This is a genomic window from Rhodococcus sp. KBS0724 (assembly GCF_005938745.2).
GTDB lineage: Bacteria > Actinomycetota > Actinomycetes > Mycobacteriales > Mycobacteriaceae > Rhodococcus_F.
On sequence record NZ_VCBX02000001.1, the window covers coordinates 1 to 57,671 of the forward strand.

At 61.5% G+C, this 57,671-nt stretch carries 50 protein-coding genes and 3 tRNA genes (1 of these 53 running past the window's edge); 30 read left to right on the forward strand and 23 right to left on the reverse strand.

The genetic code is table 11. The annotated features are described in order from the left end of the window. From dnaA to FFI94_RS00070, 14 genes are all read left to right on the forward strand, one after another. The coding region (gene dnaA, locus FFI94_RS00005; protein ID WP_260683745.1) for a chromosomal replication initiator protein DnaA at positions 1 to 1,554 on the forward strand (1,554 nt) is incomplete at its 5' end. A gap of 581 nt (positions 1,555 to 2,135) precedes the next feature. Continuing rightward, positions 2,136 to 3,320: a DNA polymerase III subunit beta gene (gene dnaN, locus FFI94_RS00010; RefSeq protein ID WP_138871191.1), complete on the forward strand. Its 1,185-nt coding sequence runs from the start codon at positions 2,136 to 2,138 to the stop codon at positions 3,318 to 3,320. Positions 3,321 to 3,342: 22 nt separating this feature from the next. Further along, complete coding sequence (recF, locus tag FFI94_RS00015; RefSeq protein ID WP_138871192.1) at positions 3,343 to 4,581, forward strand: DNA replication/repair protein RecF; 1,239 nt, start codon at positions 3,343 to 3,345, stop codon at positions 4,579 to 4,581. Continuing rightward, a complete protein-coding gene (locus tag FFI94_RS00020) occupies positions 4,574 to 5,107 on the forward strand; it encodes a DUF721 family protein (RefSeq protein ID WP_033235309.1) in 534 nt (177 codons plus the stop codon). Before recF ends, FFI94_RS00020 begins: the two co-directional genes overlap by 8 nt. Positions 5,108 to 5,193: 86 nt before the next feature. Beyond that, positions 5,194 to 6,087 carry a metal-dependent hydrolase gene (locus FFI94_RS00025; protein WP_138871193.1) on the forward strand — a complete coding sequence of 298 codons (894 nt, stop codon included), beginning with the start codon at positions 5,194 to 5,196 and terminating at the stop codon, positions 6,085 to 6,087. A 104-nt stretch (positions 6,088 to 6,191) separates the two neighbouring features. After that, entirely contained in the window at positions 6,192 to 7,211 is a 1,020-nt protein-coding gene (locus tag FFI94_RS00030; RefSeq protein WP_397495547.1) for a PDR/VanB family oxidoreductase, read from the forward strand. A 32-nt stretch (positions 7,212 to 7,243) separates the two neighbouring features. After that, entirely contained in the window at positions 7,244 to 8,167 is a 924-nt protein-coding gene (locus FFI94_RS00035) for an alpha/beta fold hydrolase (protein WP_138871194.1), read from the forward strand. A gap of 197 nt (positions 8,168 to 8,364) precedes the next feature. Then, complete coding sequence (gyrB, locus tag FFI94_RS00040; protein WP_138871195.1) at positions 8,365 to 10,401, forward strand: DNA topoisomerase (ATP-hydrolyzing) subunit B; 2,037 nt, start codon at positions 8,365 to 8,367, stop codon at positions 10,399 to 10,401. Positions 10,402 to 10,444: 43 nt separating this feature from the next. Then, positions 10,445 to 12,976 (forward strand): DNA gyrase subunit A, encoded by a 2,532-nt coding sequence (gene gyrA / locus FFI94_RS00045; protein WP_138871196.1) that lies wholly within the window; start codon positions 10,445 to 10,447, stop codon positions 12,974 to 12,976. Further along, the gene (locus FFI94_RS00050) at positions 12,976 to 14,211 is read left to right on the forward strand and encodes a DUF3566 domain-containing protein (protein WP_138871197.1); all 1,236 of its coding nucleotides are present in this window, start codon (positions 12,976 to 12,978) and stop codon (positions 14,209 to 14,211) included. Before gyrA ends, FFI94_RS00050 begins: the two co-directional genes overlap by 1 nt. A gap of 75 nt (positions 14,212 to 14,286) precedes the next feature. Then, positions 14,287 to 14,360, forward strand: a tRNA-Ile gene (locus FFI94_RS00055). Positions 14,361 to 14,535: 175 nt separating this feature from the next. Next, positions 14,536 to 14,608: transfer RNA gene (locus FFI94_RS00060), tRNA-Ala, on the forward strand. A 159-nt stretch (positions 14,609 to 14,767) separates the two neighbouring features. Beyond that, on the forward strand, positions 14,768 to 16,435 hold the full coding sequence (locus tag FFI94_RS00065) for an alpha/beta-hydrolase family protein (protein WP_138871198.1): 1,668 nt from the start codon (positions 14,768 to 14,770) through the stop codon (positions 16,433 to 16,435). A 128-nt stretch (positions 16,436 to 16,563) separates the two neighbouring features. Then, complete coding sequence (locus FFI94_RS00070) at positions 16,564 to 17,841, forward strand: lipase family protein (RefSeq protein ID WP_138873517.1); 1,278 nt, start codon at positions 16,564 to 16,566, stop codon at positions 17,839 to 17,841. 64 nt (positions 17,842 to 17,905) lie between these two features. Here FFI94_RS00070 and FFI94_RS00075 read toward each other — a convergent pair whose 3' ends face one another. The 5 genes from FFI94_RS00075 to FFI94_RS00095 form a co-directional block, all read right to left on the reverse strand. Further along, the gene (locus FFI94_RS00075) at positions 17,906 to 18,334 is read right to left on the reverse strand and encodes a hypothetical protein (RefSeq protein ID WP_260683746.1); all 429 of its coding nucleotides are present in this window, start codon (positions 18,332 to 18,334) and stop codon (positions 17,906 to 17,908) included. A gap of 12 nt (positions 18,335 to 18,346) precedes the next feature. Continuing rightward, the gene (locus FFI94_RS00080; RefSeq protein ID WP_138871199.1) at positions 18,347 to 19,132 is read right to left on the reverse strand and encodes an amino acid ABC transporter ATP-binding protein; all 786 of its coding nucleotides are present in this window, start codon (positions 19,130 to 19,132) and stop codon (positions 18,347 to 18,349) included. Next, positions 19,129 to 19,869: an amino acid ABC transporter permease gene (locus FFI94_RS00085; protein ID WP_138871200.1), complete on the reverse strand. Its 741-nt coding sequence runs from the start codon at positions 19,867 to 19,869 to the stop codon at positions 19,129 to 19,131. Before FFI94_RS00085 ends, FFI94_RS00080 begins: the two co-directional genes overlap by 4 nt. Before the next feature lie 56 nt (positions 19,870 to 19,925). Then, a complete protein-coding gene (locus FFI94_RS00090) occupies positions 19,926 to 20,777 on the reverse strand; it encodes an ABC transporter substrate-binding protein (protein ID WP_260683747.1) in 852 nt (283 codons plus the stop codon). 225 nt (positions 20,778 to 21,002) lie between these two features. Beyond that, positions 21,003 to 22,025: a LacI family DNA-binding transcriptional regulator gene (locus tag FFI94_RS00095; RefSeq protein ID WP_138871202.1), complete on the reverse strand. Its 1,023-nt coding sequence runs from the start codon at positions 22,023 to 22,025 to the stop codon at positions 21,003 to 21,005. Between the two features lie 158 nt (positions 22,026 to 22,183). Here FFI94_RS00095 and FFI94_RS00100 point away from each other — a divergent pair, with 158 nt between their 5' ends. The 7 genes from FFI94_RS00100 (at position 22,184) to FFI94_RS00135 (ending at position 29,476) form a co-directional block, all read left to right on the forward strand. Continuing rightward, the gene (locus FFI94_RS00100; RefSeq protein WP_138871203.1) at positions 22,184 to 23,152 is read left to right on the forward strand and encodes a dihydrodipicolinate synthase family protein; all 969 of its coding nucleotides are present in this window, start codon (positions 22,184 to 22,186) and stop codon (positions 23,150 to 23,152) included. Continuing rightward, the gene (locus FFI94_RS00105) at positions 23,142 to 24,317 is read left to right on the forward strand and encodes an FAD-binding oxidoreductase (RefSeq protein ID WP_138871204.1); all 1,176 of its coding nucleotides are present in this window, start codon (positions 23,142 to 23,144) and stop codon (positions 24,315 to 24,317) included. The genes FFI94_RS00100 and FFI94_RS00105 overlap by 11 nt, the downstream gene beginning before the upstream one ends. A gap of 51 nt (positions 24,318 to 24,368) precedes the next feature. Continuing rightward, the gene (locus tag FFI94_RS00110) at positions 24,369 to 24,755 is read left to right on the forward strand and encodes a gamma-glutamylcyclotransferase (RefSeq protein WP_138871205.1); all 387 of its coding nucleotides are present in this window, start codon (positions 24,369 to 24,371) and stop codon (positions 24,753 to 24,755) included. After that, entirely contained in the window at positions 24,752 to 26,149 is a 1,398-nt protein-coding gene (gene hydA, locus FFI94_RS00115; RefSeq protein WP_138871206.1) for a dihydropyrimidinase, read from the forward strand. Before FFI94_RS00110 ends, hydA begins: the two co-directional genes overlap by 4 nt. A gap of 353 nt (positions 26,150 to 26,502) precedes the next feature. Next, positions 26,503 to 27,030, forward strand: a complete 528-nt coding sequence (locus tag FFI94_RS00125; RefSeq protein ID WP_138871208.1) for a peptidylprolyl isomerase — start codon at positions 26,503 to 26,505, stop codon at positions 27,028 to 27,030. Positions 27,031 to 27,047: 17 nt separating this feature from the next. After that, positions 27,048 to 28,001, forward strand: a complete 954-nt coding sequence (locus FFI94_RS00130; protein ID WP_138871209.1) for a rhomboid family intramembrane serine protease — start codon at positions 27,048 to 27,050, stop codon at positions 27,999 to 28,001. Between the two features lie 131 nt (positions 28,002 to 28,132). After that, entirely contained in the window at positions 28,133 to 29,476 is a 1,344-nt protein-coding gene (locus FFI94_RS00135; RefSeq protein WP_138871210.1) for an MFS transporter, read from the forward strand. Here the strand turns inward: FFI94_RS00135 and FFI94_RS00140 are convergent. Further along, positions 29,467 to 31,332: a GAF domain-containing protein gene (locus FFI94_RS00140; protein ID WP_138871211.1), complete on the reverse strand. Its 1,866-nt coding sequence runs from the start codon at positions 31,330 to 31,332 to the stop codon at positions 29,467 to 29,469. The two genes, FFI94_RS00135 and FFI94_RS00140, sit on opposite strands and share 10 nt — an antisense overlap. A gap of 90 nt (positions 31,333 to 31,422) precedes the next feature. Between FFI94_RS00140 and FFI94_RS00145 the strand changes: the two genes are divergently transcribed. Beyond that, positions 31,423 to 32,859, forward strand: coding sequence for an FAD-binding oxidoreductase (locus FFI94_RS00145; protein WP_397494961.1), 1,437 nt, complete (start codon positions 31,423 to 31,425; stop codon positions 32,857 to 32,859). Between the two features lie 116 nt (positions 32,860 to 32,975). Beyond that, positions 32,976 to 33,824 (forward strand): TauD/TfdA family dioxygenase, encoded by an 849-nt coding sequence (locus tag FFI94_RS00150; RefSeq protein WP_138871213.1) that lies wholly within the window; start codon positions 32,976 to 32,978, stop codon positions 33,822 to 33,824. On the opposite strand, the gene FFI94_RS00155 is transcribed toward FFI94_RS00150, so the two are convergent. The 3 genes from FFI94_RS00155 to crgA all read right to left on the reverse strand — a co-directional run bounded on the left by FFI94_RS00155 (position 33,817) and on the right by crgA (position 35,309). Beyond that, positions 33,817 to 34,437, reverse strand: a complete 621-nt coding sequence (locus tag FFI94_RS00155) for a TetR/AcrR family transcriptional regulator (protein ID WP_138871214.1) — start codon at positions 34,435 to 34,437, stop codon at positions 33,817 to 33,819. The genes FFI94_RS00150 and FFI94_RS00155 overlap by 8 nt on opposite strands. Before the next feature lie 9 nt (positions 34,438 to 34,446). Beyond that, positions 34,447 to 34,938 carry a PH domain-containing protein gene (locus FFI94_RS00160; protein WP_138871215.1) on the reverse strand — a complete coding sequence of 164 codons (492 nt, stop codon included), beginning with the start codon at positions 34,936 to 34,938 and terminating at the stop codon, positions 34,447 to 34,449. A gap of 107 nt (positions 34,939 to 35,045) precedes the next feature. Further along, a complete protein-coding gene (crgA, locus tag FFI94_RS00165; RefSeq protein ID WP_033235329.1) occupies positions 35,046 to 35,309 on the reverse strand; it encodes a cell division protein CrgA in 264 nt (87 codons plus the stop codon). Between the two features lie 225 nt (positions 35,310 to 35,534). On the opposite strand from crgA, the gene FFI94_RS00170 reads away from it, so the two are divergent. Then, on the forward strand, positions 35,535 to 36,176 hold the full coding sequence (locus FFI94_RS00170) for a DUF881 domain-containing protein (protein ID WP_138873519.1): 642 nt from the start codon (positions 35,535 to 35,537) through the stop codon (positions 36,174 to 36,176). 22 nt (positions 36,177 to 36,198) lie between these two features. Next, the gene (locus tag FFI94_RS00175; RefSeq protein WP_138871216.1) at positions 36,199 to 36,870 is read left to right on the forward strand and encodes an aminodeoxychorismate/anthranilate synthase component II; all 672 of its coding nucleotides are present in this window, start codon (positions 36,199 to 36,201) and stop codon (positions 36,868 to 36,870) included. Positions 36,871 to 36,886: 16 nt separating this feature from the next. Here FFI94_RS00175 and pknB read toward each other — a convergent pair whose 3' ends face one another. The 7 genes from pknB to FFI94_RS00210 form a co-directional block, all read right to left on the reverse strand. Next, a complete protein-coding gene (gene pknB / locus FFI94_RS00180; RefSeq protein ID WP_138871217.1) occupies positions 36,887 to 38,818 on the reverse strand; it encodes a Stk1 family PASTA domain-containing Ser/Thr kinase in 1,932 nt (643 codons plus the stop codon). After that, positions 38,815 to 40,161: a protein kinase domain-containing protein gene (locus FFI94_RS00185; protein WP_138871218.1), complete on the reverse strand. Its 1,347-nt coding sequence runs from the start codon at positions 40,159 to 40,161 to the stop codon at positions 38,815 to 38,817. Before FFI94_RS00185 ends, pknB begins: the two co-directional genes overlap by 4 nt. Before the next feature lie 3 nt (positions 40,162 to 40,164). Then, positions 40,165 to 41,631: a penicillin-binding protein 2 gene (locus FFI94_RS00190; RefSeq protein ID WP_138871219.1), complete on the reverse strand. Its 1,467-nt coding sequence runs from the start codon at positions 41,629 to 41,631 to the stop codon at positions 40,165 to 40,167. After that, positions 41,628 to 43,079, reverse strand: a complete 1,452-nt coding sequence (locus tag FFI94_RS00195) for an FtsW/RodA/SpoVE family cell cycle protein (protein WP_138871220.1) — start codon at positions 43,077 to 43,079, stop codon at positions 41,628 to 41,630. Before FFI94_RS00195 ends, FFI94_RS00190 begins: the two co-directional genes overlap by 4 nt. Then, positions 43,079 to 44,530, reverse strand: a complete 1,452-nt coding sequence (locus FFI94_RS00200) for a PP2C family serine/threonine-protein phosphatase (protein WP_138871221.1) — start codon at positions 44,528 to 44,530, stop codon at positions 43,079 to 43,081. The genes FFI94_RS00195 and FFI94_RS00200 overlap by 1 nt, the downstream gene beginning before the upstream one ends. Next, on the reverse strand, positions 44,527 to 44,991 hold the full coding sequence (locus FFI94_RS00205; RefSeq protein ID WP_033235336.1) for an FHA domain-containing protein: 465 nt from the start codon (positions 44,989 to 44,991) through the stop codon (positions 44,527 to 44,529). The genes FFI94_RS00200 and FFI94_RS00205 overlap by 4 nt, the downstream gene beginning before the upstream one ends. 188 nt (positions 44,992 to 45,179) lie before the next feature. Then, positions 45,180 to 46,586: a DUF3662 and FHA domain-containing protein gene (locus FFI94_RS00210; RefSeq protein ID WP_138871222.1), complete on the reverse strand. Its 1,407-nt coding sequence runs from the start codon at positions 46,584 to 46,586 to the stop codon at positions 45,180 to 45,182. 254 nt (positions 46,587 to 46,840) lie between these two features. On the opposite strand from FFI94_RS00210, the gene FFI94_RS00215 reads away from it, so the two are divergent. Then, positions 46,841 to 46,926: transfer RNA gene (locus tag FFI94_RS00215), tRNA-Leu, on the forward strand. A gap of 66 nt (positions 46,927 to 46,992) precedes the next feature. On the opposite strand, the gene FFI94_RS00220 is transcribed toward FFI94_RS00215, so the two are convergent. Then, positions 46,993 to 47,664, reverse strand: coding sequence for a DNA alkylation repair protein (locus FFI94_RS00220; RefSeq protein ID WP_260683748.1), 672 nt, complete (start codon positions 47,662 to 47,664; stop codon positions 46,993 to 46,995). Between the two features lie 35 nt (positions 47,665 to 47,699). Continuing rightward, positions 47,700 to 48,251: a DUF6226 family protein gene (locus FFI94_RS33515; RefSeq protein ID WP_185993096.1), complete on the reverse strand. Its 552-nt coding sequence runs from the start codon at positions 48,249 to 48,251 to the stop codon at positions 47,700 to 47,702. 202 nt (positions 48,252 to 48,453) lie between these two features. Between FFI94_RS33515 and FFI94_RS00230 the strand changes: the two genes are divergently transcribed. Genes FFI94_RS00230 through FFI94_RS00240 form a run of 3 tightly spaced genes read left to right on the forward strand, consistent with a single transcriptional unit; the run spans position 48,454 to position 52,065 of the window. Then, a complete protein-coding gene (locus FFI94_RS00230; protein ID WP_138871223.1) occupies positions 48,454 to 49,650 on the forward strand; it encodes a hypothetical protein in 1,197 nt (398 codons plus the stop codon). Positions 49,651 to 49,697: 47 nt separating this feature from the next. Then, a complete protein-coding gene (locus tag FFI94_RS00235; RefSeq protein ID WP_260683749.1) occupies positions 49,698 to 50,417 on the forward strand; it encodes a PP2C family serine/threonine-protein phosphatase in 720 nt (239 codons plus the stop codon). Further along, entirely contained in the window at positions 50,410 to 52,065 is a 1,656-nt protein-coding gene (locus FFI94_RS00240; RefSeq protein WP_138871224.1) for a protein kinase domain-containing protein, read from the forward strand. The genes FFI94_RS00235 and FFI94_RS00240 overlap by 8 nt, the downstream gene beginning before the upstream one ends. A 5-nt stretch (positions 52,066 to 52,070) precedes the next feature. Here FFI94_RS00240 and FFI94_RS00245 read toward each other — a convergent pair whose 3' ends face one another. The 4 genes from FFI94_RS00245 to FFI94_RS00260 are packed head-to-tail and all read right to left on the reverse strand — an operon-like array spanning position 52,071 to position 56,022. Continuing rightward, positions 52,071 to 52,994, reverse strand: coding sequence for a hypothetical protein (locus FFI94_RS00245; RefSeq protein ID WP_138871225.1), 924 nt, complete (start codon positions 52,992 to 52,994; stop codon positions 52,071 to 52,073). A gap of 30 nt (positions 52,995 to 53,024) precedes the next feature. Further along, positions 53,025 to 53,516 carry an FHA domain-containing protein gene (locus tag FFI94_RS00250; protein ID WP_138871226.1) on the reverse strand — a complete coding sequence of 164 codons (492 nt, stop codon included), beginning with the start codon at positions 53,514 to 53,516 and terminating at the stop codon, positions 53,025 to 53,027. Further along, a complete protein-coding gene (locus tag FFI94_RS00255) occupies positions 53,513 to 54,187 on the reverse strand; it encodes a 4Fe-4S single cluster domain-containing protein (RefSeq protein ID WP_260683750.1) in 675 nt (224 codons plus the stop codon). The genes FFI94_RS00250 and FFI94_RS00255 overlap by 4 nt, the downstream gene beginning before the upstream one ends. Further along, entirely contained in the window at positions 54,166 to 56,022 is a 1,857-nt protein-coding gene (locus FFI94_RS00260) for an AAA family ATPase (protein WP_260683751.1), read from the reverse strand. Before FFI94_RS00260 ends, FFI94_RS00255 begins: the two co-directional genes overlap by 22 nt. 178 nt (positions 56,023 to 56,200) lie before the next feature. On the opposite strand from FFI94_RS00260, the gene FFI94_RS00265 reads away from it, so the two are divergent. Continuing rightward, positions 56,201 to 56,923: a CHAP domain-containing protein gene (locus FFI94_RS00265; RefSeq protein WP_138871228.1), complete on the forward strand. Its 723-nt coding sequence runs from the start codon at positions 56,201 to 56,203 to the stop codon at positions 56,921 to 56,923. 19 nt (positions 56,924 to 56,942) lie between these two features. Here the strand turns inward: FFI94_RS00265 and FFI94_RS00270 are convergent, their stop codons facing one another. Beyond that, positions 56,943 to 57,671, reverse strand: the 3' end of a protein-coding gene (locus FFI94_RS00270; protein ID WP_185993097.1) for a tetratricopeptide repeat protein. The gene runs 1,836 nt beyond the window's last position; the window shows 729 of its 2,565 coding nt (coding positions 1,837-2,565); the start codon falls outside the window, past its right edge; its stop codon occupies positions 56,943 to 56,945.

Sequence of the window (57,671 nt, forward strand, 5' to 3'; positions counted from 1 at the left end):
GTGAACGACGATCCCAACGCGCTCGAACGTGCCTGGGTCGACGTGGTTGCAGAACTCACGAGTGATGACCCCGGGAACGATCTTCCGATACTGAGTAGTAAGCAGAAGGCATTCGTCCGCCTGGTGAGACCGCTCACACTCGCGCAAGGATTTGCACTCCTCTCGGTTCCGTCGTCCTTCGCTCAGGAGACCATCGAGCGCGATCTGCGCGAACCGATTCTGCAAGCACTCGGACGACATCTCGGTGGCCAGGTCGAGGGCCTCGGCGTCCGTATCGCTCCTCCCGACGAAGATTCGGCAGAACCGGAAGAGCGCACCGGCAGCCGTCAGTTCGAATCGGTCAGTAGTTCCGGCGCTTACCGTCGACGCCGATTCACCGAAGGTGACGGGGAACCGTCCGACTCCGAAACCGCCGAGAGCGAAGAGGTCGACGACGACCGCGAAGCATTGGCGAGTGTTCACGAATCGTGGCCGTCGTACTTCACCAAACCGCCGGCCACACGGTCCTCGTCGAACTCCGGTGCAAACAGCCTCAACGCGAAGTACACGTTCGACACGTTTGTCATCGGTTCCTCCAACCGGTTTGCACACGCTGCTGCGGTCGCGATCGCGGAGGCGCCTGCCCGCGCGTACAACCCGCTCTTCATCTGGGGCGCGTCCGGGCTCGGCAAGACGCACCTGCTGCACGCAGCCGGTCACTATGCGCAACGGCTCTTTCCCGGTATGCGCGTGAAGTACGTCTCTACCGAAGAGTTCACGAACGACTTCATCAACAGTCTTCGTGACGACCGCAAGGTGGCGTTCAAGCGCCGTTATCGCGAGACAGACGTCCTCCTCGTCGACGACATCCAGTTCATCGAGGGCAAGGAAGGTATCCAGGAAGAGTTCTTCCACACCTTCAACACCTTGCACAACGCGAACAAGCAGATCGTCGTCTCCTCGGACCGGCCGCCCAAGCAGTTGGCCACCCTCGAGGAGCGTCTGCGAACGCGATTCGAATGGGGCCTGATCACCGACGTCCAACCGCCGGAACTCGAGACGCGTATCGCGATCTTGAGCAAGAAGGCGCGGATGGACCGCCTCGAGGTGCCACACGATGTCCTCGAGCTGATCGCCAGCCGGATCGAGCGCAACATCCGTGAACTCGAGGGGGCACTGATTCGTGTCACTGCCTTTGCCTCGCTCAACCGGCAGCCGTTGGATCTCACGTTGGCGGAAGTTGTCCTTCGGGACCTGATGCCCGATTCGTCGAGCCTCGAGATCAATGCGGCGACGATCATGGCCGTGACGGCCGAATACTTCAATATGTCGATCGACGACCTCTGTGGGCCGGGTAAGGCCCGTCCGCTCGCTCAGGCACGCCAGATCTCCATGTATTTGTGCCGTGAGCTGACGGATTTGTCATTGCCGAAGATCGGTCAGACGTTCGGGCGTGACCACACCACCGTCATGTACGCGGACAAGAAGATCCGTAAGGAAATGACCGAACGTCGCAAGGTGTACGACCAGGTACAAGAGCTGACGGCTCGGATCAAGCAGCGTTCCAAGCGCTGACCTGCATATTTTACCGGTGCCCCTCGAGGGGGAGAGTTCCCTCCCTCGAGGGGCACCGCTGTGTCGGCTGCCTTCCCTCGAGGGATGTCAATCCTGTCGAACCCGCGACACGCCAGGGTTCGACACGCCGGTTTTGTGAAACCTTTCGTTTCTTCTCAAAAGTATTCACATCTGGGGATAACTGTGTGGATAACTTCCAAAGTCTGTGGAGATCTCGAGGAGTAATCCGAAAACTTCTTGTCTGTGCACAGAAGGGGCTGATCGCTCCTCGAGTCTGTCCTCGAGAAGTCCACATGCCCTCGAGGGGGCAGACCTGCATCGACAACCGTTACTCCACAGATTGCACAGGACTTATTACTACTACTGAGAAATTTCTAGGAAAAGCTCTTTAAAAGTAGATTTGTGGACAACTCCTGTGAGGAACCTCGAGACCGAGTTCGCTCGACCTCGTCTCGGCTTTCCTCTTCGCCCCTCGAGGGCATACGGTTGTCGTCGCACACCGCTGTGCCAGACTTGTCGTCTGACGTCTGTGCCAGACTTGCTGTCACCAGAACATGCCTACCGAGAGGAATCACCCGGCGATGGAGCTTGGAAGCCTGAAGTTTCGCGTATCCCGGGAAGAGTTCGCAGATTCAGTTGCATGGGTTGCTCGTAGCCTCCCCTCGAGGCCGCCTGTTCCCGTTCTCGGTGGCGTTCTTCTCGATGCAACCGAACAGGGACTCACTGTCTCCGGTTTCGACTACGAGGTCTCCGCTCAGGTTCGCGTATCCGCAGATGTCACGACTGTCGGTCAGGTCCTGGTTTCCGGTCGTCTCCTTGCCGACATCACCAAGTCGCTGCCTAACAAGCCTGTTGATGTCACCCTCGAGGGCACTCGCGTTCTGATCTCGTGTGGAAGCGCGAAGTTCTCGCTGCCGACGATGCCCGTCGAGGACTACCCGCAGCTTCCGACGCTTCCGCAGCAGTCCGGATCCATCCCGGTGGATCTGTTCTCCGAAGCAATCAGTCAGGTCGCCATCGCAGCTGGTAAAGACGACACCCTGCCGATGTTGACCGGTATTCGTGTCGAGATTGCCCAGAATTCCATTGTCCTGGCTGCAACCGACCGTTTCCGTCTCGCTGTCCGTGAGCTCGAGTGGATGCCGGCGAACCCCGATGTCGAGGCTGCGGTTCTCATCCCGGCGAAGACCTTGTCCGAATCCGCGAAAACGCTTGCCGGAAACGCAAGTTCGCCCGTCGAGCTGGCTCTGGGTTCCGGGTCGAGCATCGGCAACGACGGTCTCCTGGGCATCGTCAACGACGGCCGTCGCACAACGACACGTCTCCTCGATGCGGAGTTCCCGAAGTTCCGCCAGCTTCTGCCGGCGCAGCACACAGCCATGGCAACCGTCGAGGTTGTTCCGCTGGTCGAAGCCATCAAGCGTGTGGCACTCGTGGCAGAGCGTGGGGCTCAGGTGCGTTTGCAGTTCTCTTCCGAAGGTCTGCTGCTCTCCGCTGGTGGCGATGACGCCGGCCGCGCTGAGGAAACGCTCAACGCGACGTTCCAGGGTGAGCCGTTGACCATTGCGTTCAACCCCGGATACCTCACGGATGGCCTGAACTCGTTGCACAGCGAGAACGTCCTGTTCGGCTTCACGACGCCCAGCCGTCCCGCAGTTCTGCGTCCGGCTACCGACGAAGATCCGACGCCGGACGAGTCGGGTAACTTCGCTGCGCCATCGAGCGAATACACCTATCTGCTGATGCCGGTTCGACTTCCAGGCTGATAATTGCTGTTGGGCGGCATGAGTGTTCGTTCGTAGATTCTCGTTGCGGGACTTCCGTTCGTGGGATTCCCTGACACTTGATCTGGTGCCGGGAACAACTGTGTTCCTCGGTTCCAACGGGCACGGTAAAACCAACATCCTCGAGTCGCTCGGCTACTTGTCGACGCTGTCGTCTCATCGGGTTTCTTCCGATGCTCCGATGATTCGCAGCGGTTCGGCCAGCGCTTTTGCCGGTGCAACGGTGGTCAACTCCGGTCGTGAGCTCACCATCGACGTCGAGTTGATCGAGGGAAAGTCCAACCGCGCCAGGATAAATCAGTCGCCGGCGCGGCGTCCCCGCGAAGTTCTGGGGATCTTGCAGTCCGTGATGTTTGCGCCTGAGGATTTGTCGTTGGTTCGCGGCGATCCCGGTGACCGCCGACGGTATCTCGACGAACTGCTGACGTTCCGCATCCCTCGAATGGCCGCTGTACGCGCGGATTACGACAAGGTGTTGCGCCAACGCTCAGCGCTGTTGAAAACAGCAGGTGGGGCACTTCGACGCGGTTCCGGTGGCGGCGAAAATGTTCTCTCCACCCTCGAGGTGTGGGACGGGCATTTGGCTGCACACGGCGCGCAGTTGTTGGCCGGGCGCCTCGAGTTGGTCCACGACCTCGCGCCGCATCTTGCCGAGTCGTATCGCTCGATAGCGCCGGAATCCAGGCCGGCGTCGATGCGATACCGCAGCAGCCTCGGAACGTCATTGGATCCTGAATTTACCGATCCCACAAGGATTCCCGGAATCGACGACGTCGCGTACCTCGAGGAGCGTTTCCATAACGAACTGTCGGTGATGCGAACCAAGGAGATCGATCGGGGTGTGTGTCTGGTCGGTCCGCACCGCGACGACCTCGAGTTGATTCTCGGGGACAGTCCGGCAAAAGGCTTTGCCAGTCATGGGGAATCGTGGTCGTTTGCGTTGTCGCTGCGGCTGGCGGGGTTTGCGTTGCTCCGAACTGAAGGCAGTGATCCCGTACTGCTGCTCGACGACGTTTTTGCGGAATTGGATCGCCGCCGTCGCCGTGCGTTGGCTGCGGTCGCCGCCACCGCTGAGCAGGTCATCGTCACTGCCGCGGTTCCGGAGGACGTTCCCGGCGAACTCGAGGCAGCCAAGTTCGGCGTCGAAGCATCCGAAACGCCCGAAGGTCGTATTTCACGGATAGTCTCGAAAGACTGGTCTGCGAAGACGGACTTGTCCGAGGGGGTCGAAAATCGTGACTGACGAGAAAGAGCCCGAACTTCGGGGTATCGACTTGGCTCGCCGAGCCCTCGAGGAGGCCCGCGCTGCGGCTAAAGCCAACGGCAAGGCCGTCGGGCAAGGTCGATCGTCACCCAAGTTCGGTAGCGGTAGGCCGCGTCGGCGCGGCGGGTGGTCCGGTCCCGGCCCGGATGCCCGCGATCCACAACCGTTCGGTGCACTGACCAGCGCGGTGTCCAAATCACGCGGCTGGTCGCCGAGAGTATCCGAAGGCACGGTGCTCGGCCGCTGGCCGCAGGTTGTCGGAGAAGACATCTCCGCGCATGCCGAGCCCATCTCTCTTCGTGAAGGTGTCTTGAGCATCTCCGCGGAGTCGACGGCCTGGGCAACTCAATTACGGATGATGCAATCCCAGATTTTGGCAAAAATCGCGGTTGCGGTGGGTGACGGCGTCGTGAAAACACTACGGATCACTGGCCCGAGCGCACCGAGTTGGCGTAAAGGCGAAAGGCACGTCAAAGGTCGCGGACCTCGCGATACGTACGGCTGAGCAAGCCCTGGTTGTACCTATTACTTCATGTTACAGTTACCCCGGTTCTGGGTGAACTGTGTCACAGAGCATGAAGGGGTAGTCAGATGCCGAGCAAGGTACACGCCGAGCCTGATCACATCTTGTTGCAGGCACGCAATGTCGAATTCGACTGGTCCGACCTGCCGATGCATTGGATTCCCGGCGATCCGTTCAGTACTCACGTACTCAACGTGCTGCACCTGCTGCTCCCGGCCGGTGAAGAGTGGTTTGTCGAAACGTTCAAGGAAGCACTTCCTCTTATCGAGGACGAGAAGCTTCGTGACGACGTTGTCGGCTTCATCGGTCAGGAAGCCATGCACGCCGGCGCCCACAGTGGTGTGCTGGTCCACCTGAAGGAAAATGGACTCGATCCGACGCCGTACACGCGGCAGATGGAATGGACCTTCTCGAAATTGCTCGGACCACGTCCCCTGACCGGACGGCGAGCCGAGAATCACCTGGTTGAGCGTCTGGCGATCATCGCGGCCATCGAACACATCACGGCATTCCTCGGCGACTGGGTCCTCAACGCCGACGGACTGGATCGGGCCGGAATGCACCCGACCATGCTCGACCTGCTGCGCTGGCACGGAGCTGAAGAAGTCGAACACCGAGCGGTTGCGTACGACGTGATGCGCTACTTCGACAAGCGGGAAACCCGCCGTATCCGTACTCAACTCCTCGTCACGCCCGTCATCGTGTGGTTGTGGATCAGAGGGACCCGCTTCCTGATGCGCAACGATCCTGAACTTGCCAACCAAGCGCCGAGTCGGCGTCGTCCGCACTTGTCCGATTTTGTGGCAGCCGGTAAGCGCGGCACAGTCCCCACCAGTTTCGAGCTGGTCAAGCGGATGTCGACGTACTTCTCGAAGTCGTATCACCCCGGCAAAGAAGGTTCGACCGCTCAAGCGGTGAAGTACCTGGCCTCCTCGCCGGCTGCGCAGGCGGCGGCCCGGTGATTCCGTCGATTGCCAGGATCAAGGACGTCCTGATCGGGCACGACGGACTTCCGCGATATCAGGCACCACCGGATCTCGCGGGTCGTGCCCGCCCCGATCGGGCCATGCGGATCACAGAGTTGTTGACGGACAAGTACCTTCGTGTTCTGACGGCCTACGATTACAACCCGAAGATTGCCGGCCACAATCCGGACACCGCGCTGAACATGGTGGTCAGTACGCGTGAGGTGGTGGCGACCGACGAGAATGTTGTTTGTCTGCGCTTCGAATCTGCCGATGGCTCACCGATTCCTCCGTGGCAGCCCGGTTCTCATCTGGACTTCCATCTGCCTTCGGGGTTGCGCAGGCAGTATTCACTCTGCGGCGACAGCGCTGATCGCTGGGGATACAGCGTCGCTGTACGCCGAATTCCCGACGGCGGCGGTGGATCCGTCGAAATGCATGCGCTGCAACCAGGCGAGCACGTGACGGTTCGCGGACCGCGCAACGGATTTCCCTTTGTCGGAGAAGGTAGTGCGCTCTTCATTGCCGGTGGAATCGGAATAACTCCGATCATCGCAATGGTCAGGGCTGCAAGGCAATTGGGCATGGACTGGCACTTCGTGTATTCCGGCCGTTCTCGTGAGTCCATGCCGTTCCTCGAGGAGATCGCAACCTGGGAACCGGAACGGGTGTTCGTGCGACCTGACGAAGAATTCGGACTACCCACCGCCGCGGATCTTCTGGAAAAAGCTCCGGAAGGTGGAGCGGTGTATTGCTGTGGCCCGACGCCCATGCTCGACGCGGTGCGCACAGGTTTCCGTGAAACATCCTCCACTGCTTTGCATTTCGAAAGATTTGGAGCGCCGCCAATCGTAGGAGGGGTTCCGTTCGAAGTGCAACTGGTCAGCTCGGGTCAAGTGTTGAGCGTGGACGCCGACCAGTCGGCACTCGAAGTTGTCAGGAAAACCTTGCCCGGGGTCGGCTACTCGTGTCAGCAAGGTTTCTGCGGGACGTGCCGGGTGAAGGTCCTCGCAGGCACTCCGGATCACCGCGAGAACCGCCTGACCGATGCCGAACGGGAAAGCGAGATGCTGATCTGTGTGTCGCGTTCCGACGGCGGGCGACTGGTACTCGATCTCTAGTTCTTTTCCACTCTCCTACGAAGGGTTTGCCGATGACCAAGCATGCGCCGCTCCATGCCGTAACCGCCCGCAGCGTCACCAACGGCGCCGTCAGCCTTGCCGTATTCGAGCAGGGGCCGGCAGACGGTGAGACGATCGTCCTCGTTCACGGGTGGCCGGATACTCACGAACTGTGGAATCGCGTCGTACCGCTGTTGGCCGACAATTTCCGCGTCGTCAGTTACGACAGCCGCGGAGCCGGTGAGAGCACGATCCCGTCGCGAGTGCAGGACTACCAACTCAGTGCGATGGCTGGTGATCTGTTTGCCGTCATCGATGCCGTCAGTCCGAACAAGCCGGTTCACGTCGTTGCTCATGACTGGGGATCCGTCGAAACCTGGGAGGCCGTCTGCGAGCCGGGCGCTGAGGAGAAGATCGCATCCTTCAGTTCTATTTCAGGACCGAATCTCGACCATCTCGGAAAATGGATCCGTTCCAGTGCGTCCAAGCGGCGATTCCGCGGACCGGCCGCCCAGGGAGTCGCGTCGGCGTACACGGTTCTGTTTCAGATTCCGGGTCTGTGCACCCTGCCTTTGAGGCTGTGGTTCGCCAAGCACTGGCCGGCGTTTCTCGGATTTTTCGACGGTCTGGACCCGAAATTGGTGAGGCCCGCCCCGACGGTTGCCGACGACATGGTTAACGGTCTCAAGTTGTATCGGGCGAATATCCGGCCGGCTCTGGGCAAACCGCGGGAACGGTACACGGACGTTCCGGTTCAGTTGATCTTGAACGTCTGCGACAAGGCCGTTCGGCCGGTGGGCTTCGAGGACACGGAAAAATGGGTCTCCGACCTGCGACGGACCGAAATCCAGGCCGGTCACTGGTCGCCGATTTCACACGCCGACGAGGTTGCCGAACATGCGCAGGCATTTATCGCGAGCCTGAGAGAGCGTCGCTCGGAGAAGCAAACTTCCTAGCGTTTCACCTTCAGGGGATCGTAAAAATTCGTCTGCGGCGCAACCAGGGGTGTCATTGGCCGGTTCCTGTCGGTGCTTACCAGTAAGATGGTCTTCGGTAACTAGCGGCAACATTCTCGAACCCGCTCCGACGACACCCGCAAGGGCTTGCTGACGGCTGCGCTCGAGTATTGACGGAGAAGGAGAGCTACCCACCCGTGGCTGCCCAGAAGTCAGATACAAGCACTTCCAGCAAGGACTACAACGCGTCGTCCATCACAGTCCTCGAAGGACTGGAAGCGGTACGTAAGCGCCCAGGCATGTACATCGGTTCCACCGGTGAACGCGGCCTGCACCACCTCATTTGGGAGGTCGTCGACAACTCGGTCGACGAGGCGATGGCCGGACACGCCACCAAGGTCGAGGTAACCCTCCTCGAAGACGGCGGCATTCGCGTCGTCGACGACGGCCGCGGCATTCCGGTCGGAATGCATGCCTCCGGGGTTCCCACCGTCGAGGTCGTGCTGACCCAGCTGCATGCCGGCGGCAAGTTCGACTCCGATTCCTATGCCGTCTCCGGTGGTCTGCACGGCGTCGGTATCTCGGTGGTCAACGCGCTGTCCACCCGGCTCGACGTCGACATCAAGGTCGACGGCTACGAGTGGCAGCAGACGTACACCGATTCCAAGCCGGGAGAGCTCGTACAGGGCGCCCCGACGAAGGAGACCGGTACCACCGTCAGTTTCTGGGCCGATCCCGAGATCTTCGAGACCACCCGATACAACTTCGAGACCGTCGCGCGTCGTCTGCAGGAAATGGCCTTCCTCAACAAGGGCCTGACCATCACGCTGACCGACGAGCGCGCCGAGGTCATCGATGTCGACGACGAAGCAATCGACGTCGCCGAGGCACCCAAGTCTGCTGCCGAGACGCAGGAAGCGGCTGCTGCCGCTCCGCGCAAGGCCAAGACCCGCGTCTACCACTACCCGGGTGGACTCGAGGACTACGTCCGTCACATCAACAAGTCCAAGAGCCCCATCCACAACTCTGTTGTGGGATTCACGGCCAAGGGCACGGGCCACGAGCTCGAGGTCGCGATGCAGTGGAACTCCGGTTACTCGGAGTCCGTGCACACCTTCGCCAACACCATCAACACGCATGAGGGTGGAACGCACGAAGAGGGCTTCCGCGCGGCGCTCACCACGGTCGTCAACAAGTACGCCCGTGACAAGAAGCTACTCAAGGAAAAAGAGCAGAACCTCAACGGTGACGACATCCGTGAGGGTCTTGCCGCCATCGTGTCCGTCAAGGTCGGTGAGCCGCAGTTCGAGGGCCAGACCAAGACCAAGCTCGGCAACACCGAGGTCAAGTCCTTCGTGCAGAAGGCGTGCAACGAGCATCTTCAGCACTGGCTAGAGGCCAACCCCGCCGACGCCAAGACCATCGTGAACAAGGCGGTCTCGTCGGCGCAGGCTCGCATCGCTGCTCGTAAGGCCCGCGAATTGGTTCGCCGTAAGAGCGCTACCGATCTCGGTGGCCTGCCAGGCAAGCTTGCGGACTGCCGCTCCAACGATCCGGAGAAGTCCGAGATCTACATCGTGGAGGGCGACTCGGCAGGTGGCTCGGCCAAGTCCGGCCGCGACTCGATGTACCAGGCGATTCTGCCGCTGCGCGGCAAGATCCTCAACGTCGAGAAGGCCCGCCTGGACCGCGCGTTGAAGAACACCGAAATCCAGTCGATGATCACCGCCTTCGGCACCGGCATCCACGACGAGTTCGATATCGCAAAGCTGCGCTATCACAAGATCGTGCTCATGGCCGACGCCGACGTCGACGGTCAGCACATCGCGACGCTGCTGCTCACATTGCTGTTCCGCTTCATGCGCCCGCTGGTCGAGCACGGTCACGTGTACCTGGCCCAGCCGCCGCTGTACAAGCTGAAGTGGCAGCGCAGCGAGCCGGAATTCGCGTACTCCGATCGTGAGCGCGACGTCCTGGTCAAGGCTGGTCTCGAATCCGGCAAGAAGATCAACAAGGACGACGGCATCCAGCGTTACAAAGGCCTTGGCGAGATGAACGCCAAGGAACTGTGGGAAACCACGATGGACCCGACGGTGCGCGTTCTGCGTCTGGTGACGTTGGACGACGCGGCTGCTGCCGACGAACTGTTCAGCGTGTTGATGGGTGAGGACGTCGAGGCTCGGCGCAGCTTCATCATCCGCAATGCCAGGGACGTCCGTTTCCTCGACGTGTAGGGCCTGTGCTTGCGCCCACCATCTTCTTTAAGAAAGTGAACTCATGACCGACACCACGTTGCCACCGGACGGACCGCAGCACGACCGCATCGAACCGGTCGACATCCAGCAGGAAATGCAGAGCAGCTACATCGACTACGCCATGAGCGTCATCGTCGGTCGCGCCCTGCCGGATGTGCGCGACGGCCTCAAGCCCGTGCACCGCCGCGTGCTGTACGCGATGTACGACACCGGCAATCGCCCCGATCGCGGATATGTGAAGTCTGCCCGTCCGGTCGCCGAGACCATGGGTAACTACCACCCCCACGGCGACTCCTCGATCTACGACACCCTGGTCCGTATGGCCCAGCCGTGGTCGCTGCGGTATCCCCTCGTCGACGGCCAGGGCAACTTCGGTTCCCGTGGCAACGACGGCGCCGCCGCCATGCGTTACACGGAGTGCCGTCTCACGCCTCTCGCTATGGAGATGCTGCGTGAAATCGACCACGACACAGTCGATTTCACGCCGAACTACGACGGTAAGACGCAGGAACCGACGGTTCTTCCCAGTCGTGTCCCGAACCTGCTGATCAACGGCTCCAACGGTATTGCCGTCGGTATGGCCACCAACATTCCGCCGCACAACCTGCGTGAAGTCGCCGAAGCCATCTACTGGGCTCTCGAGAACTACGAAGCCGACGAGGAATCCACGCTCGCTGCCGTCATGGAGCGGGTCAAGGGACCGGACTTCCCGACGCACGGTCTCATCGTGGGTGGCCAGGGAATTCAGGACGCCTACACCACCGGCCGCGGCTCCGTCCGTATGCGCGGTGTGGTCGAGGTCGAAGAAGATGCCAAGGGCCGCACCACAATTGTCATCACCGAGCTGCCGTACCAGGTCAACCCGGACAACCTGATCACCTCCATCGCGGATCAGGTTCGTGACGCCAAGATCGCCGGCATCTCCGACATTCACGACGAGTCTTCCGACCGCGTCGGCATGCGCATCGTTGTCACCGTCAAGCGTGACGCCGTTGCCAAGGTTGTGTTGAACAACCTGTACAAGCACACGCAGCTGCAGACCAGCTTCGGCTGCAACATGCTCTCCATCGTCGACGGTGTGCCGCGCACACTGCGCCTCGACCAGATGATCCGTCTGTACACGACGCATCAGCTCGAGGTCATCGTCCGTCGCACGCAGTACCTGCTCCGTAAGGCCGAAGAGCGCGCTCACATCTTGCGTGGTCTGGTCAAGGCTCTCGACGCCTTGGACGAGGTCATCGCCCTGATCCGTGCGTCGCAGACCGTCGACGTCGCTCGGGCCGGATTGATGAACCTCCTCGATGTCGACGAGATTCAGGCCGACGCGATCCTCGCGATGCAGTTGCGTCGTCTGGCCGCCCTCGAGCGTCAGAAGATCGTCGACGAATTGGCCGAGATCGAGATCGAAATCGCCGATTACAAAGACATTCTGGCCAAGCCTGAGCGTCAGCGCGCGATCGTTCGTGACGAGCTCAAGGAAATCGTCGACAAGTACGGCGACGACCGTCGTACCCGCATCATCGCCGCCGACGGAGACGTCAACGACGAAGACCTCATCGCCCGCGAGGACGTTGTCGTCACGATCACCGAGACCGGCTACGCCAAGCGCACCAAGACCGACCTGTACCGCTCGCAGAAGCGCGGCGGCAAGGGCGTTCAGGGTGCCGGCCTCAAGCAGGACGACATCGTCTCGCACTTCTTCGTCACGTCGACGCACGACTGGCTGCTGTTCTTCACCACGAAGGGCCGCGTCTACCGTGCCAAGGCTTACGAACTGCCCGAGGCCAGCCGCACCGCGCGTGGTCAGCACGTAGCCAACCTGCTGGCCTTCCAGCCGGACGAGCGCATTCAGTCCGTCATCCAGATCAAGACGTACGAAGACGCGCCCTATCTGGTCCTCGCTACTCGCAACGGTCTGGTCAAGAAGTCCAAGCTCACGGACTTCGACTCCAACCGCAGCGGTGGCATCGTCGCGATCAACCTGCGCGACGAGGACGAACTGGTCGGTGCCGTTCTCTGCTCTGCCGACGACGATCTGCTTCTCGTGTCGGCACAGGGCCAGTCGATCCGCTTCTCCGCAACCGACGAGGCATTGCGTCCCATGGGCCGCGCCACCTCCGGTGTTCAGGGCATGCGTTTCAACGGTGAGGACGAGCTGCTCTCGCTCAACGTCGTTCGTGAAGGCAAGTTCCTGCTGGTCGCGACTTCCGGTGGTTACGCCAAGCGCACAAGCATGGAGGACTACCCGGTCCAGGGCCGCGGCGGCAAGGGCGTGCTCACCATTCAGTACGACAAGAAACGTGGCACTCTGGTCGGAGCGCTCATCGTCGACGACGACGACGAGCTGTACGCGATCACCTCGGGCGGCGGCGTCATCAGGACAGCTGCCAAGCAGGTTCGTAAGGCTGGACGCCAGACCAAGGGCGTGCGTCTGATGAACCTCGGCGAAGGCGACACCTTGCTCGCAATTGCGCGCAACGCCGACGAACCCGAAGAGATCGCTGCCGCAAACACCGACAGCGCAGACAATGCCGATGGAGCTAAGGAGTCCTAGTGAGCACTCCCAACCAGCCGGGCAGTGACCAGAAGAGCACGAGCACTTCCGGTTCGACGCCCCAAAAGCCGGAGCAGTCAGCTGCTCCGGCGGGTGCAGGGGGCTCGACGTCTCCCGTTGAGGTTTCGAAACCCCCGGCCGCTGGTAAGCCGAGCAGCTCTGCCGCCGATTCCAAGGCTGTGGCCGACAAGTCGGCGCCGCCTGCGGCTGGGAAGAGTTCACCGGCTGCTCCCGCTGCCCCGAAGTCACCTGACTCGCCGACGGCCTCACCGACACCGCCTAATCAGGTGCCGGTGGGCCAGGCACGCGGTAACCAGGCGCCGCCGTGGCAGCGTGGTCAGCAGCAGTCAGGTCCGCAACAGCCTGTATCTCAACCGCCTGTATCTCAACCGCCGGTTTCCCAGCAGCCGGTTTCTCAGCAGCGCGAGCCCCAAACTAACATCACCCGTCCGGCTGCGCCGCGACCCGATGTTCGTAAGGGACCCGCACCAGCTGCCGGGAAACCGTCGGTCGGTCCGCCGAACCAGCGACCAGCAGGTCCTGGAGTTCCGTCGCAGCCGCCGGCTCGGCCGGTGGTCACGGGAACAGCGGCACCGAAGGTCATGAACAACGCGGTCGACAACAAGACCGTCGCCGACAAGACTGTGGCAAACAAGACGGTTGCAAACAAGACTGTGGCGAACCAGCAGGTTGCGCCGCCGAATGCTCCGGCCGGTCCCCGGGCCAAGGCTGCGGCCATCGACGGTCCGACTCGTCATATCAGCCGTAAGGATCTGCCGAAGGACATGCCGGACCTCTCCGAGGCGAAGCATCCACTGCCGCAGGCAGCTGTTGGTGATAAAAATCACGTCGCTGCCGTCGCGGCGGCGTCCAATGGGACGCCGTTGCGGGCGACGGTGCAGATCCGTCGTATCGATCCGTGGTCCACGCTCAAGATCACTTCTGTGATCTCGGTTTCACTTTTCTTCGTGTGGATGGTGGCCGTCGGTCTGCTGTACGTCGTTTTGGACGGTATGGGCGTCTGGGACCGCCTGAACAACGCGTTTACGGACATCGTGTCCGATGGCGGATCCGACGGACTGGTGACGGCGGGGCAAGTCTTCGGCTATTCCGCAGTGATCGGTTTGGCGAACATGGTGTTGTTCACGGCGCTCGTCACCATCGGATCGTTCATCTACAACCTCTGCAGTGACTTGGTTGGCGGCGTCGAGGTAACTCTCGCAGATCGCGACTGACCTGCGGAAACAGTGCCCCACCGGACCCGTTTTGGTGTTAGCGGGCCGGTGGGGTAATCTTTGAAACCGGTTCAGGGGCCTATAGCTCAGGTGGTTAGAGCGCTTTACTGATAATGAAGAGGTCGGAGGTTCAAGTCCTCCTAGGCCCACTCCTTGTGCCGAAGAAGGGTTGCTGGAATGAAGGTTTTCCTGCTTGTCGGGGCTAGCATTCTGGTGTCTCTCGTAGTCACCAAGTTGATCAAAAGTCAGCGCGGAGACAAGGTTTGGCACGATTTGGAAACAAGCTAGAACATAGGTACTCTGACTCCGGTCGGAAAACCGAACGGGGCCTTAGCTCAGTTGGTAGAGCGCTGCCTTTGCAAGGCAGATGTCAGGAGTTCGAATCTCCTAGGCTCCACAGTTAGAAAAACACCCTCCCGGGAAACCGGGAGGGTGTTTTTGTATGTGCGGACCCGCTCCCCCCGTTGAGCGAAAGGTACGTTCGCTCTTCGGAATTAGCATGCCGACTGGGCGGTACGGTGCCTGAAATCGGACTCTCTGCGTTTACGATTCCCGCATGAGATCTGTGTGGGACCGCATACGCCGCTATTGTGGGACGCTTCATCCGGTTGGCCTTGCCTTTGCGCTGGTGTTCTTTACGTGGTCGATGACCCCGTCGCTGCTGCCACGCGCGTGGTACCTGCAGGGCGTTGCGTCGGGTATCTCCCTCGCTATGGGTTACGCGATCGGAACTCTGGTTGCGTGGGTGGTTCGCAAGTGTGGCGTCGAGCCGCAGTGGTCGGAGCGCACGAAGAAGATCGCGTGGCGGACGATGGCGGTGGTAGCCGTGATAGCGGTTCCCCTCTTCTTGATTCTCGGGGCGCGGTGGCAGCGGATCGTCCGTGAACTTGTCGGTATGCCGCGTGACAGTGCAGCAAACTACCTTCTGGTGGCGTTTATCTCGCTGTTCATCTGGTTCATCCTGCTCGAGGCGTCGCGGGGCATTCGCCATTCCACGAACCGTCTGTCGCAGTTCGCATTGCGGTTCGTCCCGAAGGAAGCGGCAAAGGTCGCCAGCCTTGTCGTGGTTCTCGCTCTGGCTGTCTTCGTCGTGAACGGTGCGCTGTACAACGGGTTGATCGCGTTCGCGAACTGGAGCTTCTCGGGCGCGGATACCGAAACTCCGGACGGTATCGAACAGCCGCTCATTGCCGAGCGCAGTGGTTCGCCGATGTCTGCGGAAGCCTGGGACTCGTTGGGGCAGGAAGGGCGCACCTTCATGGGTAGTGGCCCCACGGCGGCGGAGATCACGGCGCTGACGGGGCGTGAGGCGAAGCAACCGATCCGCGTCTATGCCGGGCGTGAGTCGTCGGATTCGATTCGCGGCGTGGCAAACCGGGTTGTCGACGAACTCAAGCGCACCGGTGGGTTCGACCGCGGAACTCTGGCCGTCGTCACGACGACGGGCCGTGGCTGGGTCAACGAGGATGTGGCGTCGGCGTTCGAATACGTCGAGGACGGGGACACGGCCATCGCGTCGATGCAGTACTCGTTCCTGCCAAGTCCGTTGGCTTTCATCGCCGACCGTGAGACTCCGATGGTCGCCGGCCGCGCACTGTTCAACGCTGTTTTTGCGGAGTGGATCGACTTGCCGGTCGAGACGCGTCCCGAGTTGGTCGTGTTCGGTGAGAGCCTCGGCTCGTACGGTGGACAGGCTGCGTTTGCCGGCGATCAGGACATGATGACGCGCGTCGACGGAGCGTTGTGGGTGGGCACGCCCAACTTCACGCAGCAGTGGCAGGAGATCACGAACAACCGTGACTCCGGTTCGCGCGAGATTCTTCCTGTGATCGACGGCGGTGAGTCGATCCGTTTTGCCGCTGATCCGATCGACTTGGAGCTCGACGCCGACTGGAACGACGATCGAATCGTGTACTGGCAGCATGCGAGTGACCCCATCACGTGGTGGTCGTTCGACCTCTTGCTCAACAAGCCGGACTGGTTGAGCGAAAAGCCGGAGGGCCGCGACGTGGATCCGGGGATGACCTGGATTCCTCTGGTGACGTTCTGGCAGGTCACGCTCGACATGGTGTTCTCGGCTGATGTTCCGTCGGGTCATGGGCACAACTACGGCGAAGACGCCGCGGACATGTGGGCCAACATCTTGCATCCGCCGACGTGGACGCCTCAGAACACCGAGCAGTTGCGGGCGCTCCTGACGAACAATCTGGAGCCGACAAAATAGTTGAAAGTGGCTGTACGACAACCACTCTAAGGTTGTTTCCTTACCGGTAAGTTTGTTTTGAGGTATATGTTACCCTGCGTTCACTGTGTGTCAGAGCACAGTGCAAACGACGTGGGGAGAACGTGACCGTGAAGAACCGAATGTCGTGGGCAATCGGCTTGTCCGTTGCAGCACTGGTGACCAGTGCTGCAACGGCGCCGTTCGCAGCGGCTGAACCAGCGGATTTCTACACTCCGCCGACGGAATTGCCGGCCGGCAACAATGGGGACCTCATTCGCAGTGAGCCGACGCCCTTGCTGCTCAGCGTGCCGGGATCGAACGGCCCGTGGCCCGCTACCGCCACCAAGATCATGTACCGCAGCGAGGACGCCAATGGTGCCCCCGTTGCGGTCACCGGCACGTACCTCGAGCCGACAAACCCGTGGACCGGGCAGGGGGCGCGTCCACTGGTTGCCAGCGCAGTAGGCACTCACGGACAGGGTGATCAGTGCGCCCCGTCCAAGCTGTTCAACACCGGAATGGAATACAAGTTTCCGACCGACGTGATGGTCGGCTACGAGTCCATCTGGGTGAATATGTTGTTGCTCAACGGCATTGCGGTTGTCGTCACGGACTACGACGGGCTGGGAACGCCAGGTGACCACACGTACGTGAACCGGGCGGCCGAGGCGCACGCTGTCCTCGATTCGGTGCGCGCTGCTCAGCAATTGCCGAATGCCGGCATTCCCGACAACGGGCCCGTCGGCCTGTGGGGTTACTCGCAGGGCGGCGGCGCTGCCGCTGCGGCAACGGAACTGAAGCCGTCGTACGCCCCGGAGCTCGATCTGAAGGGCACGTACGCTGGTGCTCCTCCGGCTGATCTGGAAGCCACTCTCGCGCAGATCGACGGTAGTTTTCTCACCGGCTTGATCGGATACGCGCTTAACGGGATCGTGGCGCAGTACCCCGAAGTGGAGCCGCTGCTCGACGCGGAAATCAACGATCGCGGACGGGCGATGCTCGCGGCGACCAGAAATCAGTGCGTCGGCGAGACCGGGCTGCAATTCGCATTCCAGAAGACATCGGAGTTCACGAAATCGGGTGAATCGTTGTCAGCGGTGCTCGATCGCTTGCCAGTTGCGCAGGGAATCCTGGCAGAGCAGAAGATCGGCAACCTGACGCCGACGTCGCCGGTCTTGATTCAGCACGGCCGAGCTGACGACATCGTGCCGTTCGGGCAGGGACAGCAACTCGCACGGGACTGGTGCAGGGGCGGCGCTACCGTGCAGTTCTCGGTCAACGAGCTGCCCTCCGTCGCACCAGGTGTGGCACTGGGCCATCTGGCCCCGTATGTGACGGGTACACCGGAATCCGTCGGCTACATGATCGACCGGTTCAACAACGTTCCGGCACCGTCGAACTGCTGACGCCGACCCACGAACGAAAAGAGGCCCGGAACACACTGTGTTCCGGGCCTCTTTGCTTCAAGATTTATGCGGTTTGGTCGTCCACTCGCGGCGGAGCCGACGCCACCGGCGGGTGCTCGCGGTGGCGGCTCTTGTAGAAAACCGCTCCGCCGATCACTGCCACACCGGCAATCACGAACAGGCCGATGCGCTTGCGTCCGCGCGGCTTCGGTTCACGCTCTGCGCGCGCCGCTGACTTGGCGGGGAGGGACTTCGCGCACTCGACGCCCTTCTTGGCGAGAACGGCGCTCTGACGGCCCAGGAACAGGCCGAGCTGTCCGGCACCACGGGCGGTCGCTGTTGCGACCACAGCGGCGATGCGGCGGGCGTTATCGGCTGCGTCTGATTCCTTGATACGTGATGCCGTTTCCTCGAAAGAATCTTCGACCCTGGCCAAGGCTTGGTCGAAGGTGTCGGGAAGCTGGCTGCTGAGGGACTCGGTCACTCGTGTCATGACTCCACTTTGTCACAGGATCTGTCCCAGGAACTGCCGGGTGCGTGGATTTTGTGGGTTGTCGAAGAATTGATCAGGGGCAGCGTCTTCGACGATCTTGCCGTCGCTCATGAAAACGATGCGATCCGCGGCAGCGCGGGCGAAAGCCATTTCGTGGGTGACCACCACCATCGTCATGCCCTCGTCGCGAAGGCGAACCATCACGTCCAAGACTTCTTTGACCATTTCAGGGTCGAGCGCTGATGTCGGCTCGTCGAAAAGCATGACGCTCGGCTTCATGGCCAGCGCGCGGGCGATGGCAACGCGTTGTTGTTGACCGCCCGAGAGTTGGGAGGGGTAGTTGTCGGCTTTGTCGGACAAACCGACCAGGTCGAGGAGTTCGAGTGCCTGCGCCCGGGCTTCGTCCTTCGCGACTCCCTGCACGTGGCGTGGGCCTGCTGCGACGTTTTCCATGGCGGTCATCATGGGGAAGAGGTTGAAGTTCTGGAACACCATCCCCGTGTTGTGACGCTGCTTCGCGATCTGCGCCTCGGTTCGCAGTCGGCGTTTGCCGTTGCTGTCGACGTAACCCATCGATTCGCCACACACTTCGACGATTCCGGAGTCGATGACCTCGAGGCAGTTGAGGGTGCGCAGCAGGGTGCTCTTACCGCTACCCGACGGTCCCAGTAGTAGGACGACTTCGCCTGTGGACACGCTGAAATCGATGCCGTCGAGCACGCGTACGTCGTTGAAGGACTTGATCATGTTCTCGACGCGAACAACCGTGGCGGCGGCGGCAATGTCGGTGGTGGTCATCTGTTCACTGCTTCCGCTAGCTGAGCTGACTCGGCGACTTTCGCATCACCGGAATTGTTCTTGCGCTTGTAGTTGCGGTCGTAGCCTCGGCCGGCCCGAGCTTCGAGGACGCGCTGGATCATTCCCCAGAGGGTGGTCAGCACAAGGAAGTACAGGGCCGCGGCGCACAGGCCTTCGAGGACCCGGAAGTTGACCTGAACCAGAAACTGCGTGCGCCGCAACAATTCTTGGACTGAGATGACCGATACCAGAGTTGTGGTCTTGAGCAGCCCGTTGAAGCTGTTGCCCAACGGTGGAATCATGACGCGAAATGCCTGGGGCAGCACGACAACTCGGAATACCTTGAACGGTGACATGCCCAGTGCGCGGGCCGCCTCGGTTTGTCCTGCCGGCACCGACATCAATCCCGAGCGGACGATTTCGGAGAGGTAGGCGGCTTCGTTGAGAACAAGCCCGAGTAGTGCGGACTCGATGACGCCGAGTTTGATACCCACTTGCGGGAGCCCGGTGTAGATGATGACCAACTGCACCAGCAGGGGCGTGCCACGCATCAGCCACACGTAGAAGCCGACGATAGCGCGCAGGATCCACCAGCGGGACGAGCGTGCCGCAGCAACGACGACGGCCAGCATCAGGCCGAGAATCATGCTGACGACAGTGAGCCAGATGGTGACCCATGCGCCCTCGAGCAGTTGCTTACTGGTCAAGATCGAGAAGAATGCATCCCAGGACCACATGGGGTCACCTTTCGGTTGGAGCGAAGCTCAGAATTGATGTGAGCGGAGCTCAGTACTCAGGGCTGCAGCGGACCGGTGCTGACGGAGATGTCGCCGTCGTAACCGTCGACGCCGTATTCCTCGAACAGAGCGGGGAGGAAGCCGTCGGCCCGCATGTCGGTGAGGACGCGCGCCACCTCGACGGCGGTTCGGCTGCCCTGGGCGAATCCGAGCGCCAAGGGCGAGTTGTTGATGCCGTCGACGCCCGTCTCGAAGCGGCCGTCCTTCTGGTAGAAGGACGTTACGGAGCTGACAATTGCCGCCCCATCCGCTTGTCCTGCCGAAAGTGCTTGGTAGGCATCAGCATTCGTCTTGAATGTCTGGACGTTCATGGACGGCTTTCCGGCGGCGGAAAATGTTTCGTTCAACGCGTTGAGGGTGTCGAACTCGTATCCCGGCGCTTCGACGGCGACGGTCTTGCCGGCTAGATCGTCGACGGACGAGATGGACTCGGGGTTTCCTGCCGGTACCGAGACGGATACCGCCTGGACCTCGTACGGAACGAGCGAAATGGTCTCGGCCCGGGCCGGTGTGTAGAACATCCCGGTGTCGATCATGTCCCAGCGGCCACTCTGCACGCCGGGGATCTGGGCGTCGAACTCGATGTTGACGAAGTCAGCGCGAAGGCACAGGCGCTTCGCAATCTCTTTGCCCAGGTCAACGCGCATTCCGACGACCTTGCCTGACTCGTCCACGTACTGCATCGGAGGGAGTGTGGCATTGGTGGCGATGGTGAGGGTGCCTTCTTCGGCGAGGTCCGACGAGCCCAGGGTGGGGGTGCAGTCGGTGGGTGCGGCGGTGTCGTCGCTCCCCGATCCACAGGCTGTGAGGGTGGCTGCCAAAGCGGTGGCGGCTGCGACTGCGAGCATTCTGCGCATTTTCGAGTGGCCTTTCGGGAGTGGCTTCCGCCTACATTTTTTCGGACGGTAGAGCGCTTTTTGAGGGGCTCAGAGTTGTCCGAATCAATTTCATGGGATCGATTGCACTGAGCTTGGCACGCGATTGATGAAGGGTCAACGCCGTTAACGCGAGAGATACCGACGAAACGAACTGTTAACGAAACTGAGTGTCCTACGCCACCGTCATTGCCGTTTTCAGTGACGTCCGTCATGTGGCGTGCACGAACTTCGCTCGATCAGTGTGGAGCCGATCCGGTAGGTGCGTCCTTGGTCTTCTTTCTCGAGATTTCCCGAATCTATTTGCTGGAAAAGAAGATCCATCGCAACATTGGCCAGTTGAACAGCGCCGTTGTCGATTGTGGTGATCGCCGGTTGCCACATCTCGAGCCAGGGCATGTCCTCGTGGCACACCAGAGACAACTCGTTCGGAATGCTCACGCCGCGGCCGACAAGGGTCGGCAGAACACCGAAAACCGCTTCGTGATTGGCGGCGTACAGCGCAGTCATCTTCGGTGCGTGATCGAGTAGTGAACCGATGGCCTCGGCCCCGAAATATGTTGTGAAAGAACCTTTTCTGACCAAGGATTCATCCACCTCGACGCCGTATTCGGCCAGTGCGCGACGGTATCCCTCGAAGCGTTCTCGGCCGGACGTCGCGTCGTCGGTGCCGCCGATGTAGCCGATATTCCGGTGGCCGAGTCCGAGCAGATGCCGGGTGGCGAACATAGCGCCGTCGATGTCGTCGGCAAGCACGTTGGGGGCTTTGCTGCCCTCCACGGACCTGATGAGGTTGACGACGGCGCTTCCCGCGAGCAGTTCGTTGGTGGCGGTGGCGTTACGGCCACTGCCGATCACGATCGTCCCGTCCACACCATGCTCGGCCAGCATCTCCAGCACATCACGCTCGCGTGAGACATCGGCATCGGTGATGCATAGAATGACCTGAAAACCCTTGTCCGACGCTCTTTTCTGTACCACCTCCGCAACGGTGTGGAACGACGCGTTGAGCAGGTTGTTCATCACGAGGCCGATGAGGTGTGATCGCCGTGAGCGTAGGGTGCTCGCGGCGCGATTGGGGCGGTACTGCAGCTTGCGCGCCGCTTCCTGCACGGCCGCTCTGGTCTGCGGAGAGATCAACGTCGATCCACTCAATGCGCGTGATGCAGTGCTTCGCGAAACGCCGGCTGCGTTTGCGACATCGATCAGGGTGACTGTCATCGTGTCCTCTTGGCTTCATTGACTGGATGGTTGCTTCATTCGACTATGCCCGTGTTACGAGTCTGTTTCCTGGCTTGACGATTTTACCGGTTCGGAGCAATGTATGGAATCGATCCCATTCGCACAGTCTGTGCATCTCCATCGAGAGGTCTACTTCTATGAATCGCGACGATGTCGCTTGGTCGGGCTATTGGCCCGCTGCTCCCACCCCGTTCGATGCTGCCGGCGCCGTGGATGTCGATGCATTCGCCGCGCTCATGGAGCTCTACGCGCGAATGGGTGTCGACGGGGTTCTGATCAACGGCAGCACGGGTGAGTGGTTTTCCCAGACCCATGCCGAACGCAAACTTGTCGCCGAGGTGGCGGTAGAGGCCGTCAGTGGACGATTCCCCGTCCTGATCGGAGTGAGCGCGTATACGGCCGAGGAATCACGGCGACTGGCCAAGCATGCAGCGAGCGCCGGCGCGAACGGAATTCTTGCGACCCCGCCGCCGTACGTCCACACGTCGGCGGACGAGACGGTGTCGTACTACGAAAAAGTATCCACTGCAACGGATTTGCCGTTCATGGCATACAACTGGCCGCGCGGCGTGTCACTCGACATGGGAAAAATCCCCGGATTGTTCGGCCGGATCGCGGACCTCGAGAATGTGGTCGCGATCAAGGACAGCACCGGCGATTGGCTGAGCATGCTCGACACTGTCGAGCAGTACTCCTCGCAGGTAAGAGTTTTCGGTAGCTTCCTGCATCGTCGTGGGCTGGCTGCGCTCCTGGAGCTCGGTGGTGACGGCAACATCGACGGTGGTGGCGTCGGCGCTCCCTTCGGTGTTCCCTTCTATCGCGCTGTTGCAGCGAAAGATTCCGCAGCAGCACAGGTGTGGGCAGACCGTTACCGCGCACTGTCGGGTGCGCTGATCAACGGCGACTACAGCGGCATTCACGCGTCTCCGATTCCCCAGCTCAAAGCGGTGATGAACCTGCTGGGGCAGCCCGGAGGGCACGTACGGGAGCCGCTGCTGCCGGTCACCGATCCGAACGTCATCGAAACCCTGCAGACCATCATCGATCGATCCGGAATTGCCGAAGCCACGGCACACGCGGCGAAGGAGTTCGCACATGTCCAGTGAAGCAGTGGTCACCGACGTCGCGACCAGCGAGGTCGACGTCGTCATCATCGGTGCAGGAATTGTGGGAGCTGCAGCCGCATTTCGATTGACCGATGCAGGCTTCCGTGTCGTGGTGCTGGATCGGTCGGTACCCAATTGCGCCGGCTCGGGCACTACCGCTGGAAATCTGCACATTCAGACGATTCACACGCGTCGGCCCGGTCAGGGTGTGGCGCTGGATGTGCGGCGTCTGCTGCCACTGCAGCTCGCCGCGAGCGGGTTGTGGGATCAGCTCGAGCACGATGTCCCCGGCGGTGTCGGACTGGTCCGCTGCGGCGGTTACATGGTGGCCGAGACCGATGAGCAATGTGCTGCTCTGGCGCAGAAGCACGAATGGGAACGGGAAATCGGAATCCCGACGCGTCTACTTACCGGTGACGAAGCACGCCAAGAGCTTCCGTTGCTCGGGCCGACCATTGCCGGTGCGAGCTGGTGCGCATTGGACGGCTACGCAGAACCCGATATCGCGGGCCCGGCTCTCTTGGCGGCGGCGCTCGCCCGTGGAGCGCAACTGTTCACCGATACCAAGGTCACCGCGATCGAGCGGATCGGTGAATCGTGGAACGTCGGTACTGCTGCGGGTACGTGGCAGGCGCCCCACGTCGTCAATGCCGCGGGTCCGTGGATGGCAGAAGTCGCCGCGATGGTGGACGTGCAACTGGACCTGCGTGCACTGTCTCTGCAAATGCACACCCTGGCCGCCCCTCCCGAGACCTTGAATGTGTTGGTGCAGCACGTCGGTGAGGGAATTTCGATCAAGCAGGACAAGCGCAATCGCATAGTTCTCGGTGGCGGTTGGCCGGCCGGTCAGTTCCGGCCGGAAGGCGCGGCACCAATCCGTGAGGAGAGTATCGAGGGCAATCTGGCCCAGACTCGGCGGTTGATGCCCGGCCTCGGCGAGATCGAACTGTCCGATGTCTGGACGGGCCCCGTAGTGACCACGCCGGACGAATTGCCGATCATCGGTGAACTCGACAGTGCACCAGGCGTTTTCGTTGCCGGTGGAACCTACTCGTTCACCTTTGCGTCGCTGTGGGCAGACGTACTCACCGCTTTTGTCCAGGGCAAGGAACCGGTTGTCGACGTCAGCTCCTTCGGGCCGGCGCGTCTAACCGCGTCGCACTGATTCCGTAGCCATTCGAGACAGACACAGTTATTCGAAATAGAGGAGACAACCATGGCAACCGTGACGATGTTCGTGAACGGGCAAGCGCTGTCCGGTGGAACACTGAACGACGCACTCGCCGGCGCGACCTTCTTGGGGGCAGTCGATACCGCGCCGAACTACCAGTTCTTTTCCGTCCGAGACGAATTCCCCGGATTGCATCCTGTGGCCGAAGGTGGATTCACCGTTCCCGGTGAGCTGTACGAGGTCGATTACGACCTCCTTCGACTCGAACTGCTGCCCCGTGAGCCGGAGGAATTGGAACTCGGCGTGATTCTTCTGGCCGACGGACGAGGGTCGTTGTCCATGCGCATGCGCGCCGAGTGGCTCGATCGTCCTGAAGTAGTGGATATCAGCGACCGCGGCGGTTGGCGCGCGTACCTCGCGAGCAAGTCGTGACGACCTCCCCACTCACCGTGGTGCGCGGCGGCACCGTGGTGGAATCGTCGTGGAGTGGGCTCGCCGATCTGGTGATGCGGGACGGCAAGATCATCGCGATCGCCGAACCCGGTGGGCCGATTCCGGACGGCGCGGTTGTACTCGACGCGACCGGCAAGCTGGTCATGCCGGGCGGTGTGGATCCGCACTGCCATGTCGGGTTCACGTCGGGTGAATTCACGTCGCTCGATTCCTACGCCGAATGCACCACCGCCGCAGTGTTCGGCGGCACCACTACGATCATCGATTTTGCGATACCTAGGCCGGGTCAGGATCCGTTGGATGCGGCGGACAAGCTCCGAACCAAAGCTACTGAGGGTCTGTGTGATTCGGCTCTGCACGGATGTGTAGTCGAATGGGACGATACGACGGCCGATCAACTGGCTACGATGGCTGCCGCCGGAATCCGCACGGTCAAGATGTTCACGACGTACGCCGGCGAATCCATGGCAGACGAACACACCATTCTGCGCACGATGGCGACCACACGTGACCTCGGTGGCATGGTGATCATTCACTGCGAATCGGATGCGATAGTCGGTGACGCACAGAACGCGGCCGCGGGCTGTGGGAACATCGACGCGGCCGCGATGGCGACAACGCGACCGGAATTGGCGGAAACAGCTTCGGTAGCAGCAGTATTGGCCATTGCGGAATCGCAACAAGCGCCCGTGTACTTCGTGCACCAGTCGTCAGCGGCTGCCGTCGAGCTGGTTGCCGATGCCCGAAAGCGCGGGTTGGTGGCGTTTACCGAAGCCGTGGCACATCATGTGACACTCGATGATTCGGAGTACCTGGGCTCGCAGCCGGAACGATTTGTGTGCTGCCCGCCGCTTCGGTCGGCGGAGACCGTCGACGGTTTGGGTAAGCACCTCTTCACCGGCCACATCACGACCATCGGTTCGGATCACTGCTGCTACGACACCGCGCAGAAGCGCGAGCACCGCCACGACGTGCGCCATATGCCGAACGGTTTGCCGGGCGTCGAGACCCGCCTGCCCGTCGTGTTCTCGAAATTTGTTGCGGAAAAGGGTTTGTCAGCCAACCGCTTCGTACAGTTGACGTCGGCCAATCCCGCTCGTACCAATGGTCTTTATCCGCGCAAAGGCTCAATCATGCCCGGTTCCGACGCCGACGTTGCTATCTGGGACGGCGAGCTCGAATGGACCGTGTCGGATGCCGACCTGCACATGGCAACCGACTACACCCCGTACGAGGGTCGGCGGCTGCGTGGGAAACCGGTAACGGTTCTTGTCGGTGGCCACGTCGTTGTCGAGGACGGGATTCTGGTCGACGACACACCACGGGGACGCCATCTACCCGCCGCGCCGCTGGATTTCACGTCGATGTGTTAGATCTTGTTGCGGTACTTGAGCTGTGGGGCCGCAGTCGGGCGGGAGCGCAGCCCCACAGCTCAACAGCGCGTGGTCAGTGCAGGTGTGGTGTCAGCCGAGCGATCCGCTGAAGAAATCGAGGGCGCTGAAGAGGTCGGTGAAGGCGCCGAAAAGATCAGTCAGGTAGCTCAGGTCCATGGTGTGTGCCTTTCGTTGGTGATTGCGCTGATGTGCGCATCTCGAATGATTCCAGCGCTCCCTGGTAGCGAGGTTCGGTGAAACTGGCGATCGCCTGGGAAAGCCTGAACGCCGGCTTTTGTCCCGGTTTGGCAGCCTCACATCCATCGGAAGCCAGACAATGGCACGATGGGGTGGTGACTTCAACTCATCAGACCGCAACCGCAACGCTGCACACGAACCGCGGCGACATCAAGATCGCTCTGTTCGGCAACCACGCGCCGAAGACCGTCGAGAACTTCGTCGGCCTGGCCGACGGCTCGAAGGAATACTCCACCGAGAACGCATCCGGCGCCAAGACCGGACCGTTCTACGACGGCGCAGTCTTCCACCGCGTCATCGACGGTTTCATGATCCAGGGCGGCGACCCCACCGGAACCGGCCGTGGCGGCCCGGGCTACCAGTTCGGCGACGAGTTCCACCCGGAACTGCAGTTCGACCGCTCCTACCTGCTCGCTATGGCTAACGCCGGCCCGGGCACCAACGGATCGCAGTTCTTCATCACCACCGGCCCGACGCCGCACCTGAACCGTCGCCACACCATCTTCGGTGAGGTTCTCGACGACGAGTCGCGCAAGGTTGTCGACGCCATCTCCTCCACCCAGGTCGATCGCTCCGATCGCCCGGTCGAGCCCGTCGTCATCAACAGCATCACCATCTCCTGAACAGGTAAACAACGAAGATGACTAACCCCGGTTGGGGCGGCGGTGCGAGTGAGGGCCTCCCGCCCCAACCGCGGTGCGTCCGCCATCCAGATCGACCCACTGCTCTCTCGTGCAATCGTTGCGGCCGCCCGGCGTGCCCTGATTGCCTCCGTGAGGCTGCGGTGGGCTACCAATGTGTTGACTGTGTAGCTGCCGGTCAACGCGATGTTCGCCCAGTGCGTGGCGTCGCGGGTAATACCGTGACCCAGGCGCGGCCGGTTCCGGTCGTGACCTACACGCTGATGGGCCTCAACGTCCTGGCGTTCTTGGCGACGCTCGTGCAGTCGCGCAGCATCATGAACAACCAGGTCGATTCGTCGATCTTTGCGAACTGGGCTCTCAACCCTGCTCTTGTTGCGGGCGGCGAGTGGTTCCGGCTGATCGGATCGGGGTTCCTGCATTTCGGAATCCTGCATCTGGCCGTCAACATGTATGCGCTCTACATCCTGGGCCGCGACACGGAGATCGTGATGGGCCGTTCGCGGTACATCAGCATCTATCTCGTGTCGTTGATCGGCGGCAGCGCGTCGGTGATGGCGTTTCAACCGGTCTTCGCGTCGGTGACGTCGCTGTCATGGACTGCCGGCGCGTCCGGCGCGATTTTCGGCATCATGGGCGCTCAAGCGGTTCTGCTGCTGCGCTTGCGCCGTAGCCCGGTCCCGATCATCTCGGTGATCGCGATCAACGTGATCATCAGTATTTCGCTGCCCGGCATCTCGTTCTGGGGACATGCGGGTGGTCTGCTGGCAGGCGCTGCGGCCGCTGCCGCATTCCTGTACGCGCCGCAGTGGTTGGGTGCGGGCCAGGATCGGGTGAAAGAAGTCCGGATCAGCTGGATCGCTTTTGGCGCTGTCACCGTGGTCACGATCGGAATCATCGTGATGCGCGTCGTGCAACTACGCGAGCAGGGACTGTTCCTCACCAGCAGCTAGAGATAGTGCACATAGCGGGATTTCTTCTGTGGAGACAATCCACATAGTGCGACGAAGCAATGAATTCTACTGTGGCTCGAGTCACTCGAGTAGAAGCGATGCTTCCGACCATTTTGAGGAGTAACCCCGCGATGACCTCCACCGATCGCGCCACCCCTGACGGCGCCGTCGCGCCAAGCGAGATCGAATCTCGTGTGGTGAAGAAGGTAGCCAGGCGGCTCATTCCGTTCTTGATCCTGCTCTATTTCGTGAACTATCTGGATCGTACGAACATCGCGTTTGCCAAGCTCACCATGAGCGCCGACCTGGGAATGACCGAGACGATGTTCGGACTCGCGTCCGGCCTCTTCTTTGTCGGCTATCTCCTGTTCGAAGTACCGAGCAACTTGGCTCTCCACCGATTCGGTGCCAGGTTGTGGATCGCACGCATCATGCTCACGTGGGGCATTCTGGCTGCGGCTCTGGCGTTTGTACCGAATGTGGGAAGCCTCTACTTCCTGCGAATTCTTCTGGGTATCGCCGAGGCCGGCTTCTTTCCCGGCGTGCTGCTCTACCTGACATTCTGGTTCCCCAAGAAGTACCGCGTACGACTGATGGGCCTGTTTCTACTGACCTTGCCGCTCTCGTCAGCTCTCGGCGCACCGCTCTCCGCCGCGATCATCCAGTACGGCGACGGCCTGTTCGGTCTGGCCGGGTGGCGCGTGATGTACCTGATCGAGGGCTTGCCCGCGGTGATTCTGGCGTTTGTCGTCTGGTTCTATCTCACCGATCGGCCCGCCGACGCCAAATGGTTGACCCTCGAGGAGCGCACGTGGCTCATGCGATCGATGGAGGACGAGGAACGAGAACTCGGCGACGCCGGTCACCAGTCGGCCGGAAAGACGCTGCGCGATCCTCGGGTCATCGGATTCGGTCTGGTCTACTTCGGCATCACGTACGGCCTGTACGCCCTGAGCTTCTTCCTGCCCAGCATCGTCGCCGGGTTCAAGGAGACATTCGATACCGACTTCTCGCTCATGGAAACCGGTTTGATCGTGGCAGTTCCCTACGCGATCGGTGCGGTCGCGATGGTGCTGTGGAGTCGTCATTCCGACAGGACCGGTGAGCGGATGTGGCACGTCGCAGCGCCGACGCTCCTCGGGGCCGTGTCCATTCCGATCGCGCTGTACCTGGATTCGCCGTTCACCGTCATGATTGCCGTATCACTGACCGCGGTGGGCGTCCTGTGCGCGCTGCCTGTCTTCTGGTACCTGCCCACCACATTCCTCACGGGCGCGAGTGCGGCCGCCGGTATCGCGATGATCAACTCCATCGGCAACGCCTCGGGCTTCGGTGCTCCGTACATCACGGGATGGCTTACCGATCTGACCGGAAACGCCAAGGCGGGCCTGTGGGTGGTGGGTGCGGTGATGCTCTGCGCTGCAACTCTTGTGGTGGTGCTGGCAAAGCGATCTGACAAGCCCGCTCAGATCTGACCGAGCTTCCCCGCACTGGCACGCAGCCGGATCAGGAGCGCAAGATCGAGCGCCTGGTCGGGCTGACGCCATTCGGTGCCGATCAAACGGTCGATGGATTCGAGTCGTTGATACAGGGTGTTCGCGTGGATTGCGAGGGCCGTTGCCGTCGCGGAGTGCCGGCAATTGTGAGCCAGGTACGACGCAAGAGTGTCCAGCAGCGGAACACCACGCCTGGCTTCCTCCTCGAGGAGTGGACCGAGAGACCGCTGGGTCAGCATCTCCAGTTCGTCTCGACCGGTGCGGCTGAGCAGGATTCGGTAGATACCGAGCGAACTGGCGGCTTCGACGTGTGACGCCCGGCCCAGAGTCTCGAGAACGTCGACGGTGCGCTGAGCCTCCACGTAGGCCCGCGCCAGAGCTTCTCCGCCGACGGCAGGATCGGCGATGCCGACGGTGGGATTCTCGGCCGGTTGTACCCAGGCAGCAGCCACCTCGGTGGGTGTCATTCCCGGAATCATGGCAATGACGCGGGAACCATGCTCGGCAACAACGGTTCCCGGAGGAAAGGCGATCTCCTCGATACTTCGACGCGCCCGATCGACCGCGTCGGCAGGACGGGCCACGACGACGGTGTACGAGCGGTCCGGGTTGAGGCCGGCCAGCCGGAACTGCCCCGTCACCTCGGCCGGGGTCGGGGCGGGCCGAGTGATGAGATCGACCAGGAATGCGTCGCGGGCGCGGCGGGTGGCTTCCCGGGCCGCACGTTCGCCGACCAGTGCCAGCGCCAGCGCCGGGGCCGAGCGTTCGAGAACCAATCGCATTGCCGCAGTGGGTTCTTGACGCGAAGTCAGGAACAACACACCCAGGCGATCGCCGGCGCTGCGGACCTCGACGGCAAATAGGAACTGCTCACCGTCGATCAGGGTCAGTGCTTGTTCACGCCGATCTGCGGCCAGTATCTCGAAGGCGCGCACCACACTGCCCCGCACATGCTGCAGTCCGGTCGGGATTTCGCCTCGGCCGGTTACGAAGAACACCGGGCATCGCGTCGACGCCGACGCTTCCTGCACGAGTTCGCGAACTCCGCCGCCGCGCAACACAACGTGGGTCAGTGAGCGGTCCCACGTCAGCGTCTGTTCGAGAAGCGCTGTGCGCTTGGCAAGTTCGGTATTGGCGGCGTTGATCTCCGCGACCGTCGCGCGGTACTGCTCGAGGAGGCGAGCATTTTCGATAGCCACCGCCGCATGGGCGGCCAGCGCGGACAGTAGAGCGACCTCTTCGTTGCCGAAGCGTCGTTCCTGGCGCTTGCACGCGCACAACGCACCCAGGATCTTTCCGTCCACCTGCAGTGGAACGGCCAGCAGACCGCGCATGTTCTCGGCGCGAGCGGCGTCGTCGGCTGGTCCGATGTGGGCAAACGACGGATCGTTGCGGTAGTCCGGTGTCCATGCGGGAGAGGAGTTTTCGACAACCCGGCCAATGAGGCCCTCACGGAAGGGGACGGTGAGTCCGAGTAGTTGCGCGGTATACGCGCCGCTGGTCACTTCGATGATCAGGATGTCGTCGTGAATGAGCGCAAGATACGAGAGATCCACTCCGAGTAGCCGTTTTGCCTGGTCCACGATTTCCTGCAGGAGCGCGTGATGGTCGTGCATCGTGGTCAGCAGTGTTGCGATGTCGTTGAGTGCGGACAATTCGGTGGCACGCTGGCGGCGCTGGGCGAGGAGGCTGCGCAGCTGCAAGGCGGATCGTGCTGCCTGCTCGATATCGTGAACCTCGCCGGGCGGTGCGGCTTCGGCGAGTCGATCACGATGAGCGATCAATTCATCCGTTGACGCCTCGTTGAGGAGCATCTGTAGCCATTGTTCGTGCATCGTCACTCCCAGCAGTATCGCCTCAGCACTTTAACCTCAGCGCATGGAGAAAAGGCACATACATCGGCCGATTCCCTGGAGTAAATCTACATGGGCTGGCGTTTTGGCTGTCACTATCGTGGAGTTATGACTTCGCTTGATCAGGCCGCCGTCGACTCCGTCGCGCTCCGCGAGGCGATCGGCTCGCAGATCGACGCAGATCGCCTCATCGTGGATCCGGACATCATGGCGAGCTACGCCCATGACGATGCCGAATGGGCTCCGTACGCCATGCCGGTTGCCGTCGTGCGTCCCCGCACTGCCGAGCAGGTCCAGGCCGTTGTCCGCGCTTGCATCGCGCACGGTGCGCCGGTGGTGACGCGTGGCGCCGGAACAGGTCTGTCCGGTGGTGCCAACGCCGTTTCCGGTGGTGTGGTGATTGCCTTCGACGCGATGAACGCCATCAAGGAGATCAACACCCTCGAGCGGTTGGCTGTCGTGGAGCCAGGCGTGGTCAACGATCACCTGCGTGAGGCGTGCGCCGAGCAGGGCCTCTGGTACCCGCCGGACCCGGCCAGCGCTCCGTGGTCGACCATCGGCGGCAACGTCGCGACCAACGCGGGCGGTCTGTGCTGCGTCAAATACGGAGTCACCAAGGACTACGTGTTGGGCATGCAGGTGGTCACCGGTACCGGCGAACTCGTACGCCTGGGGCGTCGTACAGCCAAGGGTGTCGCGGGATTCGATCTTTCGGCACTGATGGTGGGCTCGGAGGGAACTCTCGGCGTGATTACCGAAGTGACCGTGAAACTGCGTCCTCAGCGCGATCCTGAACGCACGATCGTCGGCTATTTCGATTCCATCGTCGCCGCCGGAAAGGCTGTTGAAGCCGTTGCCGCAGAAGGCCTCACGCCATCTGCTCTCGAATTGATCGATCGGCAGTGCCTGCTGGCTGTCGACGCATGGAAGAACATGGGCCTGTCCGCCGACGCTGAGGTGGTGCTTCTCGGACGGATCGACACTCCCGGTGAGATCGGCGACGCCGAAGCCGAGCGAATGTTGGCGTGTTTCAACCGCTCCGGTGCCACGTGGAGTGCCCGTTCCACCGACCAGGAAGAAGCCGACGCACTGTTCTCGGCTCGCCGTCTCGCGTATCCCGCCCTCGAGCGACTGGGGCCGGTGCTGACCGAGGACATCTGCGTTCCCAAGGCTGCGGTTCCGGAAATGTTGGCCCGCATCGAACAGATCTCGGCCCGGCACGACACCCACATCGCAAATATCGCGCACGCCGGTGACGGCAACCTGCACCCTCTGTTGATCACGCCCCACGACGACGAGGCGGCGCGTGCCCGCGCTCAGGCCGCTTTTGCCGAGATCATCGACAACGCCCTCGAGTTGGGGGGAACAGTCACCGGTGAGCACGGCGTCGGCCTGCTCAAGATGGGCGGTCTGGCCCAGGAACTCTCGCCGGCCGTGGTCGCGATGCATCATGCGATCAAAGGCGCGCTGGATCCGCACGGAATCATGAACCCCGGCAAGGTGATCTGAAGAGCAGGTCCGTAACCGAATCGGTTTCCGGAGTTACATCACTGAAATGGCGGCTACCTACGCTGAGTTGAACCACTTGGTTCAACTCGGTTTCACATCGACGTAGGGAGTCGCGAATGTTCTCGTCTCAACTAACGCAGGCCAGTGTCGTTCCCCGGCGCGTGGACACCGTGGCGGCCGTCCGGGCAGCCATCGCGCTCGACGGCGCCGCGGTATTCGGTGGACTGCACACCGAGGCCGACGCCATTGCCTTTGCGTCGAAGCTCCTCGGTGACAAGTACATTCGCGTCGGGCGCCAGTTCGAGGCAACAGCCCGAAGTCAGAACGCGGAAGCTGCAGTTGTCGACGAGCAACCGGTGGACAAGCGTGGCCGCAAACGGTACTTCGACATGTCGTCGGATCGGATGACGGCACACAACGACGGCTTTGCGTTCGGCGACTACGCGCCCGACTATCTGTTTCTGTGGTGCAAGCAGCCGGCACTTCCCAGTGGGGGAGATTCGTTTCTGATCGACGCCGTCAAGCTCACCCGGCTGCTGGCACTGGATCCGTCCACGGCCGCGTTGGCGGACTTCTGCTGGACCGTGGACATCGACCATTCCGAGCCGAATTTCCAGCAGTCCACGTTCTCGCCCATCGCCAGGACGGTTGCCAGTGGTCGTGAGCAGGCGCGATACCACCCCTTCCTCGCGCCGATCGAGGGTGAATCCGAAGATGTGCAGTGGCCGATGGTCAAGCAGTGGAGCGAGGCCGTGATCCAGGTGCGCGACAGTGGACCGATGTTCCGCGCCGAGGCCGGCGAGATGATCTGCATCGACAATTACCGCGTACTGCACGGGCGTGACGGATACACCGATCCGAATCGTGAGTTGTACTCGATCTGGGGATGGTCGACCGACGCCGTCGCAGTTCCGCAGCAGGCCCTCGACATCGTGCAACCGGACCTTGCGGCGCTCGCTATGTAATCGGCTGCGCAGCAGAGTAAATGGTGGCGACGATCGACTCTGTCAGATGCCGGGCGGCGCGATCGACGATTGCGCTGTCCCCGGCTCCGATCAGCGTCATCTGAAACCCGCGCCACGCGGCCACGATTTCGTGTCCCAGAGTTTCGGCAAGTTCGGCGTCGACGCCGGTTTCGGCTATGGCGCGGGCAGTTTCGTCGGCCCACTCGTTGGCGACGCCCTCGAGGAGCGGGCGGTACTGCTTCGAATCGAACGCGGCCACCCCGAAGAGTTCGAAGAAGAGTCGATGGTACGCAACAAGTTCGGGGTCGGCGAGGATGTCCCACGCGCCGTGGAGACGGTCCGCGATGGGGATCTCGGAATCGCGGATCAGATCGAGGAGGTGAGCTATCCCGGGAAAGCGGAGCCCGGCGCGGCGTAGTGCCTCGAGGAGCAAGCCGGCCTTGCTCCCGAAGTAGTAGAGGACCATGCGATTGTTGGAGCCGAGGGCGCGGCTCAACCCCCGGAGCGTTGCAGAGGAGACGCCGAACTCGAGCACGTAATCGGCCGCGAGATCGAGAAGGCGGTCGCGCTCCGCGCGCTCTGAACTGCGCTCCGCGCTCTCTGGACTGCTCACCGCTCGACTCTACTTCTCGGGCGGTACCAAGCCGTGGACCGTGAGCACCTCGAGGACGTCCTCGGGGTTGGTGCCCAGATCCCAGCGGCCGAAGATCAACAGCTTCTCGGTGTCGGTCGATCGGTCGACTATGTCGATCTCGAGCATGGGGACGCGTCGACCCAGACGTGGGTAGCGCACCAGGCGTACCCGGTCGATCTGCGGCTGGGGAAACACGTGGCGCGCGAGTAGACGCTGCACGGCGATAGCTGGGGTGCCGTTGTCGTCGATCACGGCGAGTCGCGGACGCTGCTTCAGGGCAAGTCCGGCCATGACGAACAATCCGATCACGGCGAGGGCGAGAAGGAACCGTCCGGCGGTCTCCGTCGGCACCACGATCGCGGCGATCGCGAGCGCGATTCCGCCGGCGAACATCGCGTAGACGGCGCTCATCGGAGTGGCCCACGAGACCACGTCCGAGCCGTTGTCACGAGGCTGTGGATGAAATTCATCCTCGAGCATGTGGATAACTTCCTAGGTTGTCCACAGGAGTTATCCACACTGGGGATGAATGACACCCATGTAATTGAAAGCCGGTCACGATCAGGGAAAAATCGGGAACGCGCAGGTCAACGCCATTTCATGGTCATGATGAGTCCCACCACCATGAATCCGAAGCCGATCAGGAAGTTATACGCTCCCAAGTCGTTCATCCATGTGATCGAATCTGCGGCCAAGTAATACACAATCAGCCATGCCAATCCGACAAGCATGAAACCGAGCATCACCGAGACGTACAACGTGCTCGACGGACCCATCTTCACCTTGACCGGAGTGCGGTTCGCCGGGTTGATCGTGTAGTCGTTCTTCTTGCGTACCTTCGACTTGGGCATAACGTCCTCGCTCTTACGGTGTGACCTGCATATGTGTACCTACACGCTAACGTAGCTGGGTCCGGCCGGTCACGGGCCGACTGGGCATGACAGAGCGAGAATCAGTGACAGCGGAAAGTGACAGCGGAAGAAGCGGAGAGTGACGTGGGACAAACCGTCGGGTCCACCGGGTCGCGCACCTTCTGGCGCGTCGGTGTCCTTGTCGTCTGCCTCGTGGCGGGACTGATGGTCGCTACCGCTTCGCGCTCCGCCGAAGAGAATCAGCTTCAGGTCACCGACAGCACCAGGCTCTCCGATCTAGTGCGCAGCGCGCAGGCAGACGCCGACGGTATTTCCGCGACCCGCGACGAACTCTCGGCGCAACTGAACGCACTTCAAGTGGAGGCGGCGCGATCCGACGACGGCGTTGCCGAGGCGCTTGCCGAACTCGATGCGATGTCCGTCGACGCGGGTCTGACGGAGATGACCGGCCCCGGTGTGGTTGTCACCATGACCGACGCGCCCCGCAATGCGGATGGCAAGTACCCCGTCGACGCCACCCCGGACGACCTGGTGGTGCATCAGCAGGACGTCCAGAGTGTTCTGAACGCGCTGTGGGCGGGCGGAGCCGAAGCGGTGGGGATGCAAGACCAGAGGATCGTGAACACGTCGGCGCCACGGTGTATCGGCAACACCCTGCTCTTGCATGGTCGGACATACAGCCCGCCGTACGTCATGCGGGCGATCGGCAACACCGAACGGTTAGAGGCCGCGTTGGCCGGCGAACCGGGAATTCGGGTGTTCAAGCAGTACGCCACCAGGTTCGGTCTCGGCTACACCCAGGCGAGTTCGGGCGACATCACACTGCCCGCGTACACCGGCGGTTAGCGCGGGCGTTTACCCTGCTCTTATGAGGATTCTCGTCGTCGACAACTACGACAGCTTTGTGTTCAACCTGGTTCAGTACCTGGGTCAGCTCGGAACCGAAGCCGTGGTGTGGCGTAACGACGATCCGCGACTGACCGCTCCTGGCGGCCTCCACGCGGCTGCCGAGCAGTTCGACGGCATTCTCCTGAGCCCCGGCCCCGGCACTCCGCAGCGCGCGGGAGTGACCATGGACCTGGTGAAAGTGTGTGCCGAAACCAAGACGCCGGTACTCGGTGTCTGCCTCGGACATCAGGCGATCGGCGCCGCCTTCGGAGCAACCGTGGATCGTGCCCCGGAGCTGTTGCACGGGAAAACGAGCAAGGTTCACCACACGAACGTCGGTGTTCTGGCCGGTCTACCCAATCCGTTCACCGCGACGCGCTACCACTCGCTGACGGTTCTCGAAGACACCATTCCCGACGAACTGGAAATCACCGCGCACACCGAGAGTGGCGTCGTGATGGCCATGCGTCACCGCGAGCTTCCCATTCACTGCGTGCAGTTCCACCCCGAATCCGTTCTCACGCAGGGCGGGCATCGGATGCTGGCCAACTGGTTGACCGTATGCGGCGAGGCTCCACCGGAAGCGCTTGTCGCGGCCCTCGAAGCTGAGGTCGCATCGGCGCTCGGTGGAGCCCTGCCCGCAATACTCTGATCTAGCGACTCCCGGCTCAGCGGTTGGGAATTCCCAACGCGCCCACACTGACCGTGACAACCGCGTCCTTGGAGATCTCGGACCCGGCCGGCTGAGTCTGCGAGAGAACCTTGCCGACCATTTCCGGTACGAGTGTGGTGGTCTGCGTCTGCACCAACTGGCCGGCCGTTCCGGCCCAGCCGGCTGCCCGCAGCGTGGTCAACGCCTCGGAGACGGTCTTGTTGGTGAGATCGGGCATCGCGATCTTGTTGCCGTTCGACACCCGCAGCGTCACTGTCGAGCCCTTGGTTGCCGAGGTTCCACCGACGGGATCAGTGGAGACAACCTGGCCTGCAGGCAGCCCTGAGTCGATCTCGGTGATCGACACGACAAAACCGGCGCCTTCGATGTTGGGGCGCGCCACCTCTTCACGCTGTCCCGTGACATCGGGAACACGGACCTGTTCGGGACCGGAACCGACGGTGATCGAGACTGCCGAATCGAGCACTACCGAAACCCCGCTCGCCGGATCCTGCCCGACAACCTTGTCGACCTCGGCGATCGTCGACGCGGCCTGACCGATCGTGGGATCGAGTCGCAAGCCGATGGCGTTGAGTTTGCGTTCGGCGTCGTCCTGGCTCAATCCGGTCAAGCGCGGGATGGCGACCTGCTCCGGTCCGGTGGAGACGTCGAGCGTGACGGTGCTGCCCTTCTCGAGGTTGACTCCGCCGACCGGGCGCGTGGTGATCACGTTGCCCGGCGCAACAACCTTGTCGTTCTTGTTCTGGCGTTCGACGTTGAAGCCGGCGTTGCGAAGCGTCGCCTCCGCGGAATCGGCGGGCTGATTGGTCAGTCCCGTCGGAACGGCGACGTTTTCCGTCTTCGGTGAGTTCACCTGCCACAGGAAGGCGCCGATCAATGCGATGACGATGACGGCCGCGAAGCCCATCAACGCGTAGCGCAGACCCTTCTTCTTGGCTGGCGGCTCCGGTGCCCGCCTACTCGCGGCGGCGGTGGTGACGGGTGCGACGGGATCGGCAGCAGTGCGGAGATTTCCGGTCTCGCTGCCGACGGCCCCGAGAATCGTGGTGCGATCCTCGTCGTTCATCACCATCGGCGCGCTCGGACGCTGACCGCCGAGCACCCGAACCAGATCGCTGCGCATGTCGCCCGCGCTCTGGTAGCGGTTGGCGGGGTTCTTGCTCATCGCCTTGAGGATGATCGAATCCAGCTCGCGCGGAATGTCGGGGTTGATCTCCGACGGCGTCGGCGGATCCTCGCGGACATGCTGGTACGCCACCGCAACGGGAGAGTCGCCGGAGAACGGCGGCTGGCCGGTGAGGACCTCGTACAGCACACAGCCGAGTGAGTAGACGTCCGAACGAGCGTCGACCTGCTCGCCGCGCGCCTGCTCGGGTGAGAGGTACTGGGCGGTGCCGATCACGGCAGCCGTCTGTGTCATCGGGCTGGACGCGTCGGAGATCGCTCGCGCGATACCGAAGTCCATCACCTTCACGGCGCCGGCGCGGTTGATCATGATGTTGGCCGGCTTGACGTCACGGTGGACGATGCCGTTGCGGTGACTGAAGTCGAGGGCGGCGCAGACGTCCGCGATCACTTCCATCGCATGACGCGGCGCCATCGGGCCGTTGCTGCGCACGATGTCCCGCAGGGTGTCACCGTCGACGTACTCCATCACGATGTACGGCAGCGGTCCAGCGTCGGTCTCGGCTTCACCGGTGTCGTAGACGGCCACGATCGCCGGGTGATTCAGCGCGGCAGCATTGTGCGCTTCACGACGGAACCGCAAGTAGAACGTAGGGTCGCGCGCGAGGTCGGCCCGCAGGACCTTGATGGCTACATCTCGGCTGAGGCGGAGGTCGCGTGCCAGATGAACCTCGGACATTCCACCGAAGCCGAGAATCTCACCCAGCTCGTATCGGGAGGAGAGATTACGAGGTGTCGTCATTCGTCTTGTCCTAGCGGTTCTTCTGCAGCGTTTGTCGTGGTGGTTGTAGTTGTCGTGGTGGTTGTTGTCGTCGTGGTGGTCGGCTCGGTGGTGGTCGTCGTAGTCGGCACCGTTGTTGTCGTGGTGGTCGGCTCGGTCGTTGTTGTCGTGGGCCGCGTTGTGGTGGTGGTCGGCTCGGTGGTGGTCGTGGTCGGCCGCGTCGTGGTGGTGGTCGGCCGTGTTGTCGTTGTCGTCGGACGGGTTGTCGTCGACGACGTCACGACAGCCGGTGACGAGTTGTCAGGGCCGTCCGTCGCGATCCACACTCCGCCGATGATCAGCGCCAGAGCGATCAATCCACCGCCGGCCCACGCCATCGCCTTCTGGCCACTTGTCAGTCCACCTGCGCCGGCAGCATCGTCCGCGGCAATCGCGGCCGGACCCGCATATCCAGCGGTCGGCGGCATTATCTGAGTGGCACCGGTCGGCGGCAGCGTTCCGCCCTGGCCCAATCCCGGTGGCGGCGGACGTCTTCCAGCTCGGACGGCTGCGACAGCGTCGGCGAACTCGCCGCCGTTTGCGTAACGACCGGCCGGGTCCTTGGTCAACGTGATGTCGATGAGTTCGCGGATGTTGGGTGCCAGGTCGGCCGGCATGGGGGCCGGAATCTCCTGGACATGCTTCATCGCGACGGTCAAGGCGCCGTCGCCGGTGAACGGTCGCCGGCCCGACAGTGCCTCGTAACCAACGATTCCCAGCGAATACACGTCACTGGCCGCCGTGGCATCCTGGCCGAGAGCCTGCTCGGGAGCAATGTACTGGGCAGTGCCCATCACCATTCCGGTGCGCGTGACAGGCGCGCTCTCGACGGCCTTCGCGATACCGAAATCGGTGATCTTGACCTGGCCTGCGGGTGTGATGAGGATGTTGCCCGGCTTGACGTCCCGGTGAACCACGCCTGCATCGTGCGCAACCTGCAGGGCGCGACCGGTCTGCTCGAGCATGTCGAGCGCATGCGGAACCGCAAGACGGCCGACGCGCGCCAACACGGCATTGAGCGGTTCACCGTTGACCAGTTCCATCACCAGGTAGGCAGTGGAATCGCCTGAGCTGTCCCGAGTCTCGCCGTAATCGTAAATACCGGCAATGCCCGGGTGATTCAGTTGCGCTGTGGTGCGCGCCTCGAACCGGAAACGCTCCAGGAACTCCGGATCGGACGAGAACTCGGACTTGAGTACCTTGACGGCAACGCGTCGATTGAGGCGGGAGTCGGTGGCTTCCCAGACCTGGCCCATGCCGCCGGTAGCGATGAGACGGTTCAGTCGGTAACGATCGGCGATCAAAGCGCCATTGTTCAACGCCATGGTTCAGCCCCCTTGTATTCCGGCTGCGATAACTGCTCGACCGATCGGTGCAGCCACCGAGCCACCGGTAGCGGCCAGTCCGCGGTCGCCACCGTTCTCGACGATGACGGCGACTGCAACCGTCGGATTCTGAGCCGGTGCAAACGCGATGTACCAGGCGTGCGGCGGTGTTTCTCGTGGATTCACGCCATGCTCGGCGGTGCCTGTCTTGGATGCGATCTGGACGCCCGGGATCTTGCCCTCGCCGCCGGTGAAGTTCTCCGAACCGATCATCAGATCGGTCAGAGTGGCGGCCACGGTCGGTGAAATCGCCTGGCCCATCGACACCGGGGACGGCGCACTGAGCTCGGTCAGGTCCGGCGCCTGCAGTTGGGAAATCAGATTGGGGGCCATCCGCACACCGCCGTTGGCGACGGTCGCGGCGATCACGGCATTCTCCAGCGGCGTCACAGCGACGTCGCGTTGACCGATGCTGGTCTGCCCGAGGGCTGCGTCGTCGGGGATGTCGCCGACGGTGCTGTCTGCGACCGACAACGGGATGGCCGGCGTGTTGGGTCCGATGCCGAACGCCTTGGCCTCGTCCTTGATGGCGTCGGCGCCATCCTTGATACCCAACTCGACGAAAGCGGTGTTGCAAGAACGCGCAAACGCGTCACGCAGCGATGCCGTCGGATTGGATCCGCACGTGCTTCCGTTGTAGTTCTCGAGTGTGGTGCTGGTTCCGGGCAGCGTGATCTGCGGCGCCGCGGTCAGCTGATCTTCCGGGGTAGCGCCGTTGGTGAGCGCTGCCGAGGTGGTGATCACCTTGAACGTCGAGCCGGGTGGGTAGGTCTGGGAAATAGCCCGGTTCACCAACGGGTCGGCTGGATCCGCATTCAGCTCGTCCCACGCCTTCGTGGTCTCGGCGCCGTCGTGGCCCGCAAGCAGGTTCGGGTCGTAGCTCGGTGTGCTCACCATTGTCAGGATGCGACCGGTGCTCGGCTCGATCGCGACAACGGAACCGGTGTAGCCCTTGCTGGTCAACTGGTCGTAGGCAACCTGCTGCATCGCCGGATTGAGAGTGGTCACGACGTTCCCGCCGCGCGGATCCCGTCCGGACACCAGGTCGAAGAATCGCTGGCTGAACAACCGGTTGTCCGAACCGTTGAGGATCGGATCCTCGGTGCGCTCGAGGCCGGTGCTGCCGTATTGCATCGAGTAGAAGCCGGTCACCGGGGCGTACGGGTACGGATTGGGGTACTCGCGCAGGTACTTGTACCGATCCTCGGTGATGGCGGACGAGGCGAGTACCTGACCGGCAGCCGAGATCTGACCACGCTGGCGTGAGTACTCGTCGAGCAGCACCCGCGAGTTACGGGGGTCGGCTCGCAGGTCATCGGCTTTGATGACCTGGACGTATGTCGCGTTGGCGAGGAGTGCGACAACCATCAACATGACGGCCATCGCGACGCGGCGTAGGGGAGTGTTCATACGCGCGGCATCATCTCGGTATTGGCGTCGGCGATAGGGGGCGGACCCTTCTTCTTGGCAACGACCGGCGCGCGGGCCGCGTCGGAGATTCTGATGAGGATGGCCATCAGGAGGTAGTTCGCGAGTAGCGACGAACCGCCGTAGGACATGAACGGCGTCGTCAATCCGGTGAGCGGAATCAGTTTGGTGACGCCACCGACAACAACAAAGATCTGGATCGCGATGGTGAAAGACAAGCCGGCGGCAAGCAACTTGCCGAAGCTGTCACGCACAGCCAGCGCGGTGCGCAGGCCACGGACGATCAGGATCAGGAACAGCATCAGGACAGCAGCCAGGCCGATGAGGCCCAATTCTTCGCCGATGGTCGCGATGATGAAGTCGGTCTTGGCGAACGGCACCTGATTGGGACGGCCACTGCCAAGGCCGGTACCGGCGATACCGCCCGTTGCCAGGCCGAACAGTGACTGCGAAATCTGATAACCGGTATTGGCATAGTCTCCGAGTGGATCGAGCCACGTGTCGACGCGTACGCGGACGTGACCGAACAATTTGTAGGCGAAGAAGAATCCGATGGCGAGCAAACCGCCGCCGATCACGAGCCACCCCACGCGCTCGGTGGCGATGTACAGCATCACCAGCACGGTGCTGAAGAGCAGCAACGACGTACCGAGGTCGGTCTCGAACACGAGCACACCGACGGACACGATCCAGGCGAGCAGGATCGGGCCGAGATCGCGGGCACGCGGAAAGTCCATGCCGAGGAAGTGTTTGCCTGCCGTGGTGAACAGATCGCGCTTGGCCACCAGGACTGACGCAAAGAAGATGATCAGCAGGATCTTGGCGAACTCGCCGGGCTGAATGCTGAATCCAGGCAGGCGAATCCAGATCTTCGCGCCGTTCACGCTCGAGAACTTCGCCGGCAGGATCGCCGGGATCGCCAGGAACACCACACCTGCCAGACCCAGCGTGTAGCTGAACCTGGCCATCAACCGGTAGTCCTTCAAGAACACCAGCAGCAGAACAAATCCTGCAATCGCCAGCGCCGTCCACATAACCTGCTGGTTCGCATCCGGAGACGGCGCTTCGACGCCGTTGTACAGCGCAGTCTGTTGGTCGGCTAGATCCAGACGGTGAATCAGAACCAGACCCAAGCCGTTGAGCAACGCCACGATCGGAAGCAACAACGGATCCGCGTACGGTGCGTACCGCCTGATCGCCAAGTGCGCGATCAAGAACAGACCCGTGTACGCGAGCGCGTACTTGGCCAGATCGAGAGTGATCTTCTGTTCCTGGCTTGCCTCGACGAGCAGAAGCGACACCGTCGTGATGATGACGGCGAAACCCAGGAGCAGCAGCTCCATGTTCCGACGGGTCGACTGGACCGGCGCCGGAGCAAAACCTCCGGGTGGGCTCGGAAAAGCCGTCCCAGCAGTGGCGTTGGACGACATCAGTTGACCGTCCTGCAAGTCTGACCAGGGATGCCGGTCGGTGTCGGGGTCGGCGTCGGAGTGGTGGTCGTTGCCACCGGAGGCACAGGTTCACCCGGCAGCGGAGGCGCCGCTTCGGTAGTCGGAACCACCGCTGTGCCCACCGGGGGCGTCGTGGGAGTCGCCGCGGTCGTGGTGGTCGGAATCGATTCACAACGAGGTAGAAGGTCGCCGCCGATGAGACGGATCATCTGGCTCTGCGCGTCCGCGCGATTGCCCGACGGCAGCCCGGCTCGGACCTGTTCCTGCGCCGACGGCTGCAGATCGGTCACCTCGAGGACGTTGCAATCGGGCGGGATCTCGTTCGGGGAGACCAGCGTCAGGACGTCGTCGTCGCCGACACACCCGATCAGGTCAGCTTCCTGCAGCGAGTATCCGAGGACGGAACCGGGGATTCCGCGAAGTACGGTGACGCGGCCCTCGTCGGCTCCGACGTAGTAGTTGTTGCGGATGACAGTGCGCCCGATGACGGCACCAACTCCGATCACCGCGAGCAGCACAACGGCAATGACTACCCACCACAACCGGTTCCGCTTCTTCTTCGGCTCGGGTTCAGGCTGGGAGACAACACGTTTGGGTGTTGCGCGCGGGGGACGCATCGCGGCAGCGCGCCCGGCAGCGGTATTGGGAGGAGGAGTGAACTCCTCTTCCTCGGTGGACGCAGCGCCTGCGACGATGGGACGGGACTGTCCGTAATCGAGGTCGATGACGTCGGCCACCACGACGGTCACGTTGTCAGGTCCGCCGCTGCGCAGAGCCAACTCGATGAGTCGATCCGCGCACTCTTCCTGCGAGCCCTCGCGCATCGTGTTCTCGATGGTTTCGTCGCTGACCACGTCGGACAAACCGTCGGAGCACAGGAGATAACGATCGCCGGCGCGGGCTTCGCGCATCGTGAGCGTCGGCTCGATTTCGTTGCCCGTCAGCGCTCGCATGATCAGCGACCGCTGCGGGTGCGTGTGTGCCTGTTCCGCGGTGATGCGGCCCTCGTCGACCAAGGACTGAACAAAAGTGTCGTCTCGGGTGATCTGCGTCAGGTGGTTGTCACGCAGCAGATACGCGCGCGAATCACCGATATGCACCAGACCGAGCTTGCTGCCCGAAAAGAGGATCGCGGTGAGCGTCGTGCCCATGCCGTCGAGTTCAGGTTCTTCCTCGACATGATCGGCAATGGAGTCGTTGCCCTCACGCGTTGCTGCCTCCAGCTTGCCCAGCAGGTCCTCGCCGGGCTCGTCGTCGTCGAGATGCGCAAGTGCCGCAATCATCAACTGCGACGCAACTTCACCGGCCGCGTGGCCGCCCATACCGTCGGCCAAAGCCAGAAGGCGAGCGCCTGCGTACACGGAATCTTCGTTGTTGGAGCGCACCAGACCACGGTCGCTGCGCGCCGCGTAGCGGAGAACAAGGGTCACGGGCGCAACTCGATTACCGTCTTGCCGACACGAACCGGGGTACCCAACGGGACCCGCACAGCTGTAGTGACCTTGGCGCGGTCCAGATACGTGCCGTTGGTGGAACCAAGATCTTCGACGTACCAGTCGGCCCCGCGTTGGGAGAGCCGCGCATGGCGCGTCGACGCGTAGTCATCGGTCAGGACGAGCGTGGAATCGTCGGCGCGACCGATCATGACGGGTTGTGAACCCAACGTGATGCGAGTGCCGGCGAGAGCGCCTTGTGTGACAACCAGATAGCGGGGCACCTTCGTTTTGCCGAGGGAGGGGAGGACTTTCCCGGCGCGTGTGTACCGCTGGGGAACACGCACTCCGGAGCCGGCGTAGATATCCGACCGCAGCGTCCGCAGGACTGCCCAGACGAACAGCCACAAGAGGAGCAGAAAGCCTGCCCGTGTGAGTTGCAGAATCAGGCCCTGCACGGCTGTCCACCTCCTTCTATGGCTCGATCCCCGCCGCAGCAAGGGTTCGAGCGTTGTCGACTGGCAGCATCATATGGGGCGCGGGGCCCCGAAAGATCACGATACTGACACGGAGTGCCGGAGGCGCGCCGACGGACCGCCCTATGTTCGATTGTTATCGGAAAATTCGCCAGCAACCTTCGTCACACTCAGAGGATACGTACCAAGATCTCGGAGTGACCAGCGCGAATGATGTCGCCGTCGGCGAGTTGCCAGTCCTGAACCGGTGCGCCGTTAACTGTGGTGCCGTTCGTGGAACCGAGATCGGAGAGCATTGCCGTCCGGCCGTCCCAGCGGATGTCGATATGGCGACGTGAAACGCCGGTGTCAGGGAGGCGGAACTGCGCTTCCTGGCCGCGGCCGATGATGTTGCTGCCATCACGCAACTGGAAGTGACGTCCGCTGCCATCCTCGAGCTGGAGCGTTGCCGTCACTGCAGCCTGCTGGGCCGCCGGCGCGTATCCGCCCTGGTTGTAGCCCGGCTGGGCGTACGCCTGGGTCTGGTCGTAGTTGCCGCCCTGGTTGTTGTACGCCTGCTGGTCGTAGCTGCCCTGGTCGTACGACTGACCCTCGTAGGGCTGCTGGGTGTATGCCTGCTGGTCGTAGCTGCCCTGATCGTAAGACTGAGCGTCGTACGGCTGCTGCTGGTAGCCCTGCTGGTCGTAACCACCCTGGTAGGCCTGCTGGTTGTAACCGCCCTGGTCGTAGGACTGCTGATCGTAAGCCGGCTGCTGGTAGCCGCCCTGCTGAGCGTCGTACGGCTGCTGCTGGTAACCCTGCTGGTCGTAGCTGCCCTGGTACGCCTGCTGGTTGTTGTACGGCTGCTGCTGGTAGCCCTGCTGGTTGTAGTTGCCCTGGTCGTAGGGCGCCTGCTGCGGCTGATCGTCACCGGTGCGGTACCCGTCGCCCCGGTCGTACCCGTTTTGCGGAGGCGCTTCCTGGCCGCGCGGCGCGGGGTAGCTGCCGTCGTCGTGTGAGTATCCGTTGCGTGCCGGCTGCTGATCGGGCTGGCGACCAGCCGGTTCGCGGCTGGAATCGTAGCCTGAGTTCTGCGTCATGGTGCCGGCTCCTGGTTGTGACGGGACTGGATTCGAAACAGGGGGAACAATAGGTGCAGGTGATTGTGGCGGTCGAGACGATACCTGCGGAACATTGGACCGGGGCGACGGCTGATCGGCATCGTCGTCCGGGTCGACAGTGCCGCGGGTGCGGAACTGACCGGTATGCAATGTAGGCGACGGCTCGAAAGTCACCGAAATATCGCCATACGTCTGCCAGCCCTGATCGCGGATGAAATCCTGCAGATGCCGGCTGAAAGCCTTGATTGTGAGGTCGCGGTCGGCCGCCAATTCCTCGTGATCCGAATTGTTGATCGTGATCACATAGTGGTTGGGCGCAAGGAGGATTCCGCCGCCGAGATGCTCGACGCGGTCCCGCGCTTCCTGTTGGAGCGCAGCCTCTACTTCTTGCGGTACGACGCCGCCGCCGAAGACACGTGCGAATGCGTCACCGACAGCTCCTTGCAGCTTTCGCTCAAAACGCTGAACGATGCCCATCGGGGTCTCCTCTCGCTTCGCAATGACGAGTGGAAAAATGCTCGGCAACTAGCGCCGGCATCGCCCACTCGCGTGTCGTTCGAACTACTGTCAGGTTCCACGGTACTGTCAAACGGCTGTTCGGCAGTACCTGGCTCTGGTTCCTGCATGATATCGGTTCCTCATACTGAAGTACCCTGTGTTCTTCATTTCATGCTTTGACCAGCACGAATAGTAAGTTCAAATGTTGTCGTGATAATGTTTCGACGTTGCTCGGGCGAGTGGCGGAATGGCAGACGCGCTGGCTTCAGGTGCCAGTGTCCTTAGGGACGTGGGGGTTCAAGTCCCCCTTCGCCCACCACAGACGAGGCTACAAACTCTTTCGAGTTTGTGGCCTCGTTTTTTGTTGGTTGAGGTAGTCCGGAAATTACGCGTTGTTCTGTCGTCGGACCATCTCGTTGATCCAGATGGGTGCAAACGGAGACGTGCAGTTCGGGGGAGTCGGGTAATCCTCGAGTACCCGCAGCCGTTCGCCGATGTCGATTGCCTGGGGGCGGTACTCGGCGTGCTCGATCCCGATTTGAGCCAGGGTGTGGTTCATCGCCCACTGCAAGCGATCGGGTGCATCCTTCATCTCCGCCTCGATGACGTCGAGCAGACGCGCTAGGTCGAGGCCCTCGGGCTTCTTCGCCACTCGTTCGGTGGTCAGGGCCCAGCCGGCGCTCGCTACCACTGGATCCGGATCCTCTGACCAAGCCAGACGCAGTTCCTCGGAGTGCGGGTTCTTCTTCACTACGTAGTTCACGAGCCAGTCGTGAACCTTGGGCGTGCGGGCCTCCCGCAACATGGCGTCCAACTCGTCGCGGTCGAACGCCTTCGGACGGCAGATCAGGATCGCCAGCAGGCGCGCTGCGGTGTCATCTGTTTTCCACAGTTGTCGTGCAAGTTCCTGCTGCGTCTTCAGTCGCTTCGCGAGGGCACGCAATTTGCTGAGGTTCACGCCGTGATCGTCGCCGTGCTTCTCGTTCACCGCGCGGGCTTTCGGATCCTCGAGTGCGGCCAGTTCGGTCATGATCTCGGCAACTGTTGTATCGGCCACCTCAGCCTCCTGCCCTTTGCCTGTGAGATCTCAGTCTAGGAGGGAAGCGTCGTCGACCACGTCATCCAACGGCCATCTGCCGGCGGTTGCACCGGTCCGGCACGAAGGTTGGCAGCTTTCTCCCTGGACAGAGAAGACTCGCCGCTACGACCCCAGCCATTGCCTTCCCAGGAATGTTCGAGCACTGGCCGAAGATTGCCGGTGATGCGTTCGGAGAGTTGCCCAGCAGTCAGCGCCTCGGAGTATTCAGCCAACTCCCGCAAGGTGGATTCTGCGTCCTCACTGCACGCGTCGCATCCACATGAGGGGAGCGCAATGTGCTGCCACGCACCGGCGTCGAGGTACAGCCCGGGAAACGACGTGAAAGTGATCGTGAGCGGCGCCTGGTCCGTTCGAGCGGGAGTTATCCGCACAGTCTCCAAAATCGCAACAGTCTTCGACTTCGACGGCGCCGCTGGACCGCGGGAAATCGTCACGTCGAACCTCGATGCCAGATCGCGGATCAACTCTTCGGCAGCCGGCATCAACGGAGCGAATCGCTCCGGATTCGTCACCCGCCCGTATGCCTCTTCCGGTGGGTCGTCCAATGCCGTATCCCTCCGTCATGACCGCTGTGGTCACGCTACGTCACTTTTTGCCTGAAATGTCGTCCCCGCGGGGACGTTTCAGAAGCAACTCAGCCCAGGTGGCTTGTCGGTCGATCGCGCGACAGACACGGGACCATTTTCAGTGCAAAAATATCTCGTTGCGTTGTTTTGGTCAGCGGTTTCATGCGCGGTGAGGAATGCGATGAGCGGTCCGAAGGGAATTCAGTATCGAGTTGACCCGAAAGTGGCGCGTCGTCTTGCCGAGGAGCAGCGAAGCCGACAGTTACTTGTACGATGGCGGCAGATCGAATCTGCGGCGATTCGCTTGTCGGCACGTTGCCACGCACACGATCTTCCGTTCCTCGCAGTGGCGATTCCGACGGTGGCTGCCGACGACACCGCGCAGATGGAAGCTCTCGCGGATCAGCTCGAACATGAAGTGAATCAGTCGAATCGGCAGTTGGACGCGAAGGTGCGGGAGAATCGATCACGACGGTTCGATCACGATCTGGAAGCCGTTCTCACGGACCTCGCGGCAGTTGAGGAAGCGGCGCGAGTGGCGAGACCGGTCGACGTTGACAAGTCTGCCGATACTTCGAGGAATGCGTCGGATTGCACTGCTGCCGAGCGTCGTAAGCGGCTGTCGGATCAGGTGTCCCGCCGTCTCGGTCGACTTGTCGAACCGGCATCCGAAATCGAAGATTTTGCAGTGGCTGTCGTGACGGCACCGCTGGATCGTGCCCCGATGCTCCTCGACGAACTTGATGCGCAGATTTCCGAACGGAACGCCATCACGAATCGGGTCGGTGCGGATAATTCTCGGCTCGACGCGCTAAGAGTGAAGGCGGCTGCTTTGCAGGATGCCGCAGCAGTCGGCGGCCTTTTGGCGCAGGCAGCCAACGAGATCGAGTGTCAACGTTCCGCTGCTGCGATCCTGGACGCAGTGACGAATCTCGTAGATGCGGCGACTGCCCGCGTCACGGCAGAAGTGGAGCGCCAGTACGTGCTCGACGCGGTACGAGAGTCACTCGAGGAACTGGGATACGTCACCACCGAAGTTGACGGTGGTGGTCCGGACAGCGTGGTGTTGAGTCGCGCCGGCTCGACAACTCATGGAGTTCGCGCCCGAGTATCCGAAGGGGAGGTCGACCTGCACTCGATCGGTTTCGCCGACCGTAACGACAAAGCGGCGGATACGGCCGCCGATCAAGCGCTGTGTGGCGACCTCGATCCGATGTTGGGAGCACTCGAACGCCGTGGTGTGTCGCCGGGGCGGGTCCGCAGAATCCCGGCTGGTGTTCTCCCGGTGTCGCTTGTTCGCGTTGTCGAACCTCATGGGGACGGAATCCGAACCGCGCGTAAATCGACTCGTGCGCAAGTCCGGGAGACAGGGCTGTGACGGAAGTGGTGGCCGTGCAAGTTTCAGGGCTGACGCATCATGGTGCGGTGCGCACGAACAACGAGGACGGTATCGGCTGGCTCGGCTGGTCGCTCCGGGGTATGAGCCCAGCGGTGTGGGAAACCGACGTGCTCGTGACCGCACCTGTGACGCTTGTCGTCTGCGATGGCATGGGCGGTCACGCAGCAGGTGAGGAAGCCAGCCGACTTGCCTGTGAAATGCTCACCACTCCAGGTTATTTCGATCACGTTGCGGATGCACAGAGCGCGCGTGAGGCAGTTCGAGTGTTGGTGCAGCGAACATCGGATTCCATCAACGATCTGTCCGATCGACAGCCGTATCTGCGGGGCATGGGTTGCACGGTTGCCGGGGTAGTGATGTTCCCCGACGGAAGTGCGTTGGTATTCAACGTCGGAGATTCTCGTGTTTACTGCATGGATGGTGGCTACCTTGGTCAGTTGACCGTTGATCACCGATCAGCTGATACGAATGCACTCACTCAAGCGCTCGGCGGTGGGCGTCGGGTGGTCCTCGAGCCCGCGTTCTTCGAATGCCGAATACCGGGCAAACCTGGGCTACTGCTGTGCACCGACGGTCTTGACGATTACGCCGACGAACTCGACATAGAGCGGTTGATGGCAGGCGATTCGAACAACATCCTCTGTGAACTCCGAGATCTGGCCCTGTCCGGCGGCGGAGGGGACAACATCACCTTGGCACGAATCACCGCGCACAAGCGCACCGCGAACGGAGAAATGCATGGCTGATGTGACGCGTCTTGACGGAGGACGAGTTCCCGCACCTGCCACCAGGCTTGACGGTGCAACTCCAATTGCGCAGCCCTCAAACTACATTCGCGAGAACCTACCAACAAATCTCGCGCAGAAATACAGTATCGTTCGCGAACTGGGCCGCGGGGGCGAGGCGACGGTGTGGCTGTGCACGGATATCGTCGGCAATCAAGTCGCGATCAAGATGTTCCAGCATCCTCCGACCTACAGAACAGATTTCGATTCTGCCGCATATCGTGATCGATTTCGAGCCGAACACACGGTCCAGGTATTCGCCCGTGGACAAGACGACGGTGTCTCTTACGAAGTGATGGAGTTCTGTGCTCTCGGGACACTCGAAGATCACATGAACCGACACTCGGGCAAGATCACTCACGGAGATGCGGTCGACATTCTGAGGGAGTTGGCCGGGGCGCTGCACGGAATGCAAGGGCCTGACACGGGCATGAAATTGGTACACGGCGACATCAACCCGAAGAACATCCTGGTGCGTACCGATCGGCCCTTGGATTTAGTTCTCACAGACTTCGGCCTGAGCGTCGACCTCGCCGGACGGTCCAGGCTGTCGAACACGGGAAAGGGAACTCTCGCTTACAGCGCTCCTGGTGCGATGCGGTACTACACCCAGGCCGACGACTGGTGGAGTGTTGGCATGACGATGTACCAAATCATTGTTGGGCGCAACTACTTTCAACGGTCGGACGGGCATTGGATCAGCGACGATCGGATCGAGAACGAACTCACCGTGCGAGACATCGCATTGGGTGAGATCAATGAATTGCCGTTCACCGAGTACGAGAAGGAGCGGTGGCAGCTTCTTCTTGCCGGATTGCTCACCCGTGACCGTGAATTCCGTTGGTCGATGCGGGAAGTCGGCGAATGGTGCGGAGGTGGTGCACCGAAGGTGCATCGACTAATCGACGTATCAAAAGTTCCCGATTCGGAATTCGGTACCGGCACAACCCGGGAGAATCAACATTCCATACCGCCTTTTGCGCTCGCCGGTGTCGGGGAGTTTCGAGACCCTCGCGAATTGGGGGAGGCAATGGCCGCAGATCCCAAAGCTGCCGCACGTGCAGTCAGTGGTCGTCGAGCGCAAGTATTGCTGGCGTGGCTGAAGGACGAGGTGAAGACGGGGGCCAGTTATGCGGAGTTGCGAACGTACAGCGACCTGTGGGGACCCGACGAGATTGCGGTCTACTTCGTATCTCAGCTAGCGCCGGCCGCTACTTTGACGTATCGCGATCATCCGATCTCCACTCCTGGAGATTTACGGAAGTTAGCTCAATCAGCCAGCACGGTGACGGTCGTAAGCCGACTATTCGAGACCCATATTCTTGCGGGCATCGACGGTTCTTCCACGGAGCGTGGAAGATACAGGATGATTGATGCGAACTGGCATGACATGGTCGAGCAGGCGGACGATCAGGCCAGGTCTGCGAGGGCTTCGATTTCTTCCGACGAGCGAGCCGGACTCACTGCCAATGCACTGTTGATTGCGGCGTCGGACGATGCGGTTGCCCGAAAGTACATCGCGTCGGTGGCAAAGCGAGTCGAGCAATCAGTAGCGGCGCGTGAGACGTCCGGTTGGTTCGCTTCGATCAGACGGGGATTCGGTCAGTGAGGTTCTCAGCGAATAGCCAATCCATTGTTCCCCGCGTCCAATAGATTTGTCGAGACGGTGCGCCCCCATTCGGTGCGAACGTTGAGCCACACTTCTGCTGGGTCGTGATTCTGCACCCACGAGTTGGACGCGAGAACCTCATCATTGGCGCCGACGTATGTCCAACGGGCATCAGACGAGTCATCGAATTCGTCACCGTCAGTGAGGGATAGGTAACCCATATAGGTCCATCCTTTGTAGACGGAGACACGGTTGCACCCTTCGCCTGTGTATCCCTTGTCCGATCCCAGATACATCTGCCATAGCTGGTCCGGGACAGTCGTCCCCTCGGGTGCGCGGACAGTCAATTCCAGTGCATGGCCACACTCGAGATATCTTTGGGTGAAGGGAAATGCTGTCGAGGACAGCTTGGCTATCGAGTCTTCCTCGGCGCCGGCGAAGAGAGATTTCCCCGTGTTGAGAGCCCAAATTCCGCCGATGAGCAGCACAACACCGACTGATCCGAACGCCACTCGCGCCGTCCAGGGGCGGCATACGAGAACGCCTCCGACGATCAACGCGATCACAGACCATCCGGCTACCAACTCCGCCCAGAAATACGGCAGGAGTGCGCGGATCTCAGGCTCGAAAACCCCCGGGTCCTCCGAGAAGATTCGGCCGCGTAGCACGAAATGTCCTATTGCCCAGGGTATAACGATGCTCATCGCGGCCAGGGCGCCCAGCCGTACAGCTGTACCGTCGATCCTGCGGCTGCGCTGCGCGGCGGAAGTGCGTCTTGCCTGTTCTGCGGCGGCTTCTGCCTGTAGTCGATCCGCGGTTTGTTGAATTTCCGCCGCGTCCTGGGCGGCCTGCCGTTCCCGTACCTCTTCCTCGGCGCGTGGGAGTGTCGCATCCAACAGGAGAGCCTGTGCCACCACGTTGTTGTTCATCCTGGGTCCTCCTCGAGGTGGTACGAAAATTCAGTCGATCTGCAGGTCGAGGCTTACGTCAGCGGCCAGGCGTACAACTTGACCGGGTCGGACCTCGTATTCGGTTTGAGGGTTGATTCGAACCCCTTCGATGAAGATGCCGTTTGCCGATCCGGTGTCCGTAACATGGAAGCAGCTACCGTCGAATCGCAAAATCCCGTGTCGTCGTGAGAGATTCGGGTATTGCGCGAATATCGCTGCTTGCGGATAATCGTCATCTCGGCCTAACAGCAGTACGTCGTCTGCGGTGATGTCGAGCGTGTCGCGACTCCCGATGACAACATGGCCGACGCGACGCCGAGCGCTCGGACGGTCGATGACAGTTCTTGGGGACATCGCAGATTCCGACTCGTGCGTATCCTCAGACGTCGGTTCGGTCGGTGCTACGAGATCCCACAGGTCCATACCGCAACCCGGGCACTGCGCGAACACAGAACGATCGGCAACCGCATTGCACCCGCAGGTGACGAGGTCGGTTGTCATGACAGCCACGAGGTGCGATCGAGAGTGACGCCGCGGTCCGTGAGTGCCCCACGCAAACGCGTCATGTCATTCTGCAATGGAATTCCAACCATCCATATGGTGTGTTCGTCCACGTGAACTCCGATTTCCCGACGCTGATCGGCGTACGTTTCTTCACGGCTTTCCGCCGGATATCGCATGGCGCCCAATTTCGAACAGACTTCGACGACTTGGTTCGACGATCCGCGTAATGCACTGTCGGAAGCTAGTTCACGAATGTACGGACCGCTGACCACAACATCGACCGCCGTGCTCAACCAGGGTAGGGACTGAGCGAGTTCATCGGTTGTACGGCCGGAGTAGAGCAGTACGTCCACATCATTGGCGCGGGTCGCGCGCCACATCTCGATCCCGTTGAGCAGTATCCGAAGTGCATCGGGCTGATCTGTCGGTTCACCGCCCGAGACCGTAATCCCGTCGACGTCATCGAGCTCCCTCAACCAGTCCAGTACGCTGTCGATTTCGACGCGCATCGCTTCGTCAGCCGGCCAGGTATCGCGGGACACACAGCCGCGGCAGTGCACGGTACAACCTTGGACCCAGATGCCGGCGCGCCGTCCGAAACCGAGACTGGTTACCGGATAGTGAAGGCGGGAAAGCAGCATCGTCGTCACGACAGTGTCACCATCCATCCGGTGGAATCTTGTGTGATCGCGGTGACCGTGGCGTGGGCTGTGGAAATATCCATCTCGAACAGAGCGCGAGATAGGGGGTTGACTAGCATTGTCTCGACAATTGTTCCGACCCCACGACCGCCGAAATCCAGTCTTTCACAAGCTGATTCGACGAGTTGCTGAATTACGGAGTCGGCCACCGAGATGTGTGTCCCACTGATGCTGTGCACGCGCCGCGTGACGTTGTCGACGAACATCGGCACCAAATCTTCTGCTGTTCTCGGTGAGATGAAGTCGAAGACCACGATATTGTCGCCGATGCGGTTCAGTAGTTCAGGTCTGCCGATGTCTTTTGTGAAGTGCTCGGAGACAGCAGCTCTGATGGTCGACTCGATCTCGATATATGGCCGACCTCGGGAGACGACGGGTACCCGTTCGCCCTGACTGTCGGTCCGGTAGACACCTAGGTTCGACGTGAAGACGATCAACGCTTCGGAGAAGTACACGGTCGAGCCGTTTCCGTCGGTCAGTCGGCCGTCCTCGAGAATCTGTAGGAATTTGTCGAGGATCCTCGGATGGGCCTTCTCGATTTCGTCGAATAGGAGCAGGCTGAAGGGATTGTGCCGCACTGCATTCGTGAGTTCACCCCCCGTGTTGTGGCCGACATATCCTGGTGGTGCGCCGATCAGCCGGGCTTCGGCATGCTCGGATGAGAATTCGCTCATGTCGAAGCGGATGAACGCATCCTTACGTCCGAATACCAACTCGGCCATCGACTTCGCGAGCTCTGTTTTCCCTACTCCGGTCGGGCCTGCAAAGAACAGAATGCCTTGCGGACGGGAGCTGTCGCCTGACCCTTGTGCGCCGGTCAGGCCGGTCGTCGACCGAATCAGGATGTCAACCGTCTTCCGAATCGGCGCCTGCTGACCGAGAACTCTGCTCCCGAGATACTTGGCACCCTCGCGAATTCGCTGTTTGAGCGCGGGATCTTGCCAGGGATTGTCGGGCACCCCCACTCGGAAAGTGCGGATTGCGTCCTCGATCGACGTGGCCACGATTCGACGATCGATAGCGAGACGGTTGACCTCGGTGATGGACCGCAGAGTCAATCCGTTGGTTTGTGCGGCGTAGCTCTCGATTACAGCTTCACGGGCAGTTGGATCGAGATCGACACCTCCGGGTAGGGAAGGAACAAGGCTGGTTACTGCTGTCCGACGCTGACCAAATGTAGGTGCGGGGATGGATACGACTCGGACCGTATCTGTGGCGACCAACCAATGCGGTAGGTCGTTCTCTTGGTCGACAAGCCAGAAGACCGTGTTGTACAGCGGCGTGATGTGCGGCCCCGGAACCGGATTCCGGCGCGCGGTGGACAACAGTTTTTCTGCTACTACCAGGACACGATGAAACTCAGGATCGCTGAAGTCGGGTCCAGGCGTCAGGCGGGAGGCGTTGTCGATGACGAGACACATCGGTCGTTCGGAAACCGCAACTGATTCAAGGAGTTGTTGAAGTGCGCGAAGCTGGGTCGTTCCGGAGTCAGAGGCCTTCCGATCCAGTTGCGACAGTACGGCTGCAGCGCTGCCACTTTCGTTGTCGTGTAGTACGCGTGGTCCGCTGACGATATCGAAGGTGATCTGGCATGAGTGGCCGGCGATCGACAACAGGGTGCTCAATGCCTCGATGACAGTTGCAAATCGTGGATGCGGAGTGCCCGGGCGCGGAAGTATTACAAAATCGCGCAGATTGCCGGTAATCGCAACCTGCGGATTTGCGGCGAGTGCCACATCGATTTCTCGGAGCCAGTTGGGAAGATCCTTGATGTGCTCAGGGGTAAGAGTAGGCGCAGTCACGCGAGCAACCATTTTCCTGAGCCGGCCATGGCAGTTCTCCTCTTGTGGCGGAAATTGTCCAGGAACGGAGTATTTCATCGTTGATGGAAATCGGCTGTCGTTCGTTTGACCTACACGCGCAAGTGATCCGGGGGTTCGGTCCATGACATGAAAGCTCTCGACAACCCAGGAGACCCTCATGACAGTTCGCACACGTACAGCCGCTCTGGCACTTGCCGCTTCGGGACTTGTCCTCACCGGACTGACGGCACTGAATGCTCCGGAGGCCGCGGCCGCTATACGGACCGGCAAGGTGATACAGCAGGTTAACGTCCGCAATGCTCCGAATACGAACGGACCGGTGGTTCGGACGATTCCTGCGGGAACCAACGTCGGAATCAATTGTTGGGTACCGGGACAGGCAATCACCGGACCGTACCGGACAACTTCTACGATTTGGTACACCATCGACGGCGGTGGTTATGTCACTGACTCCTACCTCGAGACCGGTTCCAACGCTGCTGTGACTCCCCGGTGTTCCGCCCCCGCTCTTGTGGGTGGTAGAGCCATGGGACGCACCATGACAGTGAACGACGCTACTCCGGGTCAATGCACCTGGGGTGCAAAGAATTACTGGAAGCAAGCAACCGGCTATTACCCCAATATTCACGGCGATGCCAAGGCCTGGGCCAACGATGCACGTGCAAACGGGTGGACGGTGGTCGCCGACGCTCAGGCACGGAGCATCGTCGTGTTCCAGCCGGGCGTGCATGGTGCCGACCGCAACTTCGGCCACGTGGGGTGGGTCGATTCCGTCGAGAATCGTGCTGACGGTCGGTACATCCGGGGTCGTGATATGAACGGTTACGGGAATTTCGTGCTCAAGGACGTTCCAGGGATGAGTTACATACTCGCACCGTGATTGACACGCCCACAGGTCGTCAGATCACCGGAACCACGGTGGGTCCCGAGACTGTGCCGTAACGCGTATCCATCGAGCGCAGGTAGTGCTCGAGTGCGATCTGCCCCCCTGGCATTTGCAGTAGCGGAGGTGGGCGCATCGGGAGTACCGCGCCGGCGACGAGGGCACTTGCACCGCCCATGCCAAGACCAGCGTCGTCGGCGATCCGAGGTGTCGGCGATTCGATGTCGACATCGGTCAGGAACCGATCCGCCGAAATCTCGGCCACGTGCGTACCTGAGTTGATCGTCGACTCGACAAGCTCGCTCAAGAGCTGTTGATCGCCCAACTTGTCCGCCCACACGAATATCTCCGCCATCCACTGCGAAGCCGTTTTCTCCCAGGAGAGTCGACTACTGGCAATCTCGAACTGGAATCGCTGCGCGTTGACGTACTGAACTGCGGGCAGGGCGAGTTCGAGTGCTTCCCGGTGTCGTTCGCCACCGGCGGCCGCAATAATCGATATGGCAGCCAAGAAGTCGCACTTGGCAACATCGATCATGGTCCTCAGCGCCAGGAACAGCTCCCGTGCGGCACCTAGGTGCACCAGTGCAGTGCCGGGACTTCCTTCCATGATTTCGGCGCACGCAAGGTTACGTTGGCACCAGCCGACATTGCGTCTGTAGGCGAGATCGGAACCGAAGTCTTCGATGGCCTCGGTAAGCACGTTCTTGGCTCGAACGAAATCCGAGGTCATGAAAGCAACGAC

Excerpts from the sequence above, each read along its gene's own strand:
- dnaN (WP_138871191.1), top strand. The coding sequence starts at position 2,136 with ATGGAGCTTGGAAGCCTGAAGTTTCGCGTATCCCGGGAAGAGTTCGCA.
- FFI94_RS00025 (WP_138871193.1), top strand. The coding sequence starts at position 5,194 with ATGCCGAGCAAGGTACACGCCGAGCCTGATCACATCTTGTTGCAGGCA.
- FFI94_RS00030 (WP_397495547.1), top strand. The coding sequence starts at position 6,192 with ATGCGGATCACAGAGTTGTTGACGGACAAGTACCTTCGTGTTCTGACG.
- FFI94_RS00035 (WP_138871194.1), top strand. The coding sequence starts at position 7,244 with ATGACCAAGCATGCGCCGCTCCATGCCGTAACCGCCCGCAGCGTCACC.
- gyrA (WP_138871196.1), top strand. The coding sequence starts at position 10,445 with ATGACCGACACCACGTTGCCACCGGACGGACCGCAGCACGACCGCATC.
- FFI94_RS00065 (WP_138871198.1), top strand. The coding sequence starts at position 14,768 with ATGAGATCTGTGTGGGACCGCATACGCCGCTATTGTGGGACGCTTCAT.
- FFI94_RS00075 (WP_260683746.1), bottom strand. The coding sequence starts at position 18,334 with ATGACACGAGTGACCGAGTCCCTCAGCAGCCAGCTTCCCGACACCTTC.
- FFI94_RS00080 (WP_138871199.1), bottom strand. The coding sequence starts at position 19,132 with ATGACCACCACCGACATTGCCGCCGCCGCCACGGTTGTTCGCGTCGAG.
- FFI94_RS00085 (WP_138871200.1), bottom strand. The coding sequence starts at position 19,869 with ATGTGGTCCTGGGATGCATTCTTCTCGATCTTGACCAGTAAGCAACTG.
- FFI94_RS00090 (WP_260683747.1), bottom strand. The coding sequence starts at position 20,777 with ATGCTCGCAGTCGCAGCCGCCACCGCTTTGGCAGCCACCCTCACAGCC.
- FFI94_RS00095 (WP_138871202.1), bottom strand. The coding sequence starts at position 22,025 with ATGACAGTCACCCTGATCGATGTCGCAAACGCAGCCGGCGTTTCGCGA.
- FFI94_RS00100 (WP_138871203.1), top strand. The coding sequence starts at position 22,184 with ATGAATCGCGACGATGTCGCTTGGTCGGGCTATTGGCCCGCTGCTCCC.
- FFI94_RS00105 (WP_138871204.1), top strand. The coding sequence starts at position 23,142 with ATGTCCAGTGAAGCAGTGGTCACCGACGTCGCGACCAGCGAGGTCGAC.
- FFI94_RS00110 (WP_138871205.1), top strand. The coding sequence starts at position 24,369 with ATGGCAACCGTGACGATGTTCGTGAACGGGCAAGCGCTGTCCGGTGGA.
- FFI94_RS00130 (WP_138871209.1), top strand. The coding sequence starts at position 27,048 with ATGACTAACCCCGGTTGGGGCGGCGGTGCGAGTGAGGGCCTCCCGCCC.
- FFI94_RS00135 (WP_138871210.1), top strand. The coding sequence starts at position 28,133 with ATGACCTCCACCGATCGCGCCACCCCTGACGGCGCCGTCGCGCCAAGC.
- FFI94_RS00140 (WP_138871211.1), bottom strand. The coding sequence starts at position 31,332 with ATGCACGAACAATGGCTACAGATGCTCCTCAACGAGGCGTCAACGGAT.
- FFI94_RS00145 (WP_397494961.1), top strand. The coding sequence starts at position 31,423 with ATGGGCTGGCGTTTTGGCTGTCACTATCGTGGAGTTATGACTTCGCTT.
- FFI94_RS00150 (WP_138871213.1), top strand. The coding sequence starts at position 32,976 with ATGTTCTCGTCTCAACTAACGCAGGCCAGTGTCGTTCCCCGGCGCGTG.
- FFI94_RS00160 (WP_138871215.1), bottom strand. The coding sequence starts at position 34,938 with ATGCTCGAGGATGAATTTCATCCACAGCCTCGTGACAACGGCTCGGAC.
- crgA (WP_033235329.1), bottom strand. The coding sequence starts at position 35,309 with ATGCCCAAGTCGAAGGTACGCAAGAAGAACGACTACACGATCAACCCG.
- FFI94_RS00170 (WP_138873519.1), top strand. The coding sequence starts at position 35,535 with ATGGTCGCTACCGCTTCGCGCTCCGCCGAAGAGAATCAGCTTCAGGTC.
- FFI94_RS00175 (WP_138871216.1), top strand. The coding sequence starts at position 36,199 with ATGAGGATTCTCGTCGTCGACAACTACGACAGCTTTGTGTTCAACCTG.
- pknB (WP_138871217.1), bottom strand. The coding sequence starts at position 38,818 with ATGACGACACCTCGTAATCTCTCCTCCCGATACGAGCTGGGTGAGATT.
- FFI94_RS00185 (WP_138871218.1), bottom strand. The coding sequence starts at position 40,161 with ATGGCGTTGAACAATGGCGCTTTGATCGCCGATCGTTACCGACTGAAC.
- FFI94_RS00190 (WP_138871219.1), bottom strand. The coding sequence starts at position 41,631 with ATGAACACTCCCCTACGCCGCGTCGCGATGGCCGTCATGTTGATGGTT.
- FFI94_RS00195 (WP_138871220.1), bottom strand. The coding sequence starts at position 43,079 with ATGTCGTCCAACGCCACTGCTGGGACGGCTTTTCCGAGCCCACCCGGA.
- FFI94_RS00210 (WP_138871222.1), bottom strand. The coding sequence starts at position 46,586 with ATGGGCATCGTTCAGCGTTTTGAGCGAAAGCTGCAAGGAGCTGTCGGT.
- FFI94_RS00230 (WP_138871223.1), top strand. The coding sequence starts at position 48,454 with ATGAGCGGTCCGAAGGGAATTCAGTATCGAGTTGACCCGAAAGTGGCG.
- FFI94_RS00240 (WP_138871224.1), top strand. The coding sequence starts at position 50,410 with ATGGCTGATGTGACGCGTCTTGACGGAGGACGAGTTCCCGCACCTGCC.
- FFI94_RS00245 (WP_138871225.1), bottom strand. The coding sequence starts at position 52,994 with ATGAACAACAACGTGGTGGCACAGGCTCTCCTGTTGGATGCGACACTC.
- FFI94_RS00250 (WP_138871226.1), bottom strand. The coding sequence starts at position 53,516 with ATGACAACCGACCTCGTCACCTGCGGGTGCAATGCGGTTGCCGATCGT.
- FFI94_RS00255 (WP_260683750.1), bottom strand. The coding sequence starts at position 54,187 with ATGGATGGTGACACTGTCGTGACGACGATGCTGCTTTCCCGCCTTCAC.
- FFI94_RS00265 (WP_138871228.1), top strand. The coding sequence starts at position 56,201 with ATGACAGTTCGCACACGTACAGCCGCTCTGGCACTTGCCGCTTCGGGA.